This window comes from Actinophytocola oryzae (genome assembly GCF_004364325.1).
GTDB lineage: Bacteria > Actinomycetota > Actinomycetes > Mycobacteriales > Pseudonocardiaceae > Actinophytocola > Actinophytocola oryzae.
Genome location: NZ_SOCP01000020.1, coordinates 171,837 through 212,725 on the forward strand (window position 1 = coordinate 171,837; position 40,889 = coordinate 212,725).

Below are 40,889 nucleotides of genomic sequence, written 5' to 3' on the forward strand. Positions count from 1 at the left end.
CGAAAGGCGCTACGCATGGTGTCCAGGGTAGCGAAGTACGGCCGTCAGTCAGTATCCGTCGCCGCCAGGACGGCCATAGTGTGCCCACCTGGCCTAAGGCAGACCACGCCGAGGTCCCACGCGACCCGGCGGAACCAGTCGTTCGCGGCGTCGAAGGTCCACCACGCCGCGCCGACGTGCGAGCCGCCCGCCAGCGCGTCCACGGAGCGCCACGCGGCGGCCCGCCCGTACGCGCCGTCGAGGCCCCGGTCGTACGCGCCGCCGTTCGCCGCGGCCCCGAACAGGACGGCCACCACGTCGTCGAGGCCCGCCCTGCGCAGTGCGAGGCCGTCACCCGCGAGGCAGTCGAGACCGAGGGACTCCATGGTCCGCACGCCGACCTCGTCCGGGGACAGCGGCGCTCCGAGCCGGCACACGGCTGCCTCCGCGCGGCCGTTGGACTGGGTGAGCCAGGTGGTGACGGCCGAGGTCAGGTCGGCCGGGGCGGCCTCCCTCGACGACTCGGGGACCGTTCCCGCGTGCGTCAGCGGGTCGCCCTTGCGTGGGCCGTGCGGCAGGCCGGCCGACTCCGTGCCGTGCCCGAAGTCGGCCAGGGGGAGCCGGGTCTCACCGGGCAGCGGGTGCAGCGGGAGGCCGGCAAGGGCGTGCCCGGTCAGCCGCGCCGCCCAGGCGTCGGCCATCCGGGTCACCGGTTTGCGCCGCACGATCATCTCGTGCAGCAGGCAGGCGCCCAGCTCCGTCGGGAGGTCACCGGCCAGCAGCGAGACGAGCACCTGCTCGGACTGCGCCGCCGCGAGCCACGCCGCCGTCCTGCGTACCGAGGCGGCGGGCAGGTCGGCCGCGATCCGCGCCGCCGCCTCGGCCCGGTCCTGGGACGGCCGCAGCGCCAGGAGGCGCAGGACGTGGTCACGCACACTGCGGTGGGCCCAGCTCTGCCCGTCCGGCAGCGTGGCGATCGCGTGGCCGAGCCTCTCCAGGTCGGACACGGACCAGCCGTCCAGCTCGGCGCGGTAGGGCCGGGTGTCCGAGCAGTCGTGCAGCTCGGCCAGTATCTCCTCGGTCCGCCCGGGTCCGTTCAGTCGGAGAACTCCTTCAGGATGCGTTCCGCCGCGAGCGTCGGCGTCAGCTCACCGTCCGCCACCTGGCGTTCCAGCTCCGGGGTCAGCGTGCGTACCCCGGGGTGCTCGGACAGTCGCGTCAGCAACGTGTCGCGCACCATGGTCCACGTCCAGTCCACCTGCTGTCGCCGCCGCTTCTCGTTCAGCTCGCCGGACGAGGACAGCTCGTCGTGGTGGCGCCGCACCTGCTCCCACACCGTGTCGAGGCCGGTGCTGGTCAGTCCGCTGCAGGTCAGCACGGGTGTCTTCCACGGCTCGGGGCCACGGATCAGCCGCAGCGCGCCGGACAGCTCACGCGCGGCCTTGCGTGCGGCCAGCTCGTGGTCGCCGTCCGCCTTGTTGACGGCGATGACGTCGGCCAGCTCGAGCACGCCCTTCTTGATGCCCTGCAGCTGGTCGCCGGTCCGCGCGAGCGTCAGCAGCAGGAAGCAGTCGACCATGTTGGCGACGGCCACCTCCGACTGCCCGACGCCGACCGTCTCGACGAGCACGACGTCGTAGCCCGCGGCCTCCATCAGCACGATCGTCTCGCGGGTCGCGCGGGTGACGCCGCCGAGCGTCCCGGACGTCGGCGAGGGCCGGATGAACGCGGCGGGGTCGACGGCGAGCCGGGCCATGCGGGTCTTGTCGCCGAGGATGGAGCCGCCGGTGCGCGTGGACGACGGGTCGACGGCCAACACCGCGACCCGATGTCCCGCCTCGGTGAGCGTCGTGCCGAGCGCGTCGATGAACGTCGACTTGCCCGCCCCCGGCACACCCGTGATGCCGACGCGGTGCGCGCCGCCCGCGTGGGGCAGCAGCTCGACCAGCAGCCGCTGCGCGAGCGCCCTGTGGTCGGGCCTGCGCGACTCGACCAGCGTGATCGCCTTCGCGAGCTGTCCCCGCTCACCGGCGAGGACCCCCTTGGCGTACGCCTCGACGTCGATGTCGCGAGCCATCAGTGCCCGTGCTGCTCGGAAAGCTTGTGCATCAGCCCGGTCGCTGCCTCGGCGATCACCGTGCCGGGACCGAAGATCGCGCCCGCGCCCGCCTTGTACAGGGCGTCGTAGTCCTGTGGCGGGATCACGCCGCCGACGACGATCATGATGTCGTCGCGGCCGAGCGCGGCCAGCTCGTCACGCAGGTCCGGCACGAGCGTGAGGTGCCCGGCGGCCAGCGAGTTCACGCCGACGATGTGCACGTCGGCCTCGACGGCCTGCCGCGCGACCTCGCCGGGCGTCTGGAACAGCGGGCCCACGTCGACGTCGAAGCCGAGGTCGGCGAAGGCGGTGGCGATGACCTTCTGACCGCGGTCGTGCCCGTCCTGGCCCATCTTGGCGACGAGGATGCGTGGGCGCCGTCCCTCGGCCTCGGCGAACTCGTCGACGATCCGCCGCGCCTCCGCCACGTTCGACACGCCGCCGACCTCCTCCGCGTACACGCCGGAAATCGTCCGGATCTGGGCCGAGTGGCGCCCCCACACCGAGCCGAGGGCGTCGGAGATCTCGCCGACGGTCGCCTTCGCGCGTGCCGCGTCGATGGCGAGCGCGAGCAGGTTCCCCGGCCCGTTCGCGGCCGCCGACAGTGCCCGCAGCGCCTGGTCGACGGCGCCCTGGTCGCGTTCCTCACGCAGCCGCCGCAGCTTCTCGATCTGCTGCGCACGCACACCGGCGTTGTCGACCTTCAGCACGTCGATGTGCTCGTCGGCGTCCGCGAGGCGGTACTTGTTCACGCCGACGACCGGCTGGCGCCCCGAGTCGATGCGTGCCTGCGTGCGTGCCGCGGCCTCCTCGATGCGCAGCTTGGGGATCCCGGCGTCGATGGCCCGTGCCATGCCGCCTGCGGACTCGACCTCGCTGATGTGGCCCCACGCCTTCTTCGCGAGCTCGTAGGTGAGCCGCTCGACGAAGGCACTGCCGCCCCAGGGATCGATGACCCGCGTGGTGCCGGACTCCTGCTGCAGCAACAGCTGCGTGTTGCGGGCGATGCGTGCGGAGAAGTCGGTCGGCAGGGCGAGCGCCTCGTCCAACGCGTTGGTGTGCAACGACTGCGTGTGTCCCTGCGTGGCGGCCATGGCCTCGACGCACGTGCGGACCACGTTGTTGTAGACGTCCTGCGCGGTCAGCGACCAGCCGGACGTCTGGCAGTGCGTGCGCAGCGACAGCGACTTGTCCGACTTCGGGTCGAACTGCTTCACGAGCTTGGCCCACAGCAGCCGCGCGGCGCGGAGCTTGGCGACCTCCATGAAGAAGTTCATGCCGATGGCCCAGAAGAACGAGAGCCGGGGCGCGAACTTGTCGATGTCGAGCCCGGCGTCGACCCCCGCCCGGATGTACTCGACGCCGTCGGCCAGCGTGTAGGCCAGCTCCAGGTCGGCGGTCGCGCCCGCCTCCTGCATGTGGTAGCCGGAGATCGAGATCGAGTTGAACTTCGGCATGTGCCGGGAGGTGTGGGAGAAGATGTCCGAGATGATCCGCATCGAGGGCTGCGGCGGGTAGATGTAGGTGTTGCGGACCATGAACTCCTTGAGGATGTCGTTCTGGATGGTCCCGGTCAGCTTCTCCTGCGGCACGCCCTGTTCCTCGGCGGCGACCACGTAGAGCGCGAGGATCGGCAGCACGGCGCCGTTCATGGTCATCGACACGGACATCGTGTCGAGCGGGATGCCGTCGAACAGCTGGCGCATGTCGTAGATCGAGTCGATGGCCACCCCGGCCATGCCGACGTCACCGGACACGCGCGGGTGGTCGGAGTCGTAGCCGCGGTGGGTCGCCAGGTCGAACGCGACCGACAGCCCCTTCTGGCCTGCCGCGATGTTGCGGCGGTAGAAGGCGTTCGACTCCGCCGCGGTCGAGAAGCCCGCGTACTGGCGGATGGTCCACGGCTGGTTGACGTACATCGTCGGGTACGGCCCGCGCAGGTACGGCACGATGCCCGGGTAGGTGTCCAGGAAGTCGAGGCCCGCGGTGTCCTCGCCCGTGTACAGGGGTTTGACGCCGATGCCCTCGGGGGTCTCCCACGCGAGTGCGTCCTGCCCCTTGCCGGTGGCCTCCTGGACGGCGGCCTGCCAGTCCGCGACGCTGCCGGTCGCCTGCTCGCCGAGTGGGACGTCGGAGAAGTCGGGGATGCTCACGATTCACCCTCCAGCGCCGCCTCGAACGGCTCGGCGTAACGCACCCTCGGCAGCCCGCCGTGCGGCAGCGGCGGGGCGGGCTCGCGGGTCAGCGGCTTCTCGTTCCTGTCGGGGAAGACGGTCACCCCGGTGATGACCTCCTCACCCCCGTCCAGCCTGCGGGTGCGGGCGTCGCGGACGGCGGCGATGCGCTCGTCGACCAGGCCGCTGTCGAGGGCGGCCACGATCCCGCCCGCCCGCTCGACCTCCTGGAACACGGCCCAGCCCGCGTGAGCCAGCTCGTCGGTGTGCCGCTCGACGTACCAGGAGCCGCCTGCCGGGTCGATCACGCCCGCGACCCGCGACTCCTCCATGAGGATCGACTGCGTGTTGCGGGCGATCCGGCGCGCGAACGCGTCCGGCAGGCCGATGGCCGTGTCGAACGGCTGCACGGTCACGGCGTCCGCCCCGCCGACACCGGCGGCGAAGCAGGCCAGCGTGGTGCGCAGCATGTTCACCCACGGGTCGCGGCGGGTCATCATCGTCGTAGAGGTCACGGCGTGCTGCGGGACGGCCGTGCCGGTGCCGACGACCTCCGCGACCCGTGCCCACAGCCTGCGTGCGGCACGCAGCTTCGCGATGGTGCCGAACTGGTCGGCGGTGGCGGCGTAGCGGAACTCGAGCTGCCACGCGGCGTCGTCGACCGAGAGGCCGCCGTCGGTGAGGGCACGCAGGTATGCGACGGCCGTGGCCAGCGCGTAGCCCAGCTCCTGCCCGTCCGACGAGCCCGCCCCGTGGTAGGGCAGCGCGTCGACGACCACCGACCGCAGCCCCGCGTACCGGCCTGCGACCGACACGGCCAGCTCGACGGCGCCGTCGAGGTCCTGCGCCTGACCGGTCCGCGCCCGCAGCCCGATCGGGTCGGCGCCGAGGTTGCCCCGCACCTCGCTCGCCTGGACGCCCTTGTCGTCGTGGAGGTCCAGCAGTGCGCGGGCCGCGGCGGCGAAGTCCGCGCCCGCGTCCAGCGTGACCGGGGCGAGGTCGAGGTAGACCTCGCTCAGGACGTCGGCCAGCGAGTCGAGTGGCAGCCCTGCCGCGCCGATCACGAGCCACAGCGAGGTGACGCCGTTCTCGAGGTCGGTGAGCACGGCCTGCCTCGTCACGGCGGGGTCGGGGTGCTCGTGGCGCTGCCGCACGTCCCAGCCCTCCGCGACGGTGCCGTCGGGCCGCGTGCCCCTGGTGAACGGCGACACGCCGGGGAAACCGGCGTCCGGTGCCCTGTCGTCGCTGGTGTAGAGGGGTTGGAGGGAGAACCCGTCGTAGGTCTCGGTCGCGAGCAGGTCCTCTGGCCGCCCGTCGACCTCCGTGCCCGACCTGCGCAGCACCTTCTCGACCAGCGCCTGCCACTGTTCACGCGTCGCCGGGTCGAACTCCGATGCCAGCCGCAGCTGGTCCGCCGAGGTCATAGGTGTTCCGCCTCCCCGAGATCCTGTGTGGGCCACGCTGGGGAAACCCGCGCCCTGAGTTTGACGCTACCGAGCAGCAGTCACCAGAGGGGAACTAGCACACGCGAGTGTGAGGCTGATCGCGCATGCAGGCAGAATGTCGGCCGTGTCCAGCACTGGGGAGCGCGTCGTCGCCGGGCGCTACCGGCTGCGCCGGCGGCTCGGCCAGGGCGCCATGGGCACGGTGTGGGAGGCGTTCGACGAGTGGCTGCGTCGTCCCGTCGCGGTCAAGGAGGTCCTCCTGCCGCCGGGTATGCCGGAGGTGCAGGCCGCTGAGCTGCGGGAACGTACCTTGCGCGAGGCTCGCGCGATCGCCGCGCTCTCGCACCCGAACGTGATCACCCTGCACGACGTGGCCCGCGAGGACGGCGAGCCGTTCGTCGTGATGGAGTTCGTGCACGCGCACAGCCTCGCCGCGATCATCGACGTGCTCGGCCCGCTGCCCACCCCCAAGGCCGCCGCCATCGCGGACGCGGTCGCCGCGGGCCTCGCGGCAGCCCACCAGGTCGGCATCACACATCGTGACGTCAAGCCCGGCAACGTGCTCATCGGGGTGGACGGCCGGGTGAAGCTCACCGACTTCGGCATCGCACGCAACGTGGCGGAACGGACACTGACCAGCACCGGGATCATGCTGGGCTCACCCGCCTACATCGCCCCCGAGGTCGCCGCTGGCCGCGAGGTCACCTCGGCCGCCGACCTGTGGAGCCTCGGCGCGACGCTGTTCGCGGTGGTCGAGGGCCGTCCGCCCTACGACGTGAACGGTGCCGTGCTGGCGACGGTCAACCAGGTCGTGCACGGCGACGTGCCGAGAGCGGACACCGGCGGCCCGATGGACGACATCGTGGCCGCGCTCATGGTGAAGGAGCCTGGCGAGCGGATCTCGCTGCACGACCTGCGCGACAGGCTGCACCCGCTGCTGCCGTCCCAGCACACGCCGCTGCTGTCCGAGGAGGAGCTGGCCCGCGTCCACGCCGCCGTCGAGGCGGCGAGTGCGCCCCGTGAGGGCACGACGACCGGCGAGCCGGAGCAGGACGTTCCGAGCGCGCCGCCGCTCGCCGCGGACCCCGGCCCGATACCGGACTCCACCCCGCTCGCCGGTGATCCGGGCCCACTGCCCGGTGGCGACGCTCCTGCCGAGAAGACGGGCGAGCCGCCCGCACTGGCCCCGGCACCCGGCCCGCTGCCGTTCGAACCGCCGTCCGGCGGTCCGAGGACCAGGGCCAGGGGTGCGCTGGCGACGGGAGTCGTGGCGTTCCTGGCCGTGCTGCTGTTCTTCGGCGCGGCGGGCGGCGGGTTCGCGCTGTCCAGGTACGTCGCGGACAAGCCCCTCCTGCCGCCGTCGAAGGAGGCCGTGCGAACCAGCACCTCGAGCCCGCCGTCGTCGGGGCTGCCGGACGCGATGAGCACGAGGTCGGGCAACGCGGCGACGGTCAAGGGTGAACAGGGCGGCGGGTTCACACTGCCCGTGCCGCGCGACTGGGTGGAGTTCGTCGAGCAGATCGGCGACCCAGACTTCGTGAACAGCACCCGCGTGTACTACCTGTCGCCGGACGGCACACAGCTGCTCACCGTCGAGCGGCTGGCCGGCTTCTACCCGAAGCACCAGATCGCCGAGTACGTCGACCGGCTGACGGCGCGGCGGCCGGACGTGACGGTCAGCGGGGTGGGCAAGGTCGAGATCCCAGGGCTGGCCACCAACGGCGTCACCCCGCAGGAGGGGGCGCTGGAGCTGACCTACCGCGCCACCACGAACGCGAAGGTGGTCGCGCCGAACGACCCGGCGGCGCTGGACCAGAACCGCGTGACCTACGCGCACCTGCTCCCGTTCGCGGGCGACCTGTGGGTCGTCTCGGTAACGGTCCCCATCGAGCAGGAGGACTCCGGGTCCCGCCTCTTCGACCGGATCGCCCCCGAGTTTCGTGTCACCGGCTGACTGTCGGTGGCAGGTCGTATCCTCGCCCGCGTGACCGAGACCCAGGACCTTGCCGCCGACGCGGCCGCCGCGATCGCCGAACAGACGGGCGTGGCGAGCCATGACGTGGCCGTCGTGCTCGGCTCGGGGTGGCGCCCGGCCGCCGACGAGTTCGGCGCGGCCGAGTTCGAGCTGCCGGTGGCCGACCTCCCCGGCTTCAGCGCCCCGACCGTCGCGGGCCACGGCGGGACGCTGCGGTCGTTGCGGGTCGCCGACAAGCGGGTCCTGATCCTGCTCGGCCGCACCCACCTGTACGAGGGCAGGGGTGTCGGCGCGGTGGTCCACGGCGTCCGCACGATCGCCGCGACCGGCTGCCGCGCGGTGGTGCTGACGAACGCGGCCGGCTGCCTGCGGGACGGCGTCGAGGTCGGCCAGCCGGTCCTGATCAGCGACCACCTGAACCTGACGGCCACGTCGCCGCTGGTGGGGGCCCGGTTCGTGGACCTGACGGACCTGTACTCCCCGCGCCTGCGTGCCCTGGCCAGGGAGATCGACGACACGCTGGTGGAGGGCGTGTACGCGGGTCTGCCCGGCCCGCACTTCGAGACCCCCGCCGAGATCCGCATGCTCCGCACGATGGGCGCCGACCTGGTGGGCATGTCGACGGTCCTCGAGGCGATCGCGGCACGTGCCGAGGGCGTGGAGGTGTTCGGCCTGTCCCTGGTGACGAACCTGGCGGCAGGCGTCACGGGCGAGCCGCTGAACCACGAGGAGGTCCTGGAGGCGGGCCGTGCGTCGGCCTCCCGCATGGGCAGGCTGCTGCACGCGCTGGTGGAACGGGCATGAGCCTGCCATCCGAGCTGCGTGACCGTGCCTTCCGCTGGATCGCCGACGACCCGGACACGGCCGCGAGGACGGAGCTGCAGCAGGTCACGGCCCGCGCCATGGGCGGTGACCAGCAGGCGGTCGACGACCTGGCCGACCGCATGAACGGCACGCTGACCTTCGGCACCGCGGGTCTGCGCGGCCCGGTCCGCGCCGGCTCGAACGGCATGAACAGGGCGGTGGTCATCAGGGCGACCCACGGCGTGGCGCAGTGGCTCGCGTACACGGGCCATGCAGGCGGCACCGTGGTCGTCGGCCGGGACGCCCGCCACGGCTCCGAGGAGTTCGCGCAGGCGGCGGCGGAGGTGCTGACGGCGGCCGGCTTCGTCGTGCGCACGATGCCGGGGCCGCTGCCGACCCCGGTGACGGCGTTCCACGTGCGTGCGCTCGGCGCGGTGGCGGGCATCCAGATCACCGCGTCCCACAACCCCCCGGCGGACAACGGCTACAAGGTCTACGCGGCCGACGGCGCCCAGATCGTGCCCCCGGACGACGGCCTGATCGAGACCGCGATCCGCGCCGCACCACCGGCCATCTCGGTGCCCGCCGCCCCGGGTGCCGTGCCGGTGGGCGACGTGTCCGCCTACGTGACCCGCATCGCCACACTGCCGCGAGGCACGTCGCGTGACCTGCGGGTGGCACTGACCCCGATGCACGGCGTCGGCGGCGAGACGGCCGTGGCGGCTCTGCGTGCCGCGGGCTTCACGGACGTCCGGGTGGTGATGGACCAGGCAGTCCCCGACCCGGACTTCCCGACGGTGGCGTTCCCGAACCCGGAGGAGCCCGGCGCCGCGGACCTGCTGCTGGCGCTGGCGGCGGAGGTGGACGCGGACCTTGCCATCGCCCTGGACCCGGACGCGGACCGCTGTGCCCTCGGCGTCCGGGACGGCGACCGGTGGCGCATGCTGCGTGGCGACGAGACCGGTGTGCTGCTCGGCTCGCACCTGCTGTCCACGATGGACACGCCGAACCCGTTGGTGGCGACCACGGTCGTGTCGTCGTCGATGCTGGCGCCGATAGCGGCGGCCCACGGCGCCCGCCACGCGGAGACCCTGACGGGCTTCAAGTGGCTGATGCGGGCTGGTGAGGGCCTGGTGTTCGCGTACGAGGAGGCGTTGGGTCTCGCGGTGGACCCGGACTTCGTGCGGGACAAGGACGGCATCTCGGCGGCGGTCGTGGCCTGCGACCTGGCGGCGACCCTCAAGGCGGCGGGCCGCACGCTGCCGGACGTGCTCGACGACCTGTCGGTGCGCCACGGCGTACACCTGACCGACCAGGTCTCCCTGCGCTTCGAGGACACCGCGGCGACGGCCCCGCTCGTGGCGTCGTTGAGAGCGGCACCCCCGTCGACGCTGGCGGGCGTCGAGGTGACGCAGGACAACCCGGCGCAGGACATCGTCCGCCTGAGGGGCGAGGGCGTGCGCGTGGTCGTCCGTCCGTCCGGCACGGAACCGAAGGTGAAGGCGTACCTGGAGGTCGTGACCCCGGTGACGGCCGAGCTCGGCCCCGCCAAAGCCGAGGCGGAGACGAGGATGGCCACGCTGCGGGACGAGGTCAGGGAACTGCTGGAGGCGTAGGAGTCGCGTGCCCAGGTTGCTGATCGTGCACCACACGCCGTCCCCGAGCATGCAGGCCATGTTCGAGGCGGTGGTGGCAGGAGCGACGACGGACGAGATAGAGGGCGTCGAGGTGGTGCGCCGCGCGGCCCTCGCGGCGACGGTGACCGACGCACTGGCGGCGGACGGCTACATCCTGGGCACCCCGGCCAACCTGGGCATGATGTCGGGTGCCCTGAAGGTCTTCTTCGACCAGATCTACTACCCGTGCCTCGACGCGACGAGGGGCAGGCCGTACGGCCTCTACGTCCACGGCAACAACGACACCGTCGGCGCGACGAGGGGCATCGAGTCGATCACCACGGGCCTCGGGTGGAAGAAGGCCGCCGACGTGGTCTCCGTGACGGGCGATCCCTCCGCACCGGCGACGCGGGCGTGCTGGGAGCTGGGTGCCACGGTGGCGGCGAGCCTGATGCCCTGAAATGGCTCAGGCCGACGCCGCGTGCTCCTCGGTGATGACCGCCCTCTCGCACTGCTCGTAGTTCGCGATCTTGTAGTTCAGAATTTCGAGACAGGAGTTCAGCTCGGCGATCCGGCCGAGAACCTCGCTGCGCTGGTCCACCAGAATCTGCTTGCGCCTGCCCGCGGACGCCACGCCCTGGTGGCGCAGCTTCGCGTACTCGCGCATCATGCGGATCGGCATTCCGGTCGTCCGCAGCTTGGTCAGGAACTCCAGCCAGGTCAGGTCGTCGTCCGAGTACGCGCGGCGGCCACCTGAGTCGCGTGCCGGCGGGTCGATCAGTTGGATGCGTTCGTAGTAACGGAGTGTGTCGATCGACAACCCACTGCGGTGGGCTGCCTCGGCGATCGCGTAGGTCACGTAGTCGACCGTAAGAGCTGGAGTGCGCTCCAGGTCAAGCCGGAGCTACAGGTCGCTCTCCTTGGGATGGGCCCACGCCTCCAGGTGGCCCGCCATCTCCTGGACGCCCACGTTTCCACGTCCCACCTCGCGAACGAGCTCGAGGGCCTCGTCCTCGTCGGCGTCGATCCACCACCCGTTCATGTCGCAGATGGTGACGGCCGACACCCAGCCGAGACGCCAGTTTCCCTCGACGAGGGGGCGGGTGCACACGATCGAGTCGAGCAGCGCGGCTGCCTTCAGCCACAGGGTCTCGTACGCCTGCACACCCAGCACCGTCGCGCGGGGGCGGTGTGCGGCGGCGTCCAGCAGCCCGAGGTCGCGTACCACCAGATCACCACCGGTTACGGCAGCGGCTAACACGAGAAGGTCGCTGGCGTCCAGATACATGATCACCGAGGAATCATGCCAGAACCCACCGACAATTTTGGTCGGAATAACGAGGTCCGTGATTTCGGTCAGCGGACCGGAAAGTCAGGCGGTGCCGATTCTTTCCAACAATCCCCGGTAGCGGGGCAGCACCCGGGAGAGCACCTCGCCGAGCTGTTGTTCCTTCTGCAGGCGTCCCCAGCGGTCGGCCAGGGCCAGCCGCATGATCTCCTGCTTCGACCTGCCCTCCGCGGCGGCCAGCTCGTCGAGGTGGTGGTTCTCCTCGTCGGTCAGCCTCAGTGTCATCGCCATGCGATCGACGGTACCACCGTGATACCAAAGATCACTAGATTCACACTGTGCCGTACTGCCGGTCACCGGCGTCGCCAAGGCCCGGCACGATGTAGCCGGAGTCGTTGAGCCGCTCGTCGATGGCCGCCGTCACCAGGCGGACCGGCAGCTGGGCCTCCGAGAGGTGCTTGATGCCCTCGGGTGCGGCGAGCGCGCACACGGCCGTCACGTCGGTCGCGCCCCGGTCGGTGAGCAGCCGGATCGTGTACTCCATCGAACCGCCGGTCGCCAGCATCGGGTCGAGCACGAAGACCGGGCGCGAGGCCAGGTCGGCGGGCAGCGACTCCATGTACGGCGTCGGCTTGAGCGTCTCCTCGTTTCGGGCCAGCCCGACGAACCCCATCTGCGCCTCGGGGATCAGCTTGTGCGCCTGGTCGGCCATGCCGAGCCCGGCCCGCAGCACCGGCACCAGCAGCGGCGGGTTCGCGAGCCAGTACCCCTCGGTCCGTGCCACCGGCGTGTGGATGCGTTCGGTGCGCACGGGCGCGTCCCGCATCGCCTCGTAGATGAGCATGACCGTCAGCTCGTGCAGTGCCGCGCGGAACACGGCGTTGTCGGTCCGGGCGTCCCGCATGACGGTCAGCCGCGACTTGGCGAGGGGATGATCGACGGTCAGCACGTCCATGGGGCGACACGGTACTGGGTCGACCGGGTGGCTACTTGTGCGCGAGCACCGCGAACATCGTCACCGACATGTGGAAGTCGCCGCTCTCGGCACCAGCTGCGAGGTCGGAGAGGAACTGCGCGCACCCCTCGGCGTCGATCACGCCCCGGTCGACCGCCATCCGGCCCAGCATCCGCACCAGCGGCCCGGTCGCCGCCGACGGCGACTGCATCAGCGCCTGCGACCCGATGTCGTCCACCGTCAACCCGGCACGCACGAGCTGGCCGGGTAGCCGCCGTGCCGCGAACGGGTTCGCGATGCCGCCGCGCATGGCCTCGGTGATCACCTCCGCGATCTCCGCGTCACCGGGGTGCACGATCGCGGTCGCCCAGTCGGTGTCGGTGACGACGACGCGGCCACCCGGCCGCAGCACCCGCGCGATCTCGCTGGCCGCCCGGTCCGGCTCGGTGAGGTGCTGGAACAGCCGCTCGCACGTGACCGCGTCCACGGACGCGTTGGGAAACGGCAGGTCGTAGACGTTGCCGGGGACGAACCGGGCACGTGGCGCACGCCGGGCGGCCTCCGCGCGCATGCCGTCGTTCAGGTCGACGCCGATGGCCTCGCCCGCCTCGCCGACCGCCTCTGCCAGCAGGCGGGCGTGCTCCCCGGTGCCGGAGCCCACGTCGAGTACCCGCTCGCCCGGCTTCAGGCCGAGCACCGCGACCGACCACGCGCGCAACCGGGGGATGCCCGGTAAGCCGGACTGGTGGTCAAGAGCGGCGATTTGCTTGCCGAGGTCCGCTTTGGCGAGGTCGTCCGTGGACAAATGGTCGTGCGGGGCACCGTCGGACATGTGCGCACGATAACCTCACCCGCGTGAGTGAACCGCCAGCCGTGCCAGACCCGCGGGAGATGCGGGTGTCCAACGACGACCGTGAACGCGTCGCGCGGGTCCTGCACGATGCGATGGCAGAGGGGCGCCTCACGGTCACCGAGCTGGAGGAACGGCTCGACAAGGTCTACGCGGCCAAGACGTTCGGCGATCTCGAACCGCTGCTGCGCGACCTGCCGGTCGGCAACCAGGCGGCACATCTCACACTCCCGCCGCCCGCGCCGGGCACCCAGCCGGTGGCGATGCCGGGCAACCGCATCGGCGGCCGGGGCACGTCGACGGGCGCCGTGGCGATCATGTCCGGCACCGACCGCAAGGGCATCTGGACCGTCCCGCCGACGTTCACGTCGTTCGCCCTGATGGGCGGCATCGAGATCGACCTGACGCAGGCCAGGTTCGAGGAAGCCGAGACGACCATCCAGGCGTTCGCGTTCATGGGCGGCATCGAGATCTACGTCCCGGACGACATCGTCGTGCAGGTCAACGGCGTCGGCTTCATGGGCGCGTTCGAGAACCACTCGCAGAGCCAGGCCCAGCCGAGGCCGGGCCTGCCGCTCGTGCGGATCACCGGCCTCGCCGTGTGGGGCGGCGTCGACGTCAAGCGCAGGAAGCGCAAGGGCGCCAAGGAGATCGAGGACTAGTTCCCTGGTGGTTCGATCAGCTCGACGGTGAACCGCTGGTCCGCGCGTCCGAGCAGTCGACCTGGCGGGGTCGCGATGCGGCACTCGGGAACCGGGCGATCCGTTGGGGGATCACTCGACGGCGGCTCGCGCCCCGCGCTGACGGTGCCCGTGCCCGCCTAGACTCGGGCCCATGGCAGCACCCTCAACGGCGAGTGCCGGGTTACCGCCCGCGCTGGCCGACGCGACCAGGGACGAGTCGGCCCTGCGGCGGTTCCTGCACGGCCTACCCGGCGTCGACCAGGTCGGGGTCGAGCAGCGCGCGGCAGGCCTGGCGACCCGCAGCATCAAGAAGGCAGCCAAGCTCTGGGCGATCGACACCGCCATCAGCATGGTCGACCTGACCACCCTCGAAGGCGCGGACACCGCGGGCAAGGTGCGGTCCCTCTGCGCGAAGGCCCGCCGCCCCGACCCCGAGCGACCCGAGGTCCCGAAGGTCGCCGCCGTCTGCGTCTACCCGGACATGGTCGAGACCGCCGCCAGGGAGACGCGGGGCACCGGCATCGACGTCGCGAGCGTCGCCACCGCGTTCCCGTCCGGCCGGTCGTCGCTGAGGATCAAGGTCGCCGACACCGAGCTGGCCGTCGAGAGCGGCGCCACCGAGGTCGACATGGTCATCGACCGGGGTGCGTTCCTCTCCGGGCAGTACGGCCGGGTGTTCGACGAGATCGTCACCATCAAGCAGGCCTGCGGCGACGCCCACCTCAAGGTGATCCTGGAGACCGGCGAGCTGACCACGTACGACAACGTCCGACGCGCCTCCTGGCTCGCGCTGCTGGCCGGCGGCGACTTCATCAAGACCTCCACCGGCAAGGTCAGCCCCGCCGCCACGCTGCCCGTCACCCACGTGATGCTCCAGGCCGTCCGCGACTGGCACACCCAGACCGGCGAGCACCGCGGCGTCAAGCCGGCGGGCGGCATCCGCAACACCAAGGACGCCATCCGCTACCTGGTCGCCGTCCACGAGGTGGCGGGCGAGGCGTGGCTCACCAACAAGCTGTTCCGCTTCGGCGCCTCCAGCCTGCTCAACGACCTGTTGATGCAGCGCCGCGCCCAGCTCGACGGCCACTACAGCGGCCCTGACTACGTGACGGTGGACTGACATGTGGGAGTACGCCCCGGCGCCAGAGTCCCGGGACATCGCCAACCTCAAGCCCAGCTACCGGATGTTCGTCGACGGCGAGTTCGTCGAGGGCGCCGGCGAGCCGCTGAAGACCGTCAACCCGGCCACCGAGGAGGTCCTGGCCGAGGTGAGCACGGCGAGCAAGGAGGATGTCGACCGCGCCGTCAGGGCCGCCCGTCGCGCCTACGACCGCGTCTGGGGAAAGATGCCGGGCGCGGAGCGCGCCAAGTACATCTACCGGATCGCCCGCATGATGGCAGAGCGCGCGCGTGAGCTTGCCGTGCTGGAGAGCCTCGACAACGGCAAGCCGATCAGGGAGTCCCGCGACGTCGACGTGCCGACCGCGTCCGCGCACTTCTTCTACCACGCGGGCTGGGCCGACAAGCTCGCCTACGCGGGCCTCGGCCCCGACCCGAGGCCACTCGGCGTGGCGGGCCAGGTCATCCCGTGGAACTTCCCGCTGCTCATGGCCGCGTGGAAGATCGCACCGGCCCTGGCCTGCGGCAACACGGTCGTGCTGAAGCCTGCCGAGACGACACCGCTGACCGCGCTGGTGCTCGCCGAGATCATCCAGCAGGCCGAGCTGCCGCCCGGCGTGGTCAACATCCTGCCCGGCGCGGGTGACGTCGGCGCCGAGCTGGTCGGCCACCCCGGCGTCGACAAGATCGCGTTCACCGGCTCGACCGACGTCGGCAAGCAGATCCAGCGCTCGCTCGCGGGCAAGGGCAGGAAGGTCACACTGGAGCTGGGTGGCAAGGCCGCCAACGTCGTGTTCGACGACGCGCCGCTCGACCAGGCCGTCGAGGGCATCGTCAACGGCATCTTCTTCAACCAGGGCCACGTCTGCTGCGCGGGCTCGCGCCTGCTGGTGCAGGAGTCGATCGCCGACGAGGTGGTCGAGAAGCTGCACGCCCGCATCTCGACCCTGCGCATCGGCGACCCGCTGGACAAGAACACCGACGTCGGTGCGATCAACTCACGTGAGCAGCTCTCCAGGATCACCTCGCTGGTCGAGTCCGGCGAGGCCGAGGGCGCCGAGAAGTGGGTGAGCCCGTGTCCGTTGCCGGACAAGGGTTTCTACTTCGCGCCGACCGTGTTCTCCGGCGTCAGCCAGGCGATGCGCATCGCCCGCGAGGAGATCTTCGGGCCCGTGCTGTCGGTGCTGACGTTCCGCACGCCGGACGAGGCCGTGGCCAAGGCCAACAACACCCCGTACGGCCTCTCCGCGGGTATCTGGACCGACAAGGGCTCCAGGATCCTCTGGATGGCCGACAAGCTGCGTGCCGGCGTGGTGTGGGCCAACACGTTCAACCGGTTCGACCCGACCGCGCCGTTCGGCGGCTACCAGGAGTCCGGCTTCGGCCGCGAGGGTGGCCGCGCGGGACTGGAGGCATACCTCGATGTCTGACCGACTCTCGGTCGCCAAGACCTACAAGCTCTACATCGGCGGCGCGTTCCCGCGTTCGGAGTCCGGCCGCTCCTACCCGGTGCGCGACGCCAAGGGCGCGTTCCTGGCCAACGCGGCGCACGGCTCGCGCAAGGACGTCCGCGAGGCGGTCGTGGCCGCACGCAAGGCGTTCGGCGGCTGGTCCGGCGCCACGGCGTACAACCGGGGCCAGGTGCTGTACCGGGTGGCCGAGCTGCTGGAGGGCAGGCGCGAGCAGTTCATCGCGGAAACCGCGGCGAGCGAGGGCATCGCGGCCAAGAAGGCGCAGTCCACAGTGGACGCCGCGATCGACCGGTGGGTCTGGTACGCGGGTTGGGCGGACAAGGTGGCGAGCGTCCTCGGCGCGTCGAACCCCGTTGCCGGGCCGTACTTCTCGTTCTCCCTGCCAGAGCCGACGGGTGTGGTCGGCGTGCTCGCGCCGCAGTCGTCCTCGCTGCTGGGCCTGGTGAGCGTGGTGGCACCGGTGATCGCGACTGGCAACACGGCCGTGGTCGTCACGTCGCAGGACCGGCCGCTGCCCGCGATCACGTTGTCGGAGGTGCTGGCGACCTCGGACGTGCCGGGTGGCGTGGTGAACATCATCACCGGCCGCACGGCCGAGCTGGCGCCGTGGCTCGCCTCGCACGCCGACGTCAACGCACTCGACCTCGCAGGCGCACCGGAGTCGATGCGAGCCGAGCTGGAGGCCTCTGCCGCGGACACGGTCAAGCGGGTCCTGCGGGCCAGGTCGACCGAGCCGGACTGGCACGAGCAGCCAGGCATGTCACGGCTGAGGGCGTTCCTGGAAACGAAGACGGTCTGGCATCCGATGGGGGTGTGATCTGTGACATGGCCTCGCTCCGCTCGGCGTTCGCGGGCCTGGCTCCGGTGTCTTCCCTCCCTGCGCTGCTCGGCGAGGTCGCTTCGCTCCCGGCGCCTGCGCTGCTCGGTCAGTCCAGACACCGGCGGCCCGCTCATGCGATTCCAGGGACGAACGGCGGTGGTTTGACCTACCCTTTGGATTCGAGCAGGAGGGGTAGGGATGACTCACGACGACCAGCCACCGCCGCCACCCCCGCCGGGCTACGACGCCGACGGGGCCGCGTTCGACGGCTTCCGTAGGGGCTACCGACCACTTGCCGACGACCTGCACGACACGACACGCACGAACCTCGACGCGCACACGTCCATGGACGGCAACGCCTTCTCCAGGGTCGGCCGCGACGTCGGCCTGTCCGACGCCGTCCGCAACGCGACGCGGAGCCAGCTGGACCGCGTGAACGGCCTCGCGGGCAACACGACCGCGATGGACGACGCTGTGGCGGGCACGTGGACGAACTACGAGTCCCTGGAGGACGAGCACGACCGGCGGATCCGGCGAGCGATTGGTGAGATCACGTGACGACGACGGTCCCCCTTGTCACCCCGCTGATCCAGCCCGCCGCCGACGCGCAGCGCCAGCTGGTCACCGACGACGGCGCCATCGACAGCGTCGGCCAGGCGCACGGAAACGTCCAGAACGCGCTGTACACGTATGACACGGACTCGGGCGCACAGGTCCGCACGCTGCAGTACGGCTGGACGGGCAGCGCCGCCGACCGCCAGGCGGCCGACGCCCAGACGCTCGGCACGACGGCCAAGGACATCAGCGAGTACAGCGCCCAGGTCCAGTCCGCGGTCCGGGACGCCGCGGGCATCCTCAAGGTGGGCCAGAACTCGAACCAGCAGCTCATCGACAACTTCATGGACAAGGCCGCCGAGCTGCTGTCGGCCGCGTCGGCGTTGCGTGCCGCGGGCGACAACGCGGGTGCGCAGGCCAAGATCTCCGAGCTGATCCGCCTCGGCGCACAGGTCAGCGGCGAGAGCAGCACCAACCTCGAAGCCACGATGGCCCAGCTGACCGGCGTCGTCGACCGCCTGAACGGCAGCGGCGCGACCACTCCGGCCGGCGCGGACGGCGCCAACGGCAACCAGCCCCCGGCCGCCTACAACCAGGGCGGTGGCGGTGGCGGTGGGGGCGGTCACGGCGGTGGGGGCGGTGGCGGGGGAGGTGGCGGCGGTGGCGTCGTCACGAAGAAGCGGCTCCCGGTCGCGATCCCGCCCCAGCCGGGCACCGGCGTGGCGATCAACCTGCCGGGCGGCGCCACGGTCATGGCCCCGAACGAGACCGCCGCGAAGGCCGTCCGCGCGGCCCTGACACAGCTGGGCGTGCCGTACGTGTGGGGCGGCACCGCACCGGGCGTCGGCCTGGACTGCAGTGGTCTGACCCAGTACGCGTACGGCGAGGCGGGCCTGGACATCCCGCGCACCTCCGGCGAGCAGGACATCGGCGCCGAGGTCCCCTCCGCCGACCAGTTGCTGCCCGGAGACCTGGTGTGCTGGGAGGGCCACGTGGCCATGTACATCGGCGACGGCCAGATGATCGAGGCGGGCGACCCGGTGGAGATCAGCCCGCTGCGCACGTCCAACTCGGGCATGCCGTTCGTCGGCTTCTACCGCCCGACCGGCTGACCCCACCGCACTGAAGGACGCCTTCAGTACGCCCGGCGTTACGAAGGGGCCCTTCAGTGCGCCCAGTGTTACGAAGGCGTCCTTCAGTGCGCTCCTCGGGCCACGGGTGCCCGGTCGGCGGGTGTTTCGGGCACACTTGATGCCGTACCGGGGATCAGGAGGGGTCGTGGAGATCGACATCGACCACGAGCTGGCGGTGTTGGACCGCAAGGTCGCGCAGGCGGACGAGCGGGCGCAGGCCCAGGTCGCGCGGGTCGGCCGCGTCAGTGGGCGGGCCGCGTCGCCGGACGGGGGCATCGAGGTCGAGGTGGCGCCAGGCGGGCTGCTCACCGGCCTCACGCTGTCCCCGGCCGCGGTGTCGGGCGACATGGAGACCCTCGCGCGCAACATCATGTCGCTCGCCGACCGCGCCACCCGCCGCGCGGGCAGCAACATGTACAAGGCGCTCTCGCCCGTCCTCGGTGAACGGGGCGAGAAACATCTGGCCTCGCTCGGTTACGTGCCGGTGGACGACGAGGACGCCGCTGAGGTCGACTTCTCCGACCCGCTCAAGCAGCGAGGGGGCAGACGATGATCGAGCGGGAGCCGGTCGAGCGCCACACCACGCAGCTGATCGAGGACGGCCGCGCGCGGCAGGAGGCACTGTCCAAAGTGGACGGAATACTGGCCGGGGTGCGCGGCACGGCCCACGACCGCAACGGGACCGTCGAGGTCACCGTCGACGGCCGGGGCAAGCTCGTGAACCTCTGGCTGGCGCAGGAAGCCGCACGGTACGGGCCCGACGGGCTCGCGCGGCTGATCGTCAAGGTCACGGCGGTCGCCATGGACGACGCCACCCAGACCGGCTACAACAAGGTCGCCCGGCTGCTCGGCGACAACCTCACGTTCGCGCTCGAGCAGCTGTCCGGCCGGGCCGCCCCGGCACGCCGCCAGGACGACGGCGGCATCACCGCCGAGGAGTTCCAGGCACGCCGCGATCGGCGCGTCGAGGGGCCCGCCGCCGACCGGACAGAGCTCGACACGTTCGACCCCTCGTCGCTACGGTCCGACCGGTGATCCAACGGTCACCTGCTACCCCGTAGGCTTCCCCCCGGATTCTGAGTGCTCACGGATATGCCTCACCTGGAGGTCCAGCAATGTCCCAGGACATAGTTTCGATCGAGCTCGGCCTACCGCAGGGCGACCTCGTGACTCTGTGGGCGCCACGCTGGCGGGAGGACGGCGAGGAGTGGGAGGCGTTCCTCGGTCACGAGGACGACCTCTACGCGTTCCCTGACGCGGCCCACCTCGCCGCGTTCGTCCGCACCGTCGATGAGCACGACCTGGTCGACCACCCCGCGTGGGACGTCGTGCCGCAGCTGTCGGTACCGGAGCTGCTGCCCGACGAGGCACACACCTACGACCTCGTCGGCGTGCCCGAGCTGGCTGCCGAGGAGCCGGACACGTGGACCATCGGCGAGCTGGCGGACATCATCTCGATCGTCCGGTCGCTCGCCGACGTGTGCGAGCTCGACGAGGTGCACGAGGTCCTGAACTCCGCCGCCGGGTTCTCGGTGCTGGAGCAGGGCACGTTCCCCTTCACCGGCCGCGAGGGCGAGAAGCTGTGGAACGATCTCGCCGAGACGATCGCCGAGCGCTGGGACGAGGTCCTCGACGCCATCGACGACGTCGTCTACACGCCTGAGGTCGACAAGGCCGTCCTCGACCAGACCACGGACGAGCTCGCCGCGTTCCAGGCCGAGTCCGCCGAGGCGGAGAGCGCCCTGGATGCGGAGGACGCGGACGACGTCGACGACGCGGAGTCCACAAAGGACGACGAGGACCACGACGCCGACGACCACGACGAGGACGAGGACGAGGAAGAAGGGGACGACGAGGAGGAAGAGGCCGAACCGGAGCCGGTCGGCTTCTGGGCCGAGGTGGGCATCGACCCCATCAAGATCATCACGGCCGAGGCGGAGTACTACACGCTCCGCTGCTACCTCGACGACGAGCCGATCTTCCTTGGCACCAGGGGAAAGATCAAGGTCGCGAAGTCGCCGAGGGCGCTCGCCAAGCACGTCGCGCAGCACGGCAACGAGGACAACGACCTCGCCGAGGTGTCGACATGGGAGGACGTGGCAAACAAGGCCACGGACGGCAGCCTGGAGGTCGAGGTCGAGACCGACAACACCTACGTGCTGCAGGGTCTCGCGGACGACATCGGGGAGGGCCCCGACGCGGTCGACCCGGTCCAGCTCGACCTCGCCGTCGAGCTGCTGAACGACGCTGCGGACTGGGCAGGCGACAAGTCCGTCTCCGAGGCGCTCGCGCAGTCGGAGAGCCTCGGCTGGCTGGTCTCGTTCGTCCTGCGGCCGGACCCGACGCGGCTGGCCCCGAGCCCGCCGTTCGAGGCCGAGGTCGAGTCGTGGCAGGCGTTGGTCGAGGCCTTCGAGGAGCGGTTGGACCTCCAGAAGTAGGTCGTGGGGGGCCCGCGCGGCCCCCCACGAACCCGCTCTAGCCCATCAGCGCGGCGTAGCCGGGCTTGATGACGTCGTTGATGATCGCGAGCCGCTCGTCGAAACCGATGAACGCCGACTTCATCGCGTTGATCGTGAACCACCGCAGGTCGGCCCAGTCGTACCCGAACGCGTCCACCAGCGCGGCCATCTCCGTGGACGGCAGGCAGTTCGACATGAGCCGGTTGTCGGTGTTGACCGTCACCCGGAAGCGCAGCTTCGTGAGCAGCCCGATCGGGTGTTCCGCGATCGACGGCGCCGCGCCGGTCTGCACGTTCGACGACGGGCACATCTCCAGCGGGATGCGGCGGTCCCGCACGTAGCTCGCGAGCCTGCCGAGCTGGACCGAGCCGTCGCCCGCGACCTTGATGTCGTCGACGATCCGCACGCCGTGGCCGAGCCGCTCGGCGCCGCAGTGCTGGATCGCCTCCCAGATCGACGGCAGGCCGAACGCCTCGCCGGCGTGGATGGTGAAGTGCGCGTTCTGCTGGCGCAGGTACTCGAAGGCGTCGAGGTTGCGCGTGGGCGGGAACCCGGCCTCGGGGCCCGCGATGTCGAAGCCGACGACGCCGGAGTCCCGGTGCCGCACGGCCAGTTCCGCGATCTCCAGTGACCGCGCGTTCTGCCGCATGGCGCACAGGAGGGTGCCGATCCGGATTGTCCTACCGGCTTCTTTCGCTTTCACCGCACCGATTCGAAAGCCTTCCTGCACTGCTTCCACGATCGTGTCGAGACTGAGACCGTTCTCGCAAAACAACTCCGGGGCGTAACGAACCTCGGCGTACACGACGCCGTCCGCGGCGAGGTCCTCCGCGCATTCCGCCGCGACGCGGACCAGTGCCTCGGTCGACTGCATCACACCGCAGGTGTGCGCGAAGGTCTCGAGGTAGCGCACCAGCGACCCCGAGTCGGCCGCCTCGGTGAACCAGCGGCCCAGTTCGCCTACGTCGCTGGTGGGCAGGTCGCGGTAGCCGCACGCGTCGGCCAGGTCGATGACCGTGGCGGGTCGCAGACCACCGTCCAGGTGATCGTGGAGGAGGACTTTGGGAGCGGTGCGGATGGCCTCCGGGGTCACCGGAACGGAGTTCGTGCTCAACATGATGCAACGGTACTCGGAGGGTGACGTCACCCAGTCGGGTAACCAATACAGCACACAAGGTCATCTTGGGTACTGGCATTCGGCGCTATGATCCTGCTCCGAACGGTCCAAGATTTCGTGTCTGGACCTGCGTTGAACTAACGGGTGGTGTATGGGCGCGTTCTGGGAGTGGCTAGGCTCCCCAGGTCGGCCCTGCCCCTCCCCACGACGAAGGTCACCTCCGTGAACGAGAACAACAACTCGACGGTTTCGTTCGACCGGATGCGCAACATGCTGGTGCGCGCGGCCGAGATCCGTGAGAGCGAACAGCAGCAGATCTTCGACACGCTGGACGAGATCCACGCCAGGCTGTCGCCTCTGGAGTCCATCGGCGCGGTGCGCAAGCGCTTGTCGGAGATCCCGGACCGCACGGACGTCACCGCACTGGCCTCGCGGGTCGAGGACGCCATGGCGAAGCTGGAGGCGCAGGACGCCACGCTGGCGGCGCTGACGCGGGCCGTCGAGGGCATCGTCGACAAGCTGGCCACGCCGTTCGCCCAGCTCGACGGCAGGCTCGACGGGGTGACGGGCCGCTTCGAGGGCGTCGCGGGGCGCATGGACGGGCTCGAGGACAAGCTGGCGAGCATCCACCGCCGCATCGACGAGCTGGACACCCACCTCGACAAGCACCTCGACAAGCAGGACGCGAAGCTCGACGCCCTGCCGGGCAGCGTCACGGGCCCGGTGAAGGAGCGCGTCGCGGCGGCGGAGACCAACCTCCGCGCGCGGGTCGACGAGGTCGACGGCGCGGTCCGCGGTCAGCTCGACGGTGTCCGCGGCCAGGTCGACGCCGCCCGCGACGACGTCAGGCAGTCGCTGAAGGAGTCCTCGGACGCCGTGTCCGCGAAGGTGGGCGAGACGTCGCAGTCACTGCGCGACTCGCTGGCCTCGGCGTCGGAGACGTTGCAGGGCCAGGTGGCAGGCGCGTCCGAGGCGGTCCAGAACAAGCTCGTCGAGACCTCCGAGGGCCTGCACGCGAACATCGACCAGAAGTCGACGTCCGTGTCGATGAAGGTGGAGGCCTCCCGCAAGGCGCTGCAGGACTCGATCGACGACACCAAGACGACGGTCGACGGCACCGAGCGGCTCGAGGAGCTGGCCGTCCGCCTCGAGCAGGTGACGGGCAGGCTGGACGGCATGACCAACCGCCTTGACGCGGTGGAGGACGGTTTCCAGACCAAGATCGCCGAGATGGGCACCACGCTGGCGGAGAGCCTGTCGAAGGTCGAGGGCACGCTGACCAGGCAGCCAGACAGCGACTCGGTGGCGTCCATGGTGAAGAAGAGCAACGAGGAGTCCGAGCGGCGGATCGGCGGCCACCTCGACGAGGCCATGGCGACCTTCGCGGAGCTGATGATGGGTGGCGGCGGCCAGCCCCCGCGCCCGCCCGCCACGCTCCCGCGTCAGACGGCCCGCCGCCGCAACGGCAAGCCCCAGAAGGGCAACACGCCCGAGGACAACGACGTCGACATCACCAGCTGACGTTCTCCCGGGTAGCGACAGAAGGCCCCCGAAGCGGTTCGGGGGCCTTCTTCCGGTGTTGACAGGCAAGCAGCCACTTGCCTAATGTTCTGGCCCGTGGGCGATGTCTTCAAGGCCCTGGCCGACCCGACGCGCCGCACGATCCTCGACGAGCTGACCGACCGGAACGGTCAGACACTGTTCGAGATCTGCTCGCGCCTGGCGAACAGGCACGGGCTCGGCTCGACACGGCAGGCGATCTCGCAGCACCTCGACGTTCTGGCGGACGCCGGTCTCGTCGAGACCCGCCGCGAGGGCCGCTACAAGTTCCACTACATCAACACGACGCCGCTCGAACCGATTGTCGAGCGGTGGCTGAACAAGGCTGGGAAGGACTGACGTGAGGATCAACCTGGCGAGCGTGCTCGTCGACGATCAGGAGAAGGCGCTGCGGTTCTACACCGACGTCCTCGGGTTCAGGGAGAAGACCAACGTGCCGCTGGGTGAACACCGGTGGCTCACCGTGGTGTCGCCGGAGGACCCGGACGGCACGGAGCTGCTCCTCGAGCCCGACGAGCACCCCGCGGTCAAGCCGTTCAAGTCTGCGCTGGTCGCCGACGGCATCCCGTTCACCTCGTTCGCCGTCAAGGACGTCCACGCCGAGTACGAGCGGCTGCGCGGGCTCGGGGTGCACTTCACCCAGGAGCCGACGGAGATGGGGCCGGTGACGACCGCGGTGCTCGACGACACCTGTGGCAACCTGATCCAGATCGCCCACCACGCGGGCTAGCCGGCAACGCACTGAAGGACGCCTTCGTAACGCTGGGCGTCAGGAAGGCGTCCTTCAGTGCGCCGGGTGTTACGCCGGTTCCGGTTCGCGCAGGGCGGGTCGTGCCTCGGGGGCCGCGCCCCGGCTGGCGTCGGCCGCCAGGTCGTCCGGCTGGTTCTGGGAGTCGCGCTCGGCCTCCACCCTGGCCTTGTACAGCTCCACCTCCTTGGCCACGGTCTCCTCCGACCAGCTCAGGACCTCACCCATCAGGGCGGCGACCTGCTCGACGCAGTCCACCCCCCGGTGCGGGTACTCGATCGAGATCCTGGTCCGGCGGGCGAGTGCGTCCTCGACGTGCAGCGCGCCCTCGTGCGACGCGGCGTAGACGATCTCCACCTGCAGGTAGTCCGGGGCCGCCGTCAGCGGGCGCAACAGCTCCGGCCGGTCCGCCGCCAGCGCGAGCACCTCGTGCACCAGCGAGCCGTACCGGTCCAGCAGGTGCCGCACCCGGTAGGGGTGCAGCCCGTGCTTCGCACCCAGCTGGTCGACCTGGTTCACCAGCGCGTGGTAGCCGTCCGCGCCCAGCAACGGGACCTTGTCGGTGATCGACGGCTGCAGCCTGCCGGGCAGGTCCGCTGACGCAGCGTCGACCGCGTCGGCCGCCATCACCCGATAGGTCGTGTATTTGCCGCCCGCGATCGCCACCAGACCGGGTGAAACCCTGGCCACGGCGTGCTCCCGCGACAGTTTCGACGTCTCCTCGCTCTCGCCCGCGAGCAACGGTCGGAGGCCCGCGTACACCCCTTCGATGTCGTCGTGGGTGAGCGGCGTCGCCAGTACGGCGTTGACGTGTTCCAGGATGTAGTCGATGTCGGCCTTCGTCGCCGCCGGATGGGCCAGATCGAGATTCCAGTCCGTGTCCGTGGTCCCCACGATCCAGTGATTTCTCCACGGAATGACGAAAAGAACGGATTTCTCCGTTCGCAGGATCAGGCCCGACTCGGACACGATCCGGTCGCGTGGCACGACGATGTGCACACCCTTCGACGCCCGCACGCGGAACCGGCCTCGGGAGCCGGAGAGCCGCTGCAGCTCGTCGGTCCACACGCCGGTGCAGTTGATCACCGCGTTGGCCTGGATCTCGAGGGTGCGGCCGTCCTCGACGTCGCGAACGGTCACGCCGGACACCCGGTCCGCCTCCCGGACGAAGCCCGTGACCTGGGTGGACGTTCGGATGACCGCGCCGTAGTGACCTGCGGTGCGTGCCACGGTCATGGTGTGCCGGGCGTCGTCGGACTGGGCGTCGTAGTAGCGGATGCCGCCGATCAGAGCCGACCGCTTCAGCGCGGGGACGAGCCGCTGCGCACCCGCGCGAGTCAGGTGCTTCTGCCCTGGCACCGAGCGTGAGCCGCCCATCGAGTCGTACATGAACAGGCCCGCGGCCGTGTAGGGGCGCTCCCAGAAGCGATGCTTCAGTGGGTAGAGAAAACTCACGGGCTTCACCAGATGGGGTGCCAAACGGGTGAGCATCAGCTCCCGCTCCCGCAAGGCCTCGCGCACGAGCCCGAACTCGAGCTGCTCCAGGTACCGCAACCCGCCGTGGAAGAGTTTCGACGACCGGCTCGACGTGCCGGAGGCCAGGTCACGGGCCTCGACGAGCGCCACCCGCAGTCCTCGGGTCGCGGCGTCGAGCGCGGTGCCCGCGCCGACCACGCCACCGCCGATGACGACGAGGTCGAACGTCTCCGAGCCGAGCCGCTGCCAGGCTTCTTCTCGTTCGGCGGTGCCCAGCCGACCGCCGTTGGTGTCCGCTGTCACGGGCCCCTCCTCGCCTTTTCATCATTCTCGGTAATCATCGAGTCCGAGAACCACGCTACCGGCCTAACGACCCTCCCGATATCTGGACAAGTTGACCTTGGACTCGTAGCGTCCGCTGAGGGTAGGCGCCGGAGCCAGACCCTCGGGCCGGCGGACCGCCTACCCCTTCAGCACGAAGGAGTAGTCGTGGATCTTAACTTCGGCGAGATCTTTCTCTGGGAAATGCTGGGCACCGCGGGCCTGATCCTCCTCGGCGCGGGTGTGGTCGCGAACGTTGTGCTGAAAAACACCCTTGGCAACAACGGCGGCTGGCTACTGATCAACATCGGCTGGGGTTTCGCGGTCTTCGTCGGCGCGAGCATCGCCAACCCCTCCGGCGCACATCTCAACCCGGCGGTCACCCTCGGCCTCGCGGCCGCGGGCAAGACGGAGTGGTCGGACGTACCCGCCTACCTGATCGGCCAGCTGGTCGGTGCCTTCATCGGTGCCGTCCTCGCCTGGCTGACCTACAAGCTCCAGTTCGACACGCACGACGAACCGGTGAACACGCGGGGCATCTTCTGCACCGGCCCGACCGTGCCCAACTACGTCTGGAACGTCATCACGGAGGTCATCGGCACGTTCGTGCTGGTGTTCTGGATCCTGCTGAGCCCGGGTGCGGAGGCGGGCGACGACGTGCCGACGTTCGGCAACTCCGCGCTCGGCTACGCGGCCGTGGCGTTCGTCGTGATCTCGATCGGTGCCTCGCTCGGTGGCCCGACCGGGTACGCCATCAACCCGGCGCGTGACCTCATGCCACGTCTGGCGTACGCGGTGCTGCCCATCAGGGACAAGGGCAGCGCAGAGTGGAACTACGCGTGGGTGCCGGTGGTGGGCCCCATCGTCGGCGGTGTGCTCGCCGGTCTCCTTTACCAGATCCTGCCGACCTCCTGACTGAAGAGAGGCATTAAAGCCATGACGAGCTATGTGGCCGCGATCGACCAGGGCACGACGTCAACCCGGTGCATGGTCTTCAGCCATTCGGGTGAGGTCGTCTCGGTCGACCAGAAGGAGCACGAACAGATCTTCCCGAAGGCCGGCTGGGTCGAGCACGATCCGGAGGAGGTCTGGCGGAACACGCGCGAGGTGGCGGCCGGCGCACTGGCCAAGGCCGACCTGCACGTGAAGGACCTGGTGGCGGTGGGCATCACCAACCAGCGCGAGACCGCGGTGGTGTGGGAGAAGTCGACCGGCAAGCCGGTGTACAACGCGATCGTCTGGCAGGACACGCGCACCGACCGGATCTGTGCCGAGCTGGAGGCGCTCGGCGGTGGTCAGGAGCGATACAAGGCGAAGACGGGCCTGCCGCTCGCGACGTACTTCTCCGGACCGAAGGTCCGCTGGATCCTGGACAACGTCGACGGTGCGCGGCAGCGGGCCGAGGCGGGCGAGCTGCTGTTCGGGAACATGGACACCTGGCTGCTGTGGAACATGACCGGCGGCCCTGACGGCGGCGTGCACGTGACCGACCCGACCAACGCGTCCCGCACCCTGCTCATGGATTTGTCGACATTAGCGTGGGATCCCGACATCGCGTCGGACATGGGCATCCCGCTGTCGATGCTGCCGGAGATCCGGTCGTCGTCCGAGGTGTACGGGCAGGTGCGGGAGCGGGGGGCGCTCGCCGGTGTGCCGATCGCGGGCATCCTGGGCGACCAGCAGGCGGCGACGTTCGGGCAGGCGTGCCTGTCGGTGGGCGAGGCCAAGAACACCTACGGCACCGGCAACTTCGTACTGCTCAACACGGGCAACGAACAGGTGGCGTCGGAGAACGGCCTGCTGACGACGGTCTGCTACAAGATCGGCTCGAACGACCCGGTGTACGCGCTGGAGGGTTCGATCGCGGTGACCGGGTCGCTCGTGCAGTGGATCCGCGACAACCTGGGCATGATCGGGTCGGCGCCGGAGATCGAGGAGCACGCGAGGTCGGTCGAGGACAACGGCGGGTGCTACTTCGTGCCGGCGTTCTCGGGCCTGTTCGCCCCGTACTGGCGTTCCGACGCCCGGGGCGCGATCGTCGGCCTGACCCGGTACGTGAACAAGGGCCACCTCGCACGCGCGGTGCTGGAGGCGACGGCGTTCCAGACCCGCGAGGTCATCGACGCGATGAACGCGGATTCGGGTGTGCCGCTGAAGTCGCTGAAGGTGGATGGAGGCATGGTCGGGAACGAGCTGCTGATGCAGTTCCAGGCGGACATCCTCGGGGTGCCGGTGATCCGCCCGGTGGTCGCGGAGACGACCGCGCTGGGTGCGGCCTATGCGGCGGGCCTGGCCGTCGGCTTCTGGGACGGAGAGGACGACATCCGCAACAACTGGGCGAAGGACAAGGAGTGGACCCCGGACATGGACGACGAGGCCCGCGAGAAGACCTTCGGCCAGTGGAAGAAGGCCGTGACGAGAACCTTCGACTGGGTCGAGGACGAGTGAGGTTTGGCCTCCGGCCCCTCGAACGACGCTACGGCAAACCCCCGACAGCCGCCTGCGGATGTGGTGATTTGTCCACAGGCGGGACGGGTTGTCCACAGGCTCTTTGTCGCCGCCCGAACCTGTCGGTGCCTTGCCGTAGCGTTGAACCGGGGGCCGGAGGCCAAGCCCAGAGCCCCGAACCTGGCCGAAGCTGGGGCCGAGTCCGGCGCCGGAGGCGGCGGCCGAACCTGGGCAGAGGCCGAAGCTGAGCCCGGCCAGTGCCGAGTGGGGTAGTGCCGAGTCGGGTAGTGCCGAGTCGGGCAGTGCCGAGTCGGGCAGTGCCGGAGGTTGACCGGCCAGAGCCGGGAGTCGAACTGGCCGATCCCAGCCGAAGCCTGAGCCGGGCGAGGGCCGAAAGCCGTGCCAGGTCCGGGCCGGAGGTCGAACCAAGGACAAACCCGAGGGGCCGGCCAACGGCTTGGCCAGAAAGCAAGTCCGGCCGCCAAAGGCTCAGCCGCCCGGACGGATGCGGACGTTGCCCCCGGGGCCACCGCCCGCCGGGCCGCTTTCGGGGCCGCCGCCGATGAAGCCGCCGCTGCCTCTCGAGTTGCCGTCGCTGGTCGGCAACGGCGCGTCCAGGTTGGCCAGCACCACCTGGTCGCCCGCCTTCAGGCCCTCCTTGACCTCCACCCGCGTCGGGCCGACCGCTCCCGTCGTCACGCGGGTGACCGTCGTCTGGTCGCCCGTCAGCACGGTCACCGACCCTCGATTCACCGCCGACGCCGGGACCGTCAGCACGTCCTTCGCCGTCGCCACCACCACCGACGCCGTCGCCGAGCTGCCCGCCGCCAGCGACGCGGGGGGCTCGTCGATCGTGACGGTGACCGGGTAGGCAACGGTGTCCGCCGCCGGGTCCGGGACCGTGCCCACCCTGGTCACCTTCCCCGCGATCCTCTCCGACGTGCCGACCGGTGTCACCGACGCGCTCTGTCCCACGGCCAGGTCCGCCAGCTTCTCCACCGCGACCGTCGCCGACAGGTCCACCGCGCCCTCGCCGACCACCACGACCACCGCCGTGTTCGCCGCGACCCGGTCGCCGACCGCGGCGGACACCGACGCCACCGTGCCCGAGATCGGCGACACCAGCCTCGCGCCCGCCAGCGCCTGCTGCGCCTCCACCAGTTTCACCTTCGCCTGGTCCACCGACGCCTGCGCGTCCGCCACCGAACCCGCCGACGGCGCCGCCTGTTCACGCGACGACTCGGCCGCCAGCGCCGAGGACAGCGCGTCCAGCTTCGCCTGCAGTGCCTCCTGCGCCGACTTCACCGTCTGCTGCGCCGTCATCGCCGCAGCCCCCGCCGCCGTGCACGCGGGTGCCGCCGGGTCCGCGCACGCCGCCGACTGACCTGCCACCGCGTCCGATGCCGCCTTCAACGCCGCCGACGCCGCCGACTGCGCGTCCTTCACCTGTCCCACGAGCGACCCGACGGGAGACGAGTCGTCCGCCGGCTCCTCCACCGCCGACTCCGCCGCCGACAGCGTCGACTCCGCCCTGTCCACGTCGGACGAGGCCTTGTCCACGGCCGCCTGCAACGCGGACGTGTCCACGGCACCCAGCTCCTGTCCGGCGGACACCGTGTCGCCGACACCGGCCGACAGTGTCGACAGCACACCGGCGGTGCCGAAGGAGATATCCGCGCGGTTCACTCGATCGACGGTCCCACTGACGGACACGGTCTGCGAGACGTCACCGACGGTCGCGACGGCCACCCGGTAGTGGCCACCCGAGTCGGCGGTGGCCACCGAGACCACCGCGACACCCGCGCCCACCAGGACCGCGGCGCCCACCGCGCCCCACACCAGCTTTCTCATCTCATTCGCTCCGCAACGCGTCGATGGGGGTGAGCCGGGCGGCCCTGGTTGCCGGGTACACGCCGAACCCGATGCCGATCGCGAGCGACACACCGATGGCCGCCGCCACCGCGGGCACCGACACGCTCACCGGCTGGCCCAGCAGTCCCGGCAACACGAACGCGCCCGCGATCCCGAGCGCGGCCCCCAGCACGCCGCCACACGCACCGAGCACGCCTGCCTCCACCAGGAACTGGCGCCGGATCGCCGAGGGCGTCGCCCCGAGCGCCTTGCGCAGGCCGATCTCCCGCACCCGCTCGGTGACCGCGACCAGCATGATGTTCATGACGCCGATCCCCCCGACCAGCAGCGAGATCGCGGCCACGCCACCCAGCAGGATCGTCAGCGTCTCGTTCGTGGCGTTCGCCGTCTCGAGCAGCGACTCCTGGGTCGCGATGCTGAAGTCCGTGTCGCCGTGCAGCATCCGCAGGAGCGCGTCGATCTCCTGGTAGGCCGCGCTCAGCAGGTCCTCGGAGGCCGCCTGCACGTAGATCGTCGACACCGACGCGGACGCCGCCCCCGTCAGTGAGCGAACGGTCGACAGCGGCATCACGGCCACGTCGTCGTCGCTCGCCGATGACGACGACGCCCCCGTCGTCGCCAGCACGCCGATCACCGTCACGGGCCTGCCCGCGACCGTCACCGCCTGCCCGACCGCCGGTCGCCGCCCGAACAGCTCGCTCGCCGTGTCCGGCCCCAGCACGACCACGTCCGTCTCACCCGAGCTGAAGAACCGTCCCGCCGCCAGTGTCCTGTTCCGCACCGACAGCCACGACGGCGACGTCCCCACCAGGCTCGACGTCCAGTTCGTCGTCCCGGCGACCATCGCCGTCTGCGACGACACCACCGGCGCCACGGCGGCCACGTCCGGCGCCACCGACGAGTCGGACACCGAGGTGGCATCCGTCAGCGTCAGCGTCGAGGCGCTGCCGAAGCCGCCCCGCACACCCGACGACGACGTGTCGCTCCCCGGCGAGATGATCAGCAGGTTGCTGCCGAGCGCGTCGATCTGCGACGCCACCTTGTCCTGCGCACCCAACCCGAGCCCGACGGTCAGGATCACCGACGAGATGCCGATGACGATGCCCAGCATGGTCAACACCGACCGCAGCCGGTGCGCGCGGATGGCCTCGAGCCCACTGGTGAACGTGTCCCGCCACTTCACGACGCCACCAGCTGCCCGTCGCGGATCAGCACCGACCGCGTGGCGCGCCGGGCCACCTCCGCCTCGTGGGTGATCAGCAGGATCGTGCGGCCCATGGCGTGCAACTCGTCGAACAGGGCGAGCACGTCGGCGGAGGCCGTCGAGTCCAGGTTGCCGGTGGGCTCGTCGGCGAGGATAAGCGCCGGGTCCGTCACCAGCGCCCGCGCCACCGCGACCCGCTGCTGCTGCCCGCCGGACAGCTCGCCGGGCCGGTGCGTGAGCCGGTCGGACAGCCCGACGCGGGCGAGCGACTCCTCGGCCCGCCGCCTCCGTTCCGCCACGGGCACCCCCGCGTAGGCGAGCGGCAGCTCCACGTTCCGCAGTGCCGTCATGCTCGCCAGCAGGTTGAACTGCTGGAACACGAACCCGATCCGCCGGTTGCGGATCTCGGCCAGGTGCGTCTCCGCCAGCTCGGTCACCCGGCCGCCCGCCAGCACGTAGTCGCCCGAGGTCGGCACGTCGAGGCACCCGATGATGTGCATGAGCGTCGACTTGCCCGACCCGGACGGCCCGACCACCGCCACGTACTCGCCCTGCGCGATCCGCAGCGACACCCCGCGCAGCGCCTCGACCTCGAGCGAGCCGCTCGCGTAGGTCTTGCGCACGTCGGTCATCTCGATGATGGCGTTCACCTGCCACCGCCCTGGAAACCGCCGCCGCCCGGTCGCACACCGCCGCCGGGCCCGAAGCCGCCACCGCCGGGGAACACGCCACCGGTCTGGCCGTTGCCACCCGAGCCGCCGCCGCTGGGCACGACCACGGCCACCTCGACCTCGTCGCCCTCCTTCAGGCCGGACACGATCTCGGTCTGGGCACCGAAGCTGTCGCCGGTCCTGACGTCCGTCCGCGTGGCCTTCCCGTCGACCATCCTGTTCACGTAGGTCCTGCCGCCGGAGGTGTGCAGTGCCATGGCGGGCACGGTCAGCACGTTCTGCCGCTCCTCGACCACGATCGCGACGTCGGCGGACGAGCCCGCGTAGATGTCGTCCCGCCCACCGGTCACGGCGACGGTCACCGGGAACGTCGCGACGCCGGAGTCGTCCGCGCCGGCGACGAGCCCCACCGTCGAGACGGTGCCGTCGACCGGCTCCGACCCGCCGGTGACCGTGACCTCCACGGCCATGCCCTGCTTGACCTTGGCGACGTCCTCGCTGCCGACCTTCGCGTCGACCACGAACTGTTTCGTCGACGCGACCGTGAACTGGGCGGTGTCCGAACCGCTGCCGGAGGCTCCGGTGGACACCCGGTCGCCGACCTTCAGCCCGACCGTGACGACCGTGCCGTTGATCGTGGACTTCAACGCCGCGTTGTCGACCGCGTCCTGCGCGGCGGCCAGGTCGCTCTCGGCCGAGACCACCGAGGCGTCGGCGGACGCGTCGTCGGCGGAGGACGCCTTGTCCTCGGCCGCGTCCAGTGCCGCCTGCGCCGCGGTCAGCTGTGCCTGGAGGAGCGTGTCGTCCACGGTCGCGAGCGTCTGCCCGACCGTGACCTGATCACCCTCCTTGACCAGCACCGCGGTGACCTCGCCGCTGACCGTGAAGCTCAGGTCGGCCTGCTCGGCCGGTTCGACCGTCCCACTGGCCGCGACCGTCTGCCGCTGCGTCCCGACCGTCGCCTCGGCGACCACCGGCTGGCTCGCCGCCTCCGCCGGACGCAGCAACCACCACGTGGCGGCCCCACCCGCGGCGACGATGACCACGCCGGCCAGCACCAGCAGCCGGCGCCGTGTTCTGCCCACCCTGCGACCCCCTCGTCTCTTCGGCTGTCGCCGGAGAGCCTGCGGCCCGGGACTGTGGGCTTACCTTGGGGCGGCTGTGAATCAGCTATGGGCGCCGGAGCTAGTGCGTGATCGTCCCCGCCGGCCGGTACGGCCGGATGATGTCCGCGATGATCGTGTCCAGTGCCTTGTCCAGCCGCGCGAAGCCCGGGTCGTCGGTGTCGTTGTCGATCTGGTGCACCCGTCCGGCGAACTCCTTCAGGCCCCGCAGCTGGGTGAAACTGTCCGACGCGTACAGCGATCGGGCGGCCGAACTGGGCAGCTGGTGGTCGTCCGACGGCTGGATGACGACGTCCTGCCCGTTGATCGCCACGCGGGGCGGCTGGGCGCGGTTGGCCAGCCGCAGGACACGGGCGGCCTCCGATGCGTGTACGTGGATGACGTGCGCGCTGGACAGCACCTCGTCGCCGAACACCTGCAGCGCCGCGACGAGGTCCGAACGGGCGAACTCGACGAGCGACAGCGGGGTCCGACCCCGGCCTGCCGAGACCTTCCTGGACAGCGCCTGCAACGCGGGCTCCAGGTCGTGCTCGTCCCTGACTTGGAACGCGCCACCGGCATGGGCGGTGAAGCCGTCACCACGGCCGTCGCCGAGGTCGATCGCGTGGTGCAGGAAGTCGCGGAACGCGTAGAGGTAGTCGTTGAGCTGGTCGACCTGGAACCGCAGCTCGGTCAGTTTGCTCGCCAGATGGCGCCGGACCATCGACTTGCCCGCGCCCGGCAGGCCGGTGACGAAGATGACCGGTGCGGAGTGTCGGAACGCCACGTGCCGCAACACCGCCTCCTCCGCCATGGCGCCGAGACGGTACTTCGTTCGCACTGTCCTCATCTGCGCCGCGATCGCCTCCGCGTCGTCACCGGGGCGGAGTGTCGCCAGGACCTCCTCGGCGAGCACCGACTCCAGCGGTGCCGCGGTGTGCCAGACGTTGTCGAAATGGCTCTGGAACACCTGCGCGGGTGACAGCCCGACCAGCTGACCGGGCCGGTCGTGGCTGCCGTCCCGGTGGTTGATCACGACCAGGTGCGAATCGCCGCTGAAGATGTGCAGCGAGAGGTCGTCGGTGTTCAACGTGCGGTTGACCCGGACCTCGATGCCGAGGCCGAGCAGCTCGGCCCCGGCGATCAGGCAGTCCTGGTCCTCGCGCGTCAGGATCTGCACCGAACCGCGTCCGTCGATCGCCTGCCACGCGTGCTGGAGCCGGGTGAGTTGGTCCCGGTCGTGAGCAGGCGTCAGGTTGGGCACCAGTGCACACAGGTGCCGCACCTTCTCGTCGGTGGAAGCCCGGTGGATCGCCCGCAGGTAGGTCCGCCGGTTCACGTGCCGGGACGGGCCGACCGGCACCCGCTTGCGAGCCCACATGAACCTTCCGAACGCCACGAGGACGGCGACGGTGACCCCACTGGTGACGGACAGGACCAACTGAGCCAGGTTCATGGCACCCCACCGTTCCCGCTCACCGGTGGAGAGCCCCGAACGCCTGCACCGTGTGTGGTCCTCGTTCCCAGTTGCCGGTCAGTCGAAACGGGCAGATGGGACAGCCTTCGCGGGATGCAGGAATTATCCGGACCCGGTCCTGGTGCGGACGTCTATGGGCCGATGCCCTGGCACGGTCTCGTGCGCAGGTCGGACACGTAGTCGGCGGGTGCGCCCGCCGACTCGGCCGCGTCGGACACGACGCCGAGGTAACGCGCGGAGGGCAGGCCGCCCTCGTACGCGTCCAGGACGTACAGCCAGGCGAGCACCGATCCCTCGAGTGTCTGTACCCGAAGTCTGATCTTCGAGTGCAGGCCCAGCTCGGAGCCCTCCCAGCGGTCGAGACGCGTCTCGTCCTCCGGGGTCACGTCGTAGAGCACCACGAACACCTGCGAGTCCGAGTCCTCGACGATCGTGGCGAGCGCGCCCTCCCAGCCGAGGTCCTCCCCGCCGAAGGTCAGGCGCCAACCTACGAGCCAGCCGGTACCCGCCATAGGGGAATGCGGCGCTCGCTCCATCATCTGGGCGGGATCCATGTTGGACCCGTACGCGGCGTAGAGCGGCACGCGGACAGCGTAGCGATTGCGCGGATCATGCGCTGTCACCACGCCTCGCCACGCCGCGTACCGTTTGTCCAGAAGCTTCGAGACGACGAGGAGAGGGGACTCCCCGTGACCCGGATCGTGATCATGGGTGGCGGCCCGGCCGGCTACGAGGCGGCGCTGGTCGCCGCCCAGCACGGAGCCGACGTCACGATCGTCGAACGCGACGGGCTCGGTGGTGCCTGCGTGCTGTACGACTGCGTGCCGTCCAAGACGTTCATCGCTTCCGCCGGTGCCCGCGCGGCCTTCCACAACGCCGATGAGCTGGGCATTCGCCTCGACAGCCAGCTGCCGCCGGTGGACCTGCCGGCCGTGCACAGCCGCGTGCGGGGCCTCGCGCTGGCCCAGTCGGCGGACGTGCGCAACCGTGTCCAGCGCGAGGGCGTGCGGGTCGTCCACGGCGTCGCGCGCTTCTGTGACGACAAGCCGGGGCTCGCCGCGCACAGCGTCCGCGCCCTCGCCCACGACGGCACCGAGGAGGTCCTCGAGGCCGATGTCGTACTGATCTCGACCGGTGCGACCCCGCGCGTGTTGCCCGGCGCCGAGCCGGACGGCGAGCGGATCCTCGACTGGCGGCAGATCTACGACCTGCCGGAGCCGCCGGAGCACCTCGTGGTCGTCGGGTCCGGCGTGACCGGCGCCGAGTTCGTGTCCGCCTACACCGAGATGGGCGTGCGGGTCACGCTGATCTCCAGCCGCGACCGGGTGCTCCCGCACGAGGACGCCGACGCCGCCGCCGTGCTGGAGGACGTGTTCGCCGCACGTGGCACCGAGGTCGTCAAGCACGCCCGGGCCGAGCGGGTGGAGCGCACTCGCGACGGCGTGGTCGTGCACCTGGAGTCGGGCGACAAGGTCGTGGCCTCCCACGCGCTGATGACCGTCGGCTCGGTGCCCAACACCGGTGACCTCGGGCTGGACAAGGTCGGCCTGAAGACGGCAGCGGGCGGGTTCGTGTCCGTGGACCGGGTGTCCAGGACGTCGGTCCCCGGCGTCTACGCGGCGGGCGACTGCACGGGGCTGCTGATGCTGGCCTCGGTGGCCGCGATGCAGGGCCGGATCGCCATGTGGCACGCGCTCGGTGAGGGCGTGGCACCCATCAAGCTGAAGACGGTCGCCGCGAACGTGTTCACCCACCCGGAGATCGCCACGGTGGGTATCTCCCAGCAGTCGATCGACTCGGGCGAGGTACCGGCACGCACGATCATGCTTCCGCTGGCCACGAACGCCCGCGCCAAGATGGAGGGCCTGCACCGGGGCTTCGTGAAGCTCTTCTGCCGCCCGGCCACCGGTGTGGTCGTCGGCGGTGTGGTCGTGGCCCCGACGGCGAGCGAGCTGATCCTGCCGATCGCGCTGGCCGTCCAGAACCAGCTGACCGTCGAGCACCTGACCCACACGTTCTCGGTCTACCCGTCGCTGTCGGGCTCCATCATCGAGGCGGGCCGCCGCCTGATGCGCCACGACGACCTGGACTAGCGGCCCCGACCGAACGCAACGAAGGCGTCCTTCACTGCGCCCAATGCAAGGAAGGCGTCCTTCATGGCGTTGGCCGCAGGGCCAGCTGCTCGTCGTGCAGGTCGGTCAGGTGTTGGAGCATGCGGCGGGGGTTGGCCGGGGAGATCGTGGTCCACGCCGCCGCGTTCTCCTCGACGCGGCGCACCTGCAGGTACCGCCCGTCGGCCGTGTCGAAGAAGCTGATCACGCGGTCGGCGCGGACGCGGCGGCCCCACTTGTCGCGGACCGCGCAGCCGAACTGGCCCCTGCTGACGATGTCGCCGATCATCTCGGCCAGGGTCTTCGCGTCGGTGTCGCGGACGCCCCGCGCCGCCAGTACCGCCGCCAGCTCCTCCTGCTTCGTGGCCTCCCCTGCCGCCGCGACGAAGTCGGCCGTCGGCAGGGTGATCGACTGGCCGGGCCCGGCCGGTGTCGGCGGCAGCACCGACAGCGCGTACCGGGGGAGACCCGTCGCCTCCGCGGGCAGAAGCCGCAGCTGTCCACCCGACAGTGTGGCCAGCACGGCCTCGTCACCCGTCGCGGCCACCAGGATCCGCAGCTCGCCGTCCACCCACAGGCGGCCGTCGATCTCGCGGTCCGGGCGGCGCAGGAGGTCCAGCAGACGCGTCAGCGGCGGGTACGGGTCGACGGGCGTGCCGAGCCCGCGCCTGGCGAGCCCGTCCCACACCGACGCGACGATGCGCTCGCGTTCCTCGTCCGTCTTCCCCGGCGACGGGACCTTCAGCACCAGTGGCATCTGGTCCACGCCGTGGTAGTGCTCCCACAGCACGTCGAACTCGAGCGCGCTGAGCTCCACCGGGTCCGTCTCGATGGCCCCAAGGATCATGCGCCGATTATCGGCCGCCCTCGCCGATCACGTTCGGCGGCAGCTGGTGCTCCTCGTCGAGGATGGACACCGACTCGGTGACCTCCGCGGACTCCCGCAGGTCGAACCGCCGCTTCGGGGCCTGGCCCGGCACCGGCTCCTCGGTGTCGCCGAACCACTGGCTCGACCCGATGGCGTCCATGCCGAACCGGCGCATGGCCATCTTCTCCTGGCCACCCAGCGGCGCACCGGTCGCCGGTGCCATCGGGGCACCCGCGCCAGGATGCGTGCCAGCCGCCGCCTGGCTCGCCGCGGCCGCCTGCTGGGCCTGCTGCAGCTCGTGCGTCGGCAGGGCACCGGTCGACTTCGGGGCGCCCGGCACACCGCTGCCGGAGCCGCCGCCACCGCCGCCGGGGTTGGCGCCGACGACGTTGCCGCGCCGGGGCACGCTCTCCTGCGGACGGCCGGTAGTGCCGGGGCCCGGGCTCAGGAACGGGTCGGCCGACGCGCCGGACATCCGGCCAGGGCCGGGCAGCGACCGCCGTCGGGGGCCGTCCTGCCACGGCGCACTGGAGCCGTGGGTGCCGGAGCCACCGCGACCGCCGCGGTTGTCCCTGCGGTCGTCGTGCCGGTCGTCGTGGCGACCGCCGCCGAACAGGCCGGACACCGCGGTCAGGCCGAGGCCGAGCAGTCCACCGCCACGCCCCTGGTGCAGGTCCGTGTTCGGCAGCAGCGACGGCGGCCGGTCGAACGTGGCGAGCGCACCGGTCGTCGCGTTGGTGTTCGTCTCGTACGCGGTCATCACCTCGACCGCGCGCTCCTCCGCCGACGACGCGGCTGCCTCGGCGGCCTCCGCGTCGGTCTGCGCCTGGAGGACCTGGACGGCTGGGGCGACGGTGGGGTCGGGCTGCGTGGCGGGCACGTCCTCCGGCTGCGGCATCTCCGCGCGTGCCTGCGCGATGTGGTTGGCCTGCTCCTCGACGGACACACGCATGGCGCCCGCGCTCGTGCCGGTCGCGCTCGCCCACGTGACGGTGGTCGAGAGCCGGTCGTAGGCGGCGCCGGCGGCCGGGCCGGTCCAGCCGCCGCCGGTGAGGTCCAGTGCCTTCTGCAGGTCCTGGCCGATCTCGGTGAGCGTGGCCGACACCTCGGCCCAGCGACGCGACGGCTCTGCGGACGCGGCGGCGCCAGGGCCGTCGTGCAGCATCGCGTACAGGTCCTTGTGCGAGTAGCCGCGCCAGCGGGTGCCGTCGGTGGGCGGTGCGGGGTTGTTCATCGGAGCCCCTCTCAGCCCTCACCGGTGGTGCCGGCACCGGTCACGTTTTCCTCGTCCGTCTTCGCGTACTGCGCGGCGGTCGCGTCGAGGTTCTGCACGGCGGCGTCCAGCTGGTCGCGGTAGGAACGCAGCATGTCGACGGCCGCCTCGGCGTCGGAGTCGAGCGCGCGGTCGTTGAAGATCCGCGTGGCGCCCAGGCTCACCGGGTCCTTGGCCCACGACGAGACACGCAGCTCCTTGTCGGCGAGCTCCAGCTGTCGGTCCACCCTGGCGAGCGCGTCGGCGAACGCACCCCGTAGGTTCGGCACGGCGTCCGGGTCGACGCGCAGGATGTCGTTCTGCCCGCCGCCCCCGTGGTTCCCCGCCACTTAGCCACCCTCTCGACCGGTTTCCTGTGGTCGATCAACCATAGCCAATCTCGATGATCGGATTCGATGGTTCACGGGGATTTCGTGAGATCTTTTGCAGGATTGTTCCGGTTGGCTCACGCCGTTAGTCGGGTCGGCTAGCCACGCTCGTGCCCCATGCCACGGGGACGGCCCCTGCCGCGCCCGTCCCACCGGTTGCCGGGGCCCCTGCGGTGGTTCATGAAGATGAAGACGAACAGGAACGGCAGGAAGAACGGGATCTTCAGCAGGATGAGGACGGCGGCCACGAGCAGCAGCACGGCGACCGGGGCCGCGACGGGCACGAACTTCTCGACGAAGGTCCGTTCCCGGCGCGCGGGCGCACTGCCCTGCGACGGCTGGCCGAACGTCGGCTTGGGCTCCGGCAGGTCGCCGAACAGGGCCAGTAGCTCACCACGGGTCTTGGCCGTGGCGACCATCGCGGACCGTTCGCCGTACTCGTCGATGTCCAGCCGGCCGGCACTCATGTGCTCACCGAGCTTGCCGAGGGCGTCCTCGCGCTCGGAGTCACTGATCCGGATTTCCGACGGCTGGTACTGGCTCACCCTTCGATCGTACGTCCGTAACCGCGTAATCAGCCGTGACTGTGACATTGGCTCGCTCCGCTCGCGGGTGAGCGGGCCTTTACCCGGCGTCTTCCCTCCTGCGCGCGGAAGTCCCTGGGCTCGCTTCGCTCGCGCAGGAACTTCCGTGCTCGTCAGTCCAGACGCCGGCGGCCCGCTCACGGTGTTGGTTTGGCTCGCTCCGCTCGCGGGTGAGCGGGCCTTTACCCGGCGTCTTCCCTCCTGCGCGCGGAAGTCCCTGGGCTCGCTTCGCTCGCGCAGGAACTTCCGTGCTCGTCAGTCCA

At 70.7% G+C, this 40,889-nt stretch carries 41 protein-coding genes (1 of these 41 only partly in view); 19 read left to right on the forward strand and 22 right to left on the reverse strand.

The features are described 5' to 3' along the window. The 5 genes from CLV71_RS38390 to CLV71_RS38410 form a co-directional block, all read right to left on the reverse strand. Positions 1–17: the beginning of a hypothetical protein gene (locus tag CLV71_RS38390; RefSeq protein WP_133907821.1), read on the reverse strand. It extends 298 nt beyond the left edge of the window; the window shows 17 of its 315 coding nt (coding positions 1–17); the start codon lies at positions 15–17; the stop codon falls past the left edge of the window. Positions 18–44: 27 nt separating this feature from the next. Beyond that, positions 45–986 (reverse strand): DUF6183 family protein, encoded by a 942-nt coding sequence (locus CLV71_RS38395; protein WP_133907822.1) that lies wholly within the window; start codon positions 984–986, stop codon positions 45–47. A gap of 89 nt (positions 987–1,075) precedes the next feature. Further along, positions 1,076–2,056, reverse strand: a complete 981-nt coding sequence (gene meaB / locus CLV71_RS38400; protein WP_133907823.1) for a methylmalonyl Co-A mutase-associated GTPase MeaB — start codon at positions 2,054–2,056, stop codon at positions 1,076–1,078. Further along, positions 2,056–4,230 carry a methylmalonyl-CoA mutase gene (scpA, locus tag CLV71_RS38405; RefSeq protein WP_133907824.1) on the reverse strand — a complete coding sequence of 725 codons (2,175 nt, stop codon included), beginning with the start codon at positions 4,228–4,230 and terminating at the stop codon, positions 2,056–2,058. The genes meaB and scpA overlap by 1 nt, the downstream gene beginning before the upstream one ends. Further along, complete coding sequence (locus CLV71_RS38410) at positions 4,227–5,675, reverse strand: methylmalonyl-CoA mutase subunit beta (RefSeq protein WP_133907825.1); 1,449 nt, start codon at positions 5,673–5,675, stop codon at positions 4,227–4,229. Before CLV71_RS38410 ends, scpA begins: the two co-directional genes overlap by 4 nt. 145 nt (positions 5,676–5,820) lie before the next feature. Between CLV71_RS38410 and CLV71_RS38415 the strand changes: the two genes are divergently transcribed. From CLV71_RS38415 to CLV71_RS38430, 4 genes are read left to right on the forward strand one after another with little or no spacing between them, the layout of a single operon-like run. Continuing rightward, positions 5,821–7,650: a serine/threonine-protein kinase gene (locus tag CLV71_RS38415; protein ID WP_424923942.1), complete on the forward strand. Its 1,830-nt coding sequence runs from the start codon at positions 5,821–5,823 to the stop codon at positions 7,648–7,650. A gap of 30 nt (positions 7,651–7,680) precedes the next feature. After that, positions 7,681–8,475, forward strand: a complete 795-nt coding sequence (locus tag CLV71_RS38420; protein WP_133907827.1) for a purine-nucleoside phosphorylase — start codon at positions 7,681–7,683, stop codon at positions 8,473–8,475. Next, positions 8,472–10,091 (forward strand): phospho-sugar mutase, encoded by a 1,620-nt coding sequence (locus CLV71_RS38425; RefSeq protein ID WP_133907828.1) that lies wholly within the window; start codon positions 8,472–8,474, stop codon positions 10,089–10,091. The genes CLV71_RS38420 and CLV71_RS38425 overlap by 4 nt, the downstream gene beginning before the upstream one ends. A 7-nt stretch (positions 10,092–10,098) precedes the next feature. Next, a complete protein-coding gene (locus CLV71_RS38430) occupies positions 10,099–10,551 on the forward strand; it encodes a flavodoxin family protein (RefSeq protein ID WP_133907829.1) in 453 nt (150 codons plus the stop codon). Positions 10,552–10,557: 6 nt separating this feature from the next. Here CLV71_RS38430 and CLV71_RS38435 read toward each other — a convergent pair whose 3' ends face one another. From CLV71_RS38435 to CLV71_RS38455, 5 genes are all read right to left on the reverse strand, one after another. Then, the gene (locus tag CLV71_RS38435) at positions 10,558–10,950 is read right to left on the reverse strand and encodes a MerR family transcriptional regulator (RefSeq protein ID WP_133907830.1); all 393 of its coding nucleotides are present in this window, start codon (positions 10,948–10,950) and stop codon (positions 10,558–10,560) included. 45 nt (positions 10,951–10,995) lie between these two features. Further along, positions 10,996–11,379, reverse strand: a complete 384-nt coding sequence (locus CLV71_RS38440; protein WP_243867180.1) for a type II toxin-antitoxin system death-on-curing family toxin — start codon at positions 11,377–11,379, stop codon at positions 10,996–10,998. An 84-nt stretch (positions 11,380–11,463) separates the two neighbouring features. Continuing rightward, entirely contained in the window at positions 11,464–11,670 is a 207-nt protein-coding gene (locus CLV71_RS38445; RefSeq protein WP_133907832.1) for a ribbon-helix-helix protein, CopG family, read from the reverse strand. Positions 11,671–11,710: 40 nt separating this feature from the next. Then, a complete protein-coding gene (gene upp, locus CLV71_RS38450; RefSeq protein ID WP_133907833.1) occupies positions 11,711–12,334 on the reverse strand; it encodes a uracil phosphoribosyltransferase in 624 nt (207 codons plus the stop codon). A gap of 31 nt (positions 12,335–12,365) precedes the next feature. Beyond that, on the reverse strand, positions 12,366–13,166 hold the full coding sequence (locus tag CLV71_RS38455; RefSeq protein ID WP_133907834.1) for a methyltransferase domain-containing protein: 801 nt from the start codon (positions 13,164–13,166) through the stop codon (positions 12,366–12,368). A gap of 23 nt (positions 13,167–13,189) precedes the next feature. Between CLV71_RS38455 and CLV71_RS38460 the strand changes: the two genes are divergently transcribed. From CLV71_RS38460 to CLV71_RS38500, 9 genes are all read left to right on the forward strand, one after another. Beyond that, positions 13,190–13,846 carry a DUF1707 SHOCT-like domain-containing protein gene (locus CLV71_RS38460; protein WP_133907835.1) on the forward strand — a complete coding sequence of 219 codons (657 nt, stop codon included), beginning with the start codon at positions 13,190–13,192 and terminating at the stop codon, positions 13,844–13,846. A gap of 172 nt (positions 13,847–14,018) precedes the next feature. Next, complete coding sequence (gene deoC, locus CLV71_RS38465) at positions 14,019–14,987, forward strand: deoxyribose-phosphate aldolase (protein WP_133907836.1); 969 nt, start codon at positions 14,019–14,021, stop codon at positions 14,985–14,987. A 1-nt stretch (position 14,988) separates the two neighbouring features. Further along, positions 14,989–16,416 (forward strand): aldehyde dehydrogenase family protein, encoded by a 1,428-nt coding sequence (locus CLV71_RS38470; protein ID WP_133907837.1) that lies wholly within the window; start codon positions 14,989–14,991, stop codon positions 16,414–16,416. Next, positions 16,409–17,275: an aldehyde dehydrogenase family protein gene (locus tag CLV71_RS38475; RefSeq protein WP_133907838.1), complete on the forward strand. Its 867-nt coding sequence runs from the start codon at positions 16,409–16,411 to the stop codon at positions 17,273–17,275. The genes CLV71_RS38470 and CLV71_RS38475 overlap by 8 nt, the downstream gene beginning before the upstream one ends. Before the next feature lie 201 nt (positions 17,276–17,476). Next, complete coding sequence (locus CLV71_RS38480; RefSeq protein WP_133907839.1) at positions 17,477–17,836, forward strand: hypothetical protein; 360 nt, start codon at positions 17,477–17,479, stop codon at positions 17,834–17,836. Then, positions 17,833–18,945, forward strand: a complete 1,113-nt coding sequence (locus tag CLV71_RS50275) for a C40 family peptidase (RefSeq protein ID WP_279588785.1) — start codon at positions 17,833–17,835, stop codon at positions 18,943–18,945. Before CLV71_RS38480 ends, CLV71_RS50275 begins: the two co-directional genes overlap by 4 nt. A 166-nt stretch (positions 18,946–19,111) precedes the next feature. Then, positions 19,112–19,519, forward strand: a complete 408-nt coding sequence (locus CLV71_RS38490; RefSeq protein WP_133907840.1) for a YbaB/EbfC family nucleoid-associated protein — start codon at positions 19,112–19,114, stop codon at positions 19,517–19,519. Continuing rightward, positions 19,516–20,001, forward strand: a complete 486-nt coding sequence (locus CLV71_RS38495) for a YbaB/EbfC family nucleoid-associated protein (RefSeq protein ID WP_133907841.1) — start codon at positions 19,516–19,518, stop codon at positions 19,999–20,001. Before CLV71_RS38490 ends, CLV71_RS38495 begins: the two co-directional genes overlap by 4 nt. An 80-nt stretch (positions 20,002–20,081) precedes the next feature. Then, positions 20,082–21,404 (forward strand): primosomal protein, encoded by a 1,323-nt coding sequence (locus tag CLV71_RS38500; RefSeq protein WP_133907842.1) that lies wholly within the window; start codon positions 20,082–20,084, stop codon positions 21,402–21,404. 37 nt (positions 21,405–21,441) lie between these two features. Here the strand turns inward: CLV71_RS38500 and CLV71_RS38505 are convergent, their stop codons facing one another. After that, complete coding sequence (locus tag CLV71_RS38505; RefSeq protein ID WP_133907882.1) at positions 21,442–22,539, reverse strand: adenosine deaminase; 1,098 nt, start codon at positions 22,537–22,539, stop codon at positions 21,442–21,444. Positions 22,540–22,803: 264 nt separating this feature from the next. Between CLV71_RS38505 and CLV71_RS38510 the strand changes: the two genes are divergently transcribed. The 3 genes from CLV71_RS38510 to CLV71_RS38520 all read left to right on the forward strand — a co-directional run bounded on the left by CLV71_RS38510 (position 22,804) and on the right by CLV71_RS38520 (position 24,832). Beyond that, positions 22,804–24,063, forward strand: coding sequence for an apolipoprotein A1/A4/E family protein (locus CLV71_RS38510; protein ID WP_208297962.1), 1,260 nt, complete (start codon positions 22,804–22,806; stop codon positions 24,061–24,063). Between the two features lie 84 nt (positions 24,064–24,147). Then, a complete protein-coding gene (locus CLV71_RS38515) occupies positions 24,148–24,441 on the forward strand; it encodes an ArsR/SmtB family transcription factor (RefSeq protein ID WP_208297960.1) in 294 nt (97 codons plus the stop codon). A 1-nt stretch (position 24,442) separates the two neighbouring features. Beyond that, positions 24,443–24,832 carry a VOC family protein gene (locus tag CLV71_RS38520; RefSeq protein WP_133907845.1) on the forward strand — a complete coding sequence of 130 codons (390 nt, stop codon included), beginning with the start codon at positions 24,443–24,445 and terminating at the stop codon, positions 24,830–24,832. A gap of 69 nt (positions 24,833–24,901) precedes the next feature. On the opposite strand, the gene glpD is transcribed toward CLV71_RS38520, so the two are convergent. Beyond that, entirely contained in the window at positions 24,902–26,629 is a 1,728-nt protein-coding gene (gene glpD, locus CLV71_RS38525; protein WP_133907846.1) for a glycerol-3-phosphate dehydrogenase, read from the reverse strand. Between the two features lie 186 nt (positions 26,630–26,815). Between glpD and CLV71_RS38530 the strand changes: the two genes are divergently transcribed. Together CLV71_RS38530 and glpK are read left to right on the forward strand one after the other, a co-directional pair. Further along, positions 26,816–27,562 (forward strand): MIP/aquaporin family protein, encoded by a 747-nt coding sequence (locus CLV71_RS38530; RefSeq protein ID WP_279588786.1) that lies wholly within the window; start codon positions 26,816–26,818, stop codon positions 27,560–27,562. A gap of 21 nt (positions 27,563–27,583) precedes the next feature. Further along, on the forward strand, positions 27,584–29,095 hold the full coding sequence (gene glpK / locus CLV71_RS38535; RefSeq protein ID WP_133907847.1) for a glycerol kinase GlpK: 1,512 nt from the start codon (positions 27,584–27,586) through the stop codon (positions 29,093–29,095). A 489-nt stretch (positions 29,096–29,584) separates the two neighbouring features. Here glpK and CLV71_RS50280 read toward each other — a convergent pair whose 3' ends face one another. The 6 genes from CLV71_RS50280 to CLV71_RS38565 all read right to left on the reverse strand — a co-directional run bounded on the left by CLV71_RS50280 (position 29,585) and on the right by CLV71_RS38565 (position 36,006). Next, positions 29,585–30,946 carry an efflux RND transporter periplasmic adaptor subunit gene (locus tag CLV71_RS50280; protein WP_133907848.1) on the reverse strand — a complete coding sequence of 454 codons (1,362 nt, stop codon included), beginning with the start codon at positions 30,944–30,946 and terminating at the stop codon, positions 29,585–29,587. Position 30,947: 1 nt separating this feature from the next. Then, complete coding sequence (locus CLV71_RS38545; protein WP_133907849.1) at positions 30,948–32,150, reverse strand: ABC transporter permease; 1,203 nt, start codon at positions 32,148–32,150, stop codon at positions 30,948–30,950. Further along, positions 32,147–32,821 carry an ABC transporter ATP-binding protein gene (locus tag CLV71_RS38550; RefSeq protein ID WP_279588787.1) on the reverse strand — a complete coding sequence of 225 codons (675 nt, stop codon included), beginning with the start codon at positions 32,819–32,821 and terminating at the stop codon, positions 32,147–32,149. Before CLV71_RS38550 ends, CLV71_RS38545 begins: the two co-directional genes overlap by 4 nt. Further along, entirely contained in the window at positions 32,818–33,927 is a 1,110-nt protein-coding gene (locus CLV71_RS50285) for an HlyD family efflux transporter periplasmic adaptor subunit (protein WP_133907850.1), read from the reverse strand. The genes CLV71_RS38550 and CLV71_RS50285 overlap by 4 nt, the downstream gene beginning before the upstream one ends. Before the next feature lie 100 nt (positions 33,928–34,027). After that, the gene (locus CLV71_RS38560) at positions 34,028–35,401 is read right to left on the reverse strand and encodes a DEAD/DEAH box helicase family protein (protein WP_133907851.1); all 1,374 of its coding nucleotides are present in this window, start codon (positions 35,399–35,401) and stop codon (positions 34,028–34,030) included. 152 nt (positions 35,402–35,553) lie between these two features. Further along, the gene (locus tag CLV71_RS38565; protein WP_133907852.1) at positions 35,554–36,006 is read right to left on the reverse strand and encodes a gamma-glutamylcyclotransferase family protein; all 453 of its coding nucleotides are present in this window, start codon (positions 36,004–36,006) and stop codon (positions 35,554–35,556) included. Between the two features lie 105 nt (positions 36,007–36,111). Here CLV71_RS38565 and CLV71_RS38570 point away from each other — a divergent pair, with 105 nt between their 5' ends. Then, positions 36,112–37,515 carry an NAD(P)H-quinone dehydrogenase gene (locus tag CLV71_RS38570; protein ID WP_133907853.1) on the forward strand — a complete coding sequence of 468 codons (1,404 nt, stop codon included), beginning with the start codon at positions 36,112–36,114 and terminating at the stop codon, positions 37,513–37,515. 61 nt (positions 37,516–37,576) lie between these two features. Here the strand turns inward: CLV71_RS38570 and CLV71_RS38575 are convergent, their stop codons facing one another. The 4 genes from CLV71_RS38575 to CLV71_RS38590 all read right to left on the reverse strand — a co-directional run bounded on the left by CLV71_RS38575 (position 37,577) and on the right by CLV71_RS38590 (position 40,587). Beyond that, positions 37,577–38,380: an ESX secretion-associated protein EspG gene (locus CLV71_RS38575; protein WP_133907854.1), complete on the reverse strand. Its 804-nt coding sequence runs from the start codon at positions 38,378–38,380 to the stop codon at positions 37,577–37,579. A gap of 7 nt (positions 38,381–38,387) precedes the next feature. After that, positions 38,388–39,635 (reverse strand): PPE domain-containing protein, encoded by a 1,248-nt coding sequence (locus CLV71_RS38580; RefSeq protein WP_133907855.1) that lies wholly within the window; start codon positions 39,633–39,635, stop codon positions 38,388–38,390. Positions 39,636–39,646: 11 nt separating this feature from the next. Further along, positions 39,647–40,003 (reverse strand): PE domain-containing protein, encoded by a 357-nt coding sequence (locus tag CLV71_RS38585; RefSeq protein WP_133907856.1) that lies wholly within the window; start codon positions 40,001–40,003, stop codon positions 39,647–39,649. A gap of 137 nt (positions 40,004–40,140) precedes the next feature. Then, a complete protein-coding gene (locus CLV71_RS38590; RefSeq protein WP_243867174.1) occupies positions 40,141–40,587 on the reverse strand; it encodes a DUF1707 SHOCT-like domain-containing protein in 447 nt (148 codons plus the stop codon). Between the last annotated feature and the right edge of the window lie 302 nt (positions 40,588–40,889).

What these genes read in the sequence shown, in the direction of transcription:
- meaB (WP_133907823.1), bottom strand. Translation starts at nt 2,056, where the DNA reads ATGGCTCGCGACATCGACGTCGAGGCGTACGCCAAGGGGGTCCTCGCC.
- CLV71_RS38410 (WP_133907825.1), bottom strand. Translation starts at nt 5,675, where the DNA reads ATGACCTCGGCGGACCAGCTGCGGCTGGCATCGGAGTTCGACCCGGCG.
- CLV71_RS38425 (WP_133907828.1), top strand. Translation starts at nt 8,472, where the DNA reads ATGAGCCTGCCATCCGAGCTGCGTGACCGTGCCTTCCGCTGGATCGCC.
- CLV71_RS38440 (WP_243867180.1), bottom strand. Translation starts at nt 11,379, where the DNA reads ATGTATCTGGACGCCAGCGACCTTCTCGTGTTAGCCGCTGCCGTAACC.
- CLV71_RS38445 (WP_133907832.1), bottom strand. Translation starts at nt 11,670, where the DNA reads ATGGCGATGACACTGAGGCTGACCGACGAGGAGAACCACCACCTCGAC.
- upp (WP_133907833.1), bottom strand. Translation starts at nt 12,334, where the DNA reads ATGGACGTGCTGACCGTCGATCATCCCCTCGCCAAGTCGCGGCTGACC.
- CLV71_RS38455 (WP_133907834.1), bottom strand. Translation starts at nt 13,166, where the DNA reads ATGTCCGACGGTGCCCCGCACGACCATTTGTCCACGGACGACCTCGCC.
- deoC (WP_133907836.1), top strand. Translation starts at nt 14,019, where the DNA reads ATGGCAGCACCCTCAACGGCGAGTGCCGGGTTACCGCCCGCGCTGGCC.
- CLV71_RS38470 (WP_133907837.1), top strand. Translation starts at nt 14,989, where the DNA reads ATGTGGGAGTACGCCCCGGCGCCAGAGTCCCGGGACATCGCCAACCTC.
- CLV71_RS38475 (WP_133907838.1), top strand. Translation starts at nt 16,409, where the DNA reads ATGTCTGACCGACTCTCGGTCGCCAAGACCTACAAGCTCTACATCGGC.
- CLV71_RS38480 (WP_133907839.1), top strand. Translation starts at nt 17,477, where the DNA reads ATGACTCACGACGACCAGCCACCGCCGCCACCCCCGCCGGGCTACGAC.
- CLV71_RS38495 (WP_133907841.1), top strand. Translation starts at nt 19,516, where the DNA reads ATGATCGAGCGGGAGCCGGTCGAGCGCCACACCACGCAGCTGATCGAG.
- CLV71_RS38500 (WP_133907842.1), top strand. Translation starts at nt 20,082, where the DNA reads ATGTCCCAGGACATAGTTTCGATCGAGCTCGGCCTACCGCAGGGCGAC.
- CLV71_RS38510 (WP_208297962.1), top strand. Translation starts at nt 22,804, where the DNA reads ATGCGCAACATGCTGGTGCGCGCGGCCGAGATCCGTGAGAGCGAACAG.
- CLV71_RS38515 (WP_208297960.1), top strand. Translation starts at nt 24,148, where the DNA reads ATGTTCTGGCCCGTGGGCGATGTCTTCAAGGCCCTGGCCGACCCGACG.
- glpK (WP_133907847.1), top strand. Translation starts at nt 27,584, where the DNA reads ATGACGAGCTATGTGGCCGCGATCGACCAGGGCACGACGTCAACCCGG.
- CLV71_RS50280 (WP_133907848.1), bottom strand. Translation starts at nt 30,946, where the DNA reads ATGAGAAAGCTGGTGTGGGGCGCGGTGGGCGCCGCGGTCCTGGTGGGC.
- CLV71_RS38560 (WP_133907851.1), bottom strand. Translation starts at nt 35,401, where the DNA reads ATGAACCTGGCTCAGTTGGTCCTGTCCGTCACCAGTGGGGTCACCGTC.
- CLV71_RS38575 (WP_133907854.1), bottom strand. Translation starts at nt 38,380, where the DNA reads ATGATCCTTGGGGCCATCGAGACGGACCCGGTGGAGCTCAGCGCGCTC.
- CLV71_RS38580 (WP_133907855.1), bottom strand. Translation starts at nt 39,635, where the DNA reads ATGAACAACCCCGCACCGCCCACCGACGGCACCCGCTGGCGCGGCTAC.